General features: G+C 70.9%; 48 protein-coding genes (1 of these 48 running past the window's edge). 29 read left to right on the plus strand and 19 right to left on the minus strand.

All coding sequences use genetic code 11. The features are described from left to right. The first annotated feature begins 205 nt into the window (after positions 1-205). Both CIK81_RS05570 and CIK81_RS05575 read left to right on the plus strand, forming a co-directional pair. Positions 206-703 carry an FBP domain-containing protein gene (locus CIK81_RS05570; RefSeq protein ID WP_096165821.1) on the plus strand — a complete coding sequence of 166 codons (498 nt, stop codon included), beginning with the start codon at positions 206-208 and terminating at the stop codon, positions 701-703. A 75-nt stretch (positions 704-778) separates the two neighbouring features. Further along, positions 779-4366 carry a beta-galactosidase gene (locus CIK81_RS05575; protein WP_114355489.1) on the plus strand — a complete coding sequence of 1196 codons (3588 nt, stop codon included), beginning with the start codon at positions 779-781 and terminating at the stop codon, positions 4364-4366. 62 nt (positions 4367-4428) lie between these two features. Here the strand turns inward: CIK81_RS05575 and CIK81_RS05580 are convergent, their stop codons facing one another. From CIK81_RS05580 to CIK81_RS05615, 8 genes are all read right to left on the minus strand, one after another. Continuing rightward, positions 4429-5085, minus strand: coding sequence for a nucleoside/nucleotide kinase family protein (locus CIK81_RS05580; protein WP_096165819.1), 657 nt, complete (start codon positions 5083-5085; stop codon positions 4429-4431). After that, positions 5069-8347, minus strand: coding sequence for an exodeoxyribonuclease V subunit beta (locus CIK81_RS05585; RefSeq protein ID WP_114355490.1), 3279 nt, complete (start codon positions 8345-8347; stop codon positions 5069-5071). The genes CIK81_RS05580 and CIK81_RS05585 overlap by 17 nt, the downstream gene beginning before the upstream one ends. Beyond that, positions 8344-11043, minus strand: coding sequence for a PD-(D/E)XK nuclease family protein (locus CIK81_RS05590; protein ID WP_114355491.1), 2700 nt, complete (start codon positions 11041-11043; stop codon positions 8344-8346). The genes CIK81_RS05585 and CIK81_RS05590 overlap by 4 nt, the downstream gene beginning before the upstream one ends. Before the next feature lie 172 nt (positions 11044-11215). Continuing rightward, positions 11216-12349 carry a hypothetical protein gene (locus CIK81_RS05595; protein WP_199586294.1) on the minus strand — a complete coding sequence of 378 codons (1134 nt, stop codon included), beginning with the start codon at positions 12347-12349 and terminating at the stop codon, positions 11216-11218. Between the two features lie 134 nt (positions 12350-12483). Further along, a complete protein-coding gene (locus CIK81_RS05600) occupies positions 12484-13956 on the minus strand; it encodes an arylsulfatase (protein WP_096196528.1) in 1473 nt (490 codons plus the stop codon). 10 nt (positions 13957-13966) lie between these two features. Continuing rightward, positions 13967-15097, minus strand: a complete 1131-nt coding sequence (locus tag CIK81_RS05605) for an SPFH domain-containing protein (RefSeq protein WP_096165814.1) — start codon at positions 15095-15097, stop codon at positions 13967-13969. 59 nt (positions 15098-15156) lie between these two features. Further along, positions 15157-15675, minus strand: a complete 519-nt coding sequence (locus tag CIK81_RS05610) for a glutathione peroxidase (protein ID WP_096165813.1) — start codon at positions 15673-15675, stop codon at positions 15157-15159. Between the two features lie 126 nt (positions 15676-15801). Next, a complete protein-coding gene (locus CIK81_RS05615; protein WP_096165812.1) occupies positions 15802-16713 on the minus strand; it encodes a PfkB family carbohydrate kinase in 912 nt (303 codons plus the stop codon). Between the two features lie 45 nt (positions 16714-16758). Here CIK81_RS05615 and CIK81_RS05620 point away from each other — a divergent pair, with 45 nt between their 5' ends. Continuing rightward, positions 16759-18663, plus strand: coding sequence for a penicillin-binding transpeptidase domain-containing protein (locus CIK81_RS05620; protein ID WP_114355492.1), 1905 nt, complete (start codon positions 16759-16761; stop codon positions 18661-18663). A gap of 38 nt (positions 18664-18701) precedes the next feature. Here the strand turns inward: CIK81_RS05620 and CIK81_RS05625 are convergent, their stop codons facing one another. The 5 genes from CIK81_RS05625 to CIK81_RS17995 all read right to left on the minus strand — a co-directional run bounded on the left by CIK81_RS05625 (position 18702) and on the right by CIK81_RS17995 (position 24943). Next, the gene (locus CIK81_RS05625; protein WP_096196531.1) at positions 18702-19178 is read right to left on the minus strand and encodes a nucleoside deaminase; all 477 of its coding nucleotides are present in this window, start codon (positions 19176-19178) and stop codon (positions 18702-18704) included. A 131-nt stretch (positions 19179-19309) separates the two neighbouring features. Continuing rightward, a complete protein-coding gene (locus tag CIK81_RS05630; protein WP_114355493.1) occupies positions 19310-21385 on the minus strand; it encodes an FAD-dependent oxidoreductase in 2076 nt (691 codons plus the stop codon). A 274-nt stretch (positions 21386-21659) separates the two neighbouring features. Further along, positions 21660-23183, minus strand: a complete 1524-nt coding sequence (locus tag CIK81_RS05635) for an HNH endonuclease signature motif containing protein (protein WP_147272342.1) — start codon at positions 23181-23183, stop codon at positions 21660-21662. Positions 23184-23205: 22 nt separating this feature from the next. After that, positions 23206-24555 carry an IS256 family transposase gene (locus tag CIK81_RS05640; protein WP_096166685.1) on the minus strand — a complete coding sequence of 450 codons (1350 nt, stop codon included), beginning with the start codon at positions 24553-24555 and terminating at the stop codon, positions 23206-23208. After that, positions 24524-24943, minus strand: a complete 420-nt coding sequence (locus CIK81_RS17995; protein WP_147272343.1) for a hypothetical protein — start codon at positions 24941-24943, stop codon at positions 24524-24526. Before CIK81_RS17995 ends, CIK81_RS05640 begins: the two co-directional genes overlap by 32 nt. Positions 24944-25651: 708 nt before the next feature. On the opposite strand from CIK81_RS17995, the gene CIK81_RS05645 reads away from it, so the two are divergent. Further along, positions 25652-26950 carry an ATP-binding protein gene (locus CIK81_RS05645; RefSeq protein ID WP_241964000.1) on the plus strand — a complete coding sequence of 433 codons (1299 nt, stop codon included), beginning with the start codon at positions 25652-25654 and terminating at the stop codon, positions 26948-26950. A gap of 48 nt (positions 26951-26998) precedes the next feature. Then, positions 26999-27487, plus strand: a complete 489-nt coding sequence (locus tag CIK81_RS05650) for a DUF1648 domain-containing protein (protein WP_241964001.1) — start codon at positions 26999-27001, stop codon at positions 27485-27487. Positions 27488-27545: 58 nt separating this feature from the next. Here the strand turns inward: CIK81_RS05650 and CIK81_RS05655 are convergent, their stop codons facing one another. After that, a complete protein-coding gene (locus CIK81_RS05655; protein ID WP_114305849.1) occupies positions 27546-28634 on the minus strand; it encodes a MerR family transcriptional regulator in 1089 nt (362 codons plus the stop codon). A 183-nt stretch (positions 28635-28817) separates the two neighbouring features. Between CIK81_RS05655 and CIK81_RS05660 the strand changes: the two genes are divergently transcribed. From CIK81_RS05660 to CIK81_RS05675, 4 genes are all read left to right on the plus strand, one after another. Then, complete coding sequence (locus tag CIK81_RS05660; RefSeq protein ID WP_114355495.1) at positions 28818-29858, plus strand: GNAT family N-acetyltransferase; 1041 nt, start codon at positions 28818-28820, stop codon at positions 29856-29858. Positions 29859-30023: 165 nt separating this feature from the next. After that, complete coding sequence (locus CIK81_RS05665) at positions 30024-31187, plus strand: YncE family protein (protein WP_241964003.1); 1164 nt, start codon at positions 30024-30026, stop codon at positions 31185-31187. Next, positions 31184-31642 carry an SRPBCC family protein gene (locus tag CIK81_RS05670; protein ID WP_199586296.1) on the plus strand — a complete coding sequence of 153 codons (459 nt, stop codon included), beginning with the start codon at positions 31184-31186 and terminating at the stop codon, positions 31640-31642. Before CIK81_RS05665 ends, CIK81_RS05670 begins: the two co-directional genes overlap by 4 nt. 46 nt (positions 31643-31688) lie before the next feature. Continuing rightward, positions 31689-32126: a DUF1992 domain-containing protein gene (locus CIK81_RS05675; RefSeq protein WP_241964005.1), complete on the plus strand. Its 438-nt coding sequence runs from the start codon at positions 31689-31691 to the stop codon at positions 32124-32126. Here the strand turns inward: CIK81_RS05675 and CIK81_RS05680 are convergent. Then, a complete protein-coding gene (locus tag CIK81_RS05680) occupies positions 32119-33021 on the minus strand; it encodes a serine protein kinase RIO (protein ID WP_096196642.1) in 903 nt (300 codons plus the stop codon). The two genes, CIK81_RS05675 and CIK81_RS05680, sit on opposite strands and share 8 nt — an antisense overlap. 236 nt (positions 33022-33257) lie before the next feature. On the opposite strand from CIK81_RS05680, the gene CIK81_RS05685 reads away from it, so the two are divergent. The 6 genes from CIK81_RS05685 to CIK81_RS05710 all read left to right on the plus strand — a co-directional run bounded on the left by CIK81_RS05685 (position 33258) and on the right by CIK81_RS05710 (position 37943). Then, positions 33258-34001: a VOC family protein gene (locus CIK81_RS05685; protein ID WP_114355497.1), complete on the plus strand. Its 744-nt coding sequence runs from the start codon at positions 33258-33260 to the stop codon at positions 33999-34001. After that, a complete protein-coding gene (locus CIK81_RS05690) occupies positions 33998-34387 on the plus strand; it encodes a MauE/DoxX family redox-associated membrane protein (protein ID WP_096166468.1) in 390 nt (129 codons plus the stop codon). Before CIK81_RS05685 ends, CIK81_RS05690 begins: the two co-directional genes overlap by 4 nt. A 129-nt stretch (positions 34388-34516) precedes the next feature. Further along, positions 34517-35806, plus strand: a complete 1290-nt coding sequence (locus CIK81_RS05695) for a sugar ABC transporter substrate-binding protein (protein WP_096196644.1) — start codon at positions 34517-34519, stop codon at positions 35804-35806. After that, complete coding sequence (locus tag CIK81_RS05700) at positions 35796-36707, plus strand: carbohydrate ABC transporter permease (protein ID WP_096196645.1); 912 nt, start codon at positions 35796-35798, stop codon at positions 36705-36707. The genes CIK81_RS05695 and CIK81_RS05700 overlap by 11 nt, the downstream gene beginning before the upstream one ends. After that, positions 36700-37530, plus strand: a complete 831-nt coding sequence (locus CIK81_RS05705; protein ID WP_096166471.1) for a carbohydrate ABC transporter permease — start codon at positions 36700-36702, stop codon at positions 37528-37530. The genes CIK81_RS05700 and CIK81_RS05705 overlap by 8 nt, the downstream gene beginning before the upstream one ends. 230 nt (positions 37531-37760) lie before the next feature. Next, positions 37761-37943, plus strand: coding sequence for a hypothetical protein (locus CIK81_RS05710; RefSeq protein WP_096166472.1), 183 nt, complete (start codon positions 37761-37763; stop codon positions 37941-37943). Positions 37944-37964: 21 nt separating this feature from the next. Here CIK81_RS05710 and CIK81_RS05715 read toward each other — a convergent pair whose 3' ends face one another. Beyond that, positions 37965-39473, minus strand: a complete 1509-nt coding sequence (locus CIK81_RS05715; RefSeq protein WP_096196646.1) for an amidohydrolase — start codon at positions 39471-39473, stop codon at positions 37965-37967. A 103-nt stretch (positions 39474-39576) separates the two neighbouring features. Here CIK81_RS05715 and CIK81_RS05720 point away from each other — a divergent pair, with 103 nt between their 5' ends. The 7 genes from CIK81_RS05720 (at position 39577) to CIK81_RS05750 (ending at position 48050) form a co-directional block, all read left to right on the plus strand. Next, the gene (locus tag CIK81_RS05720) at positions 39577-40623 is read left to right on the plus strand and encodes an ABC transporter ATP-binding protein (RefSeq protein ID WP_114307020.1); all 1047 of its coding nucleotides are present in this window, start codon (positions 39577-39579) and stop codon (positions 40621-40623) included. Beyond that, complete coding sequence (locus CIK81_RS05725; protein ID WP_241964007.1) at positions 40620-41597, plus strand: ABC transporter permease; 978 nt, start codon at positions 40620-40622, stop codon at positions 41595-41597. Before CIK81_RS05720 ends, CIK81_RS05725 begins: the two co-directional genes overlap by 4 nt. Positions 41598-41626: 29 nt before the next feature. Next, the gene (locus CIK81_RS05730) at positions 41627-42778 is read left to right on the plus strand and encodes a sensor histidine kinase (RefSeq protein ID WP_241964013.1); all 1152 of its coding nucleotides are present in this window, start codon (positions 41627-41629) and stop codon (positions 42776-42778) included. Continuing rightward, positions 42775-43536 carry a response regulator transcription factor gene (locus CIK81_RS05735; RefSeq protein WP_241964014.1) on the plus strand — a complete coding sequence of 254 codons (762 nt, stop codon included), beginning with the start codon at positions 42775-42777 and terminating at the stop codon, positions 43534-43536. Before CIK81_RS05730 ends, CIK81_RS05735 begins: the two co-directional genes overlap by 4 nt. Positions 43537-43619: 83 nt before the next feature. Then, on the plus strand, positions 43620-44546 hold the full coding sequence (locus CIK81_RS05740) for a Na+-dependent transporter (RefSeq protein ID WP_096166476.1): 927 nt from the start codon (positions 43620-43622) through the stop codon (positions 44544-44546). A gap of 604 nt (positions 44547-45150) precedes the next feature. Then, positions 45151-47025 carry an ABC transporter ATP-binding protein gene (locus CIK81_RS05745; RefSeq protein ID WP_114355546.1) on the plus strand — a complete coding sequence of 625 codons (1875 nt, stop codon included), beginning with the start codon at positions 45151-45153 and terminating at the stop codon, positions 47023-47025. Between the two features lie 230 nt (positions 47026-47255). Further along, entirely contained in the window at positions 47256-48050 is a 795-nt protein-coding gene (locus CIK81_RS05750) for a class I SAM-dependent methyltransferase (RefSeq protein ID WP_114355498.1), read from the plus strand. On the opposite strand, the gene CIK81_RS05755 is transcribed toward CIK81_RS05750, so the two are convergent. Further along, on the minus strand, positions 48016-49035 hold the full coding sequence (locus CIK81_RS05755) for an arsenic resistance protein (RefSeq protein WP_114355499.1): 1020 nt from the start codon (positions 49033-49035) through the stop codon (positions 48016-48018). The genes CIK81_RS05750 and CIK81_RS05755 overlap by 35 nt on opposite strands. A gap of 95 nt (positions 49036-49130) precedes the next feature. Here CIK81_RS05755 and CIK81_RS05760 point away from each other — a divergent pair, with 95 nt between their 5' ends. Genes CIK81_RS05760 through CIK81_RS05780 form a run of 5 tightly spaced genes read left to right on the plus strand, consistent with a single transcriptional unit; the run spans position 49131 to position 54383 of the window. Further along, the gene (locus CIK81_RS05760) at positions 49131-50342 is read left to right on the plus strand and encodes an SPFH domain-containing protein (protein ID WP_096196650.1); all 1212 of its coding nucleotides are present in this window, start codon (positions 49131-49133) and stop codon (positions 50340-50342) included. Between the two features lie 6 nt (positions 50343-50348). Continuing rightward, complete coding sequence (locus tag CIK81_RS05765; protein WP_241964015.1) at positions 50349-51791, plus strand: TFIIB-type zinc ribbon-containing protein; 1443 nt, start codon at positions 50349-50351, stop codon at positions 51789-51791. Between the two features lie 45 nt (positions 51792-51836). Continuing rightward, complete coding sequence (locus CIK81_RS05770) at positions 51837-52157, plus strand: hypothetical protein (RefSeq protein WP_096166480.1); 321 nt, start codon at positions 51837-51839, stop codon at positions 52155-52157. Between the two features lie 4 nt (positions 52158-52161). Further along, positions 52162-53871 carry an FAD-binding dehydrogenase gene (locus tag CIK81_RS05775; protein ID WP_114355500.1) on the plus strand — a complete coding sequence of 570 codons (1710 nt, stop codon included), beginning with the start codon at positions 52162-52164 and terminating at the stop codon, positions 53869-53871. Beyond that, positions 53868-54383: an AAA family ATPase gene (locus CIK81_RS05780; protein ID WP_114355501.1), complete on the plus strand. Its 516-nt coding sequence runs from the start codon at positions 53868-53870 to the stop codon at positions 54381-54383. Before CIK81_RS05775 ends, CIK81_RS05780 begins: the two co-directional genes overlap by 4 nt. A gap of 34 nt (positions 54384-54417) precedes the next feature. Here the strand turns inward: CIK81_RS05780 and CIK81_RS05785 are convergent, their stop codons facing one another. After that, on the minus strand, positions 54418-55290 hold the full coding sequence (locus CIK81_RS05785; RefSeq protein ID WP_114305842.1) for an NAD(P)-dependent oxidoreductase: 873 nt from the start codon (positions 55288-55290) through the stop codon (positions 54418-54420). A 224-nt stretch (positions 55291-55514) separates the two neighbouring features. Here CIK81_RS05785 and CIK81_RS05790 point away from each other — a divergent pair, with 224 nt between their 5' ends. Together CIK81_RS05790 and CIK81_RS05795 are read left to right on the plus strand one after the other, a co-directional pair. Next, the gene (locus CIK81_RS05790; protein ID WP_114305852.1) at positions 55515-56741 is read left to right on the plus strand and encodes an endonuclease/exonuclease/phosphatase family protein; all 1227 of its coding nucleotides are present in this window, start codon (positions 55515-55517) and stop codon (positions 56739-56741) included. Then, positions 56742-57593 carry a sulfurtransferase gene (locus tag CIK81_RS05795; protein WP_114305841.1) on the plus strand — a complete coding sequence of 284 codons (852 nt, stop codon included), beginning with the start codon at positions 56742-56744 and terminating at the stop codon, positions 57591-57593. Positions 57594-57649: 56 nt separating this feature from the next. On the opposite strand, the gene CIK81_RS05800 is transcribed toward CIK81_RS05795, so the two are convergent. Further along, positions 57650-57671, minus strand: partial view of an alpha/beta-hydrolase family protein gene (locus CIK81_RS05800; protein WP_114355502.1) — the final stretch only. Its footprint extends 1775 nt past the window's final position; 22 of the gene's 1797 nt are visible here — the last part of the coding sequence; its start codon lies off the right edge, out of view; its stop codon occupies positions 57650-57652.

The following is a 57671-nucleotide window of genomic DNA, read 5'->3' on the forward strand; positions in this document are numbered from 1 at the left end:
GTGCGGGCGTAGCGTTGCCGCGTCCACGACGAAAGGGAGACAGCATGCGCACGACGCCTGCGGGAAGCGGGGCGGCCCACGCGGCCTGCTCGGCCTGACCCGGCGTGCTCAGCACGCCGTCACGCACTCTTCCTGAACTCCCTGCGCGCCGCGCGATCCCGCCGGATGCGGGACGCTGCCGCGCGCCCGTCGTGAGGACACCCCCATGATTCCCCTGACCGAAAATCTGATCCGCAGCTCCTTCGTCAACGCCAGCAAGGGCGACGCGAAGCGGGCCGCCATCCCGTCGCTCGATGCCGTCCGCTGGGACGAGCTGGAATGCTTCGGCTGGCAGGACTCCCGTCGGCCCCAGCTGCACTACGTGGTGCTCGAGGTCGACGACCAGCCCGTGAGCATCATGCTGCGCGGTTCCGACAAGACCGCCGCGCGGAAGATGATGTGCGCCTGGTGCGAGGACATCGTCGACGGCCTCCACGCCGCATCGTTCGTCGCGCCGCTCGGCGGCCCCGGCGGCCGACGGGGCAACACCGTCGGGACCTGGCTGTGCGCCGACTTCCGGTGCTCGCGCAACGTGCGCCGGGCGCCGACGGCGTTCGAATCGCAGACGGAGGACGAGCACCTGCTCGCCTTCCATCGGGAGCAGCGGATCCAGAGGCTGCGGGAGCGCTCCGAGAGCTTCGCCCGCACCGTCATGGCCGGCTGACTGCCCGAGACTCCTGTAAAACGTTCAGCGGTCTGCTAACGTCCGAGTCCCGACCGCTCGACGAGGAGTTCCCGCATGTCCCCAGTGCGCCCGACCCTGCCCGCTCTGAGCCGGAAGGGGTTCCTGCGACTGGGGGCCTGCGCCTCGGGCGCCGCGGTGGCCGGCACCGCAGCCGGCCCGGCCCTCGCGGCCGGGCCCGCGCCCCTCGCCCCGGCCACCCCGAGCGGCCTGGCCGCCCCGAGTGCGCCCTCCGCGGTCGACGCGAGGGCCTCCACCGCCGATCTTCTGCGCGGCACCTCGCGCTTCCCCGGCAACGACGGGCGGGCGCACACGGTCACCTGGGACGAGCACTCCTTCCTGGTGGACGACGAGCGCCTGCTCCTCTACTCCGGCGAGATCCATCCCTGGCGAGTGCCGGCCCCGGCGCAGTGGCGTGACCTGCTGCAGATCCTCAAGGCGGCCGGCTTCACGGCGGTCTCCTTCTACTTCTTCTGGGGGCTGCACCAGTCCGCGCCCGACGGGGAGTTCGACTTCAGCGGGATCAAGGACGTGGACCTGCTGCTGACCATGGCGGCGGAGGAGGGGCTCTACGTCATCGCCCGCCCCGGCCCCTATGTGAACGCCGAGATCTCGATGGGCGGCTTGCCCGCCTACATGACCAACCGGGCGGCCGGCCTGCGCTCGACGGATCCGCAGAACCTCGCGGACTCCTGCGCCTGGCTGAGCGCGATCAACGAGATCATCACCGCCCATCAGGTGACCGACGGCGGCGGCAGCGTGCTCATGTACCAGGTGGAGAACGAGCTGATCAGCGAGGATGCGGAACGCTCGGCGTTCCTGCGCGCGCTGTCCGATCACGTGCGCTCCACCGGGATCACCGTGCCGCTGTTCCACAACGACTACGGCATGGGCGGGCGCTTCGCGGACACCGAGAAGCACGGCACCGATTTCTACGCCTACGATCACTACCCGCTGGGTTTCAACGCGGGCGGGGACAGGGCACGCATCGGCGAGTCGGAGGAGGGGTACCGCCAGATCAGCCCGGACACCCCGCAGTTCATCACCGAGTCCCAGGGCGGGGCCTTCACCCCGTGGGGCGCCGCCTTCGACTCCCATCAGGCCTACGAGTTCACCGACCCCGCCTTCACCCGGCAGTGGGGCGTGCGGAACCTCGCGGGCGGTGTCACCGCGTTCAACTACTACATGGCCTTCGGCGGCACGAACCTCGGTTACACCGGATCGCCGTCCTCGGGCTTCACGAGCTACGACTACGGCGCCGCGATCACCGAGGACCGGGAGCTCACCGAGAAGCTCGCGGTGCAGAAGGAGCTGGGCTACCTCCAGCAGGCCGTCGGACAGATCGCCTCGATGACCCCGGTCGCGCCGCAGCCGGTGCCCGAGCTCGACGGCGGTGCGATCCAGGCCTACCAGCGTCTGTCGACGGACGATCTCACCGCGGCGACCGAGGGTGGCGCTCCGCGCCTGCTCGCCTTCCGCCTGGCCGATTCGAACGACGAGACCGACACCCGCTTCGCGACCGCGCTCGTGCTGGGGGACCCCGATGACGCCGGCGAGGACGGCCCGACGGCGGACGACCGCGATCCCGCGATCACCTACGAGGGCGACTGGACCGAGGTCGAGGACGGTACGGCCTCCGGCGGCACGCTCATGCGCACCGAGACCGCGGGGGCCACGGCGAGCTGGACCTTCACCGGCACCGCGGTGGACGTCATCACCGCGACCGGCACCGACCATGGCAGGGCGCGGGTGCTCGTGGACGGGACCGAGCACGGCACCTTCACCAGCCACGTCGACACCGAGCAGAACAAGCCCGCCCAGCAGATCAGCTACCAGGTGCAGGATCTCACCGAGGGGGAGCACACCCTGGTGCTCGAGGCCCTCGGAGAGCCGGCCGACGGCGGGGAGGGCGCCGTGGTGACCCTCGATGCGCTGGACCTGCCGGGCACCTCAGGCGACGAGGATGTGGAGATCCCGGACGGCGTGGTGGGCTGGCCCCGCGTGCCCCAGCAGGAGGACGCCTTCCTGCATCTGCACGGCCGCGACGCCCTCACCCTCGTGGCGGACATGGTGGTCGGGGAGCACGGCCTGCTGTATTCGACGGCCGCGCCCTTCGGTCCGACCCTGCCGCGGCGCGGAGGCCACCTGCAGCACCTCATCGGTCACGCGGGCGACCCGGCCGAGATCGTCCTGCATTACGCCGACGAGCCGCAGGTCGATGCACCCGACGGCGTCGAGACCGTCTGGGACGGCGAGACCGGTCAGCTCCGGCTGAACCTCACGCCCGCCGCCGAGCCGATCCAGGTCGAGATCACTGGCTCCCCGGTCACTTCTGAGGGCACCGGGGCTCCGAGCCTGCTCGCGCTGCGACTGCTCTCCCGCGACGCCGCGGCCACCACCTGGTTCCTCGGCGGACGACCCGCGGACCGGATGACCGCGACCCCCGGTACGGCCGACGCGCACGTGGTGGTCGAGGGCGCGGACCTGGCCCGCACGGTCGCCTTCTCCCGCGCCGACGCGGATCTCGTGATCGGCTCGACCGAGGCCGCCGCGGTGCGCATCGATGCGCCCGACGGCATCCGCCGGGTGCGGATCAACGGCTCCTCCCGCTCCGCGAAGGACGGCATCGTCACGTGGACGCTCCCTGAGCCCTCGGTCCCCTCCGTCCCGGACCTCGCCTTCCAGGTCGCCGACGAGGCCCCGGAGGCCGCCGACGACTTCGACGACGCCGACTGGAGGGTCGCCGATTCCACCGAGGGATCCACGGAATACCAGGGCCCCGGCCGCGGCGGCGTAGTCCTGGACTCGAACCACTACGGCTTCTACGAGGGCAGCATCTGGTACCGGGCGCGCTTCACCGCCGCCGCGGGCCGGAAGATCACGCTGCGCGGGAACGGCGGCACGGGCCAGCCCGCTCAGGGGAAGGCCCCCGCCTTCCTGCAGGTCTGGGCCGACGGCACCTATGTCGGCGCCGCCCCGGCCGACGGCACCGACCAGAACCTCACCCTGCCTGACGGCGTCGCCGTTCCGGGTGAGGACGCGGTGCTCAGCGTGCTCGTCCACAACCTCGGGCAGAACCTCGACTGGAGCGACGACGGTCTCTCCAAGCAGAACCGCGGCCTGTTCGACGCCGTCCTGCCGGCAGACGGCGAGATCACCTGGAGGATCCAGGGTGCCGAGGGCGAGGACGGTCTGCGCACGCTGTACAACGTGGGCGGGCTGCACGGGGAGCGCCACGGCTGGCATCTGCCCGCTCACGACGACTCCGCGTGGGAGCCGACCGACACCCTGACCGCGGAGTCCGCCGGCATCCGCTGGTACCGCGCCTCCTTCACGCTCGACGTGGCGGACGGCGTCGACACCGGCTGGCGCCTCGCGGTGCGCTCACCCCGTTTCGAGGACGGCCGCAGCGATGCCTGCCAGGCGGTGCTCTACGTCAACGGCTGGAACGTCGGCCTCTACATCGGGGACATCGGCCCGCAGTCCGAGTTCACGATCCCCTCCGGTCTGCTCGAGCACCAGGGCATGAACACCCTCGCCGTCTGGGTGGCGGCGAAGGAGGCCGGCGCCGGCCCCGAGACCATCGAGCTGGTCCCGGTCTTCGCCCGCACCGGGTCGATCGGGATCGCGCCGCCGCTGGTGTGACATGGACCGTGCCGGCTCGATGAGCTCAGCCCGGCTCGATGAGCTGCGCCCGGCTCGACGGGTCAGCCCAGCTCCACCACGGCATCGGCGCGGGAGCGGGTCGCGGCGACCAGGCGGGCATTGGCCTCGTCGGGTCCCAGCGCCCAGTCCCGCGCCTGCTGCGGGGTCTTCCCGAAGCGCTCGTGGCGGGCGATCAGCCGCTCGTGGCGCAGCGGATCGGGTGTCTCGACGAACCAACGGGCATCGAGCAGAGCGGGGACCTGCGCGAAGGCGCCGTCCTCGGCGAGGAGGTAGTTGCCCTCGGTGATCACGAGCGGCACCTGGGCGGGCACCTCGATCGCGCCGGCCAGCGGCTGCTCGAGCTCGCGCTCGAACATCGGCGCCCACACCGATGGATCCTGCGGCATCGCGGTGCGGATCCGCTGCAGCAGCGCCGCATAGCCCGCGGCGTCGAAGGTGTCCGGGGCGCCCTTGCGCTGCGCCCGGCCCAGCCGAGCGAGCGCGACGTCGGCCAGGTGGAAGCCGTCCATCGGCACCACGACGCACGACCCCTCCGGCAGCTGCGCGGCGAGCTGCTCCGTGAGGGTCGACTTCCCGGCCCCCGGGGCCCCGGCGATCCCGAGCAGCCGCCGCGTGCCCGAACGTCGTGCCTCATCGACCAGGACCAGTGCGCGCTGGATGGCCTCCTGCGCAGCGATCACCTCAGCGCACGACGTCATGCAGCCTCACCTCGACGACCTGGCCCCGCAGCGGCAGGTGCACCAGGATCCGGTCCGGGGCCGTGCCGGAGGCGGCCAGCGCCCGCGCATAGGTGGCCATCTGCCCCAGGTATTCCCGGCGCACATGCCCCACGGGATCGTCCCCGGGATAGGTCTTGTGGTCCACCAGCACGATCGAGCCGTCGGGCAGGCGCAGCAGGGTGTCGATCCACCCCTCCATGACCTGGGAGTCCTCGTTCCACCAGGTGATCGGCTGCTCGGTGAGCTGCTCGGCGCCGGGGAACTCCGCGGCGAGGAAGCGCGCCCACGCCTCACCGGCGTCCAGCAGCACCTGGGCGCCGACCGTGCGGGTCACCACCCAGCGCTGCAGGAGGCGCTCGGCGGCGGCCGTGCGCTGCTGCGCCGAGAGATGCTCCAGCGGCAGGGCGAGATAGGCGTGCACGGCTTCGCCGACCCGCTCCCAGCGCTGCCCGCCGCCATGGACGAGCACCGGACCGATGCTCTGCGGCTCGAGCACTTCGCCGAGCGCATCGTCGGAGCCGACGGCGGAGGCCTGGAAGCGGCCCGTGACCCGCGCGGACGTCTCCCCGCTCGGGCGCAGCGGCACATCGCTCGCCGCGAGGGGGTCGCCGCTCGGCGGCAGGCGCTGCGGCTCCTCCTCGAGCAGCTCGTCGACGTTCACCGCGGTCACCGTCGCCGGCAGGGGAGCCGCCGTGCCGTGCACCGCGATCTCGTCGTCGGACCAGCTCACCAGGTGGACTCCGTCCTGCATCCCGTCGCCCGTTCCATCGACGTCCTGGATCAGGCTGTCCAGCACCGTCGCCGCACCCGGCACGGCGAGCACGGAGGTGCGGGCCGCGCGCGTGAGCGCCACGTAGTGCACGCGCCCGGACTCCTCGGCCTCCGCATCGCGCCGACGGGTCGCGAACGCCGAGGTCGCGAGATCCGCGACCACCTCGCCCGGAGCTGCGACCTTCGGCCAGAAGCGCAGGCTGCGGCCGGACAGCGGAGCGGTGACGTCGAGTGCGCCGGGGGAGGCGACGAGCACCCCGCTGGAGTGATCGCGCTCCTTCGGCGGGCCCCCGAGATAGGTGATGACGTGGTCCCATTCCAGGCCCTTGGCGCCGTGGACGGTGCCCACCCAGACCGCATCGGGCAGGGCGGAGAGGTCGGGCCCCTCCTCCCAGGCGTCGAGCTCGGACCGCAGCCCGGTGAGGGTGATGGGGGATCCCTCCGCGCGGCGCCTCTCGGTGGTCTCGTGCGCGAGCGCCCGCAGTGCGTCGAGGGTGCGGCGGCGTGCTCCCTGGCCGCTCCAGCGCTTGATCCGCTGCGGCAGGTCCAGGGCGTCGATCAGGGCGCTGATCATCTCGACCGGGGTGAAGCCGATGCAGGCGCGACGCACCTCCCGCAGCCCGCTGAGCACGTCGTCGTCCCACCAGCTGGCGAAGACGGCGCGGCGTGCGTCGCGGTCCGGCGCGGCGGTGAGCTGGGCGAACCAGTCCTGGTGGGCGCCGTGGTCATCGAGCAGCGTCACCAGCTCGGTCAGCGCGAGGGTGTCGGAGCCGTCGAGGGTGACCGCGAGCGCCGCCCGCACCATCTGCGCCTCCCGGGTGGCGAGCAGCGGATGCGCGGCACCGGCGGTCGGCACGCCGCGCTCCTGCAGGGCGGCGACGACGGAGGCCCGCTGGGCGTTGCTGCGCACCAGCACCGCGGTGGATCCGGGGGTGAAGGCGCCCTGGTCGATCCGCTGCCGGATCTGCTCGGCGATCATCGCCGCATGCTTCTGCGCGGAGACCGCGCGTCGGTCGTTCTTCGTCGCCTCCCAGACCTCGAGCATGCCGCTGCCCGCCGCCGACTCCCGCGGGGCGGGGATCGAGAGGGTGATCCTCTCCAGGCCCTCCCCGTCGGGTGCGAACACCGGGGCGAACACGGCGTTGGAGAAGTCCACCAGCAGCTTCTGCGAGCGCCACGAGTGGGAGAGGTTCTGCACCTCGCCGGTGCCGAACACGGTGCCGCCGCCCTCGAGCGCGTCGATGATGTCCCGCATCAGGCGCGGATCGGCGTCGCGGAAGCCGTAGATCGCCTGTTTGGGGTCGCCCACCCAGATCTTGTCCTCGATGAGCTGGGAGAGTTCGAGGAACAGGGCGAGCTGGATGGGGGAGGTGTCCTGGAACTCGTCGACGGCGAGCAGGCGGAAGCGCGAGGCGATCGATGCGCGCACGCGAGGGGACTCCTGGAGCAGACGCAGGGCCCGCACCTCCTGGTCGATGAAGTCGATCAGTCCCAGCTCGCGCTTGTAGGTCTCGTACGCCTCGAGGGACTCCGCGGCGACGTCGAGCACGAGCGCGATGAGGTCCTGCAGGTCCTGCTGCCAGGCGGGGTTCTGCGCGAAGCCCTCCTCGATCTCCGCGGCCAGCGGCTCCAGGGCCTTCTTGGCCGGGGCGCCGAACGTCCCGCCGGCCAGCCGCAGCCAGCTGGACCACGGCGCCCGGTCGCGATCGCGCAGGGTCCGCTCCGAGCGACGCAGCGCCTCGAGGTCCGTGCGCGCCTTGTTCACGCTCCGCGGAGCGATCGGCCCGCCCTTCACGGGGTCGCCGGACTCATCGACCGAGGCCTGGATGTCCTGCGCGAAGTCACCGATCCGCTGTCCCAGCTCGTGCAGCCAGCGCCCGCGCAGGTCCTCTCCGGGCTCGGGGAGGTGCGCTGCGGCGCGGAACTCCTCCCAGGAGGCGGGGGCCGCCGCGCGCAGGTCCTCGGCGCTGAGCAGGTTGGTGCGAGCGGTGTCCGCGACGTCCTTGACCCGACCGCGCCAGGCCTGCTTCCGGTGCGCGAACGCGAAGCCGGTGTCCTTCTCGTCGCCGTCGTGCTCGGTGCGGGCCAGCATCGCCGCCCAGCGCACTCCGGCGGCGGCGGTGGTGCGGTCGATCGCCGCGGCGAAGGTCGCCTTCTGCGTGGTGTCGTCGAGCACCTGGACGTCGGGCGAGATCCCGGCATCCAGTGCGTATTCCGTGACCAGGCGCCCGGCGACCGAGTTCACGGTGCTGATCAGCGCGCTGTCGATGCCGCGGGCGGCCTCGACCTGCTGACGGTCCAGCAGCGTGGAGCGCACCCGCTGGGAGAGCTCGTCGGCCGCTTTGACGGTGAAGGTGGTGGCGATGACCTGCGAGGGGTCCAGTCCCTCCTCGAGGCGCTCGGCCAGCAGCCGCGTCAGCGTGTACGTCTTGCCGGAGCCGGCAGAGGCGTTGATCAGGGTGAAGCTCATGATGCATCGCCTCTCAGGCCGCACAGCAGGGAGAAGTCGCAGAAGTCGCAGCGGGCGTCGACCACGATCCCGCCCTCGGCCCGCGCCGACTCCTGGGCGGCGGCGTAGGTCTTCTTCGCGGTCTGGCGCGGGGTGCCCGGGTCCTGCCCGGCATCCCGCAGGATCTGCCCGGACTGCGCGGAGACGGTGCCCTCGCCGATCGCGTCGAGCGCCTCGGTGATGCCCTCGGTGGTCATCGACCAGGCCTTCGCGATGTCGAGCGTGGGCCGGCCGTGGGGATCCAGCGCCGGGTTCGCGGAGACGAACTCGCCCTGCTTGAGCAGGAAGTAGCCGACGTCGGCGCTGTCGTCGTGCAGCGACCAGGCGTAGGAGGCCAGCTGCAGGGCCTCGCCGGCATCGAACAGCTCGGGGTATTTCTTCGCCGCGGCGGTCCACTTCAGGTCGATGACGGTGGGGCGGCCGGAGGCATCCTCGGCGAGCACGTCGCGGAATCCCAGGAACGGCACCTCCAGGTCGCCGCGGCGCAGGTGCAGGGTGAGCGGCTCCTCGAAGCGGGACTCGACCGAGGTGATCACCAGGCCCGCGTCGGCCAGGCGGGTGAAGAACTCCTCGAGCGAGCGCACGGAGGTCTCGCGCATCGTGGTCAGCTCGACCTCGCGGCCGGGCAGCAGCAGCTCCGAGGCGAGCTGGGGGAGCAGCGCGTCGAGCGTCCGCTCGATGTCTGCGGCCGACGGGGGACCCGTCCGGCCCCGCTCCGTCCCCTCGTTCACCAGCTCCTCGACGACGGCGTGCACGAGGGTGCCGATCATCTGGTTGCCGCTGGGCACGCTCGCGACCGACGCGGGCCGGATCCCGAGCCCGGTGCGATAGGTCCACTTCTGCCGGCAGCCCAGCAGGTTCTCCGCCTGGGAGTAGCTCAGCGCCTGCGGCACCAGGTGGGGTGCAGGATCGACCTGCTTGGTGAGGTCGTCCGGACGCGCCACCGGCGGCGCGGGCGGAGGAACCCGCACCTCCCGGCGCGACCCGGCGAGCGACCATCCCTCCGGGCCCAGCGCCTCGCGCGGGTCCACGAGATGCCGCGCGAGCACCTTCGCGACGTCCTCCCCGGCCTCGGCCCGGTCGGCGGCGAGGTGGGCGAGCAGGGAATGCGGGGCCGTGGCCTGCTCGGTGCGCGTGCGCGTGCGGACCACGATCAGCCGCCCGGCACCGAGCAGCGCGCTCAGCCCGGCGTCGGTCTCCAGCGCGGTGAGAGCGGCGGGGTCCAGCAGCACGGCACCGAGCCCCTCGAGCGCGGTGATCTCGAGCGGATCCCAGGTCACGCCGGTCTGCGCGTCCTGTCGATCCGCTCCCCACCACAGCACGTCCCCGCCGTCCGCGCGCAGCTGGGCGGGGCGCGTGCACGAGGTCCAGGCCGACGTCGCCTCGGGGCGGGCGAACGGCGAGCCGGCGCGGCCTCCGGCGGACTCCACGATCTGGGAGAGTTCGCGGGGACGGAGCACATGATCCTCGCCGAGGGTGTCGAGCACCTCGAGGAAGGTCTGCAGGTGGGCCCCGGCCCGGACCAGTCCGGGGTCACCCTGGCCGAGGGCACGCAGCCGCGTGCCGAGCCAGGCGGTCGCCGCGCGCAGCCGTGCCGGGGTGAGCTGCTCGGGACTGATCGGGTCGGTGACCAGGGCAGAGATCTCCCGGGCGATCTCGAGAGCCGCCGCCTCCTCGGGATCGGCGGCGAGCTCGGTGAGCACCGCCTCCCAGGCCGGACCGCCGGTGCCCGGCTCAGCGGCCAATGCATCCAGGAACCGTCGGCGCACCCGTGAGGGCACCAGGCCGATGGGCTCGCGATCCGTCTCCGGGGCATCGAGCACGCGCAGATCCAGGAAGGCGCCGAGCTGCTGCACGTCCACCGGAGCGATCGCGATCGAGAGGTACAGGGGCAGGATCTGCAGGCTGGTGCGGTTAGCGGAGGCGCCCGCCACCCCGATCGCGGCCTGCCCTCGGCGGCGCAGCTCCTGATCCAGCAGCACGGTGTCCTCGGTGGCGAGGACGTGGGCGGGCTCGCCGTCGCGCCCGGCGAGGAACCGGGCGGCGGTCTCGGCGGCAGCCCATTCGTCGTCCGCCTCGACCAGCACCAGTTCGGGCCTGCCGGATTGCGCGTCGTGCGCGGTCACCACGTCGACGCCCGCCCCGGCGAGCAGCCTGAGCAGCCGCGGCCACATTCCCGGGAGGGTCTCCGGGCTCTCCTGGCAGCGGATCTCGTCGATCCCCAGCGGCCACGGGTCCGCGGAGAGGCTCTCGAGCAGCTCGACCAGTTCACGGAGGTCGTCGGCCGCGCCGGGGGAGAGCTCGGCGACCTCCTCGATCGCGCACAGCGCGTCGATCCGCGCGGGCAGACCGGGCGCTGGGCGCAGGCGGGCCCCGGCTGCGACGGCGGCATCGCGCCAGTGCAGCATCGTCGCGGCGGTCGCCCAGGGATCGACGTCGAAGGAGTCGTGCACCCACTCGTGCCGGGCCGCGGAGATCGCGCTCGCGTACTGCGCGATCCGCACCGCGGGGTCGACCGACGGACGGGTCAGCGCCAGGCGGGTCTGCAGCAGCCCGACCAGCCCTCGCGGGCCCATGCGCACCTGGCCGCTGGCCCCGCCGGAGCCGGCATCCGCCCAGGAGGTGCCGTCCAGCGACCAGCCGAACTCGATCTGCATCGTCCGGGCTCCTTCACGAGATGACAGCGGCACGTTCCGCCGCACGGGACCACAGTAGGGGAGAGGGCCGACGCACGAGGCCCTGATCAGCGCGGGTCGGCCGCGTCGACGATCCCGAAGATCCGACGAGGTCGTGGGTCCCGCGCGCTCCTCTCCGGATCATCGGGGCACGTCAGCGGTTGAAGGGATCATCCGGGCGCACACCCCAGCTGAATCCACGGTCGTAGAGCGTCGTGCCCGAGTCGTCCGGGGTCAGCACCAGGTCCTGGCCCTCACCGGTCACGTGCAGCGTCCCGTCGCTCCGCTCGTCGATGCTCAGCGTCAGCGACGTCGTCGCCTGCTCGAGATAGTCGGTGACGGGCTGGCCCTCCTCGCGCAGCGGCCCCAGCTCGAGCTGGACGGTGCTCTCGTCGGTGCGCTGGTAGGTGCCGGCCAGCAGCTCGCCGTCCGCTCGGCGCAGCTGCACCTGGGAGGTCCCGCCTTCGATCGTCGAGCCGAAGGCGATCGCGCTCCAGCGGGTGTCCTCGGCGAGCTGGCCGGCCGGCTCCGCAGAGTCCTCCTGCACGGCCCAGACCCCGGCAGGCACGGACTCATCGGTGCTGCGCTCGGGGTACATCGAGCTGACGCCCCAGCTCACGAGCGCGACCAGCGCCAGCGCCGCGATCGGTCCGAGGATGTTCGTGACCCGCTCCAGCGGACGCCACGGCACCAACCTGGGCACGGGCCCACGACCGATCGCGCCGTGGCCCAGGAACGCCCTGGCCAGCCGCGACATCCAGGGGATCAGCACGATCAGCGACATGATCAGGTACACGAGCGAAGGGGTCTTGACCATCACGTCGTAGCCCAGGTTCAGCACCAGCACGAGCGACATGGACGCGGCACCGATCACCGCCCCGAGGGGGACCGTGCGCCGCCACAGCAGAGCCAGGCCGGCGCCGAACTCCGCGAGGCCGGAGAGGAACTGGAACAGCGGGGAGAACGCGGCCATCCGCCACAGCAGCCCCATCGGGCTCATCTCGCCGTGCGCGATGAGGGCGTCGCCCGTGTCCGCGAGGCCGAACTGGCCGAACACGAGCTTCGCGACCCCGTAGTAGAGCAGCACGACGGCGAGCAGCAGGCGCACCCCGCCGTGGGCCCACCATCCCAGGGTGACCGCGGCGAGGCGTCCGAGCTTCTTCTCGGCAGCATAAGGATCGGCGGGACCCGCAGCATGGGCGGCATCGGCATCGGCATCGGCATCGGCAGCTGCAGCGGCAGCGGGCGGCACAGGGTCGGACGGCGTTGTCGGCGCGGAGTCGTTCATGTCCCTACTCCACCAGCCGCGCAGGCAGGACACATCGCTCTCCGGCAGGCATGTGCTCCGCCTGCAGTCGATCTTTCCGCCACGGGACCCTCGACCTTCGACGGGCTCCGGCGGGCTCCGGCGGGTTCAGGAGGTCAGAGCCGCGCGTGCTCCCGCACCCAGGAGGCCTCGGACTGCGGCGTCCGTCCCGCGACGAGGTGTCCGTCGTGCACGAACCCCTCCTCGCGTCCTTCCAGCTCCTGGACCAGGATCTCCCGATGCCGGGCCAGCTCGTCGGCAGCTCCGGGGTCGTCGGCGAGGTCGTGCAGCTCGTGCGGATCCGTCTCGAGGTCGAAGAGCTGCTCGTGCCCGTCCCCGGAGAACCAGAGGTATTTGAACCGCTGGGAGCGGATCCACTGCATCGAGTGCCGCCCCAACGAGCCGATCAGATGCTCCCCGTGCAGGTGCTCCCGCCCGGTGCCGCCCGCCGTCGTCGGCCGCAGATCCAGGCCGTCCACGCTGCCGGGCACCTCGACCCCGGCGAGGCCGAGCAGGGTGGGCATGAGATCGCGCAGCTCGGCGATCGCCGAGACCTCGCCGGGCGCGCCCCAGCCCTCGCGCCAGCGGGGCGGCACGTGCATCACGAGGGGGATCCGGGCTGAGCCCTCGTAGCCCACCGACTTCCGGTACATGTCGTGATCGCCCATCATGTCGCCGTGGTCCGAGACGAACACGACGACCGTGTCCTCGAGCAGGCCATGATCCGAGAGCTTCTCGCGCAGACGGTTCAGCTGCAGGTCGACGAACTCGATCGAGCCGTAATAGCCGGCGCGCACCTGCTGATGGGTGCTCTCCTTCTGCGCCCCGAACTCCGCCTCGGAGGAGAAGTCGCGGCGGTGCTCGTCGAACCTCTCCACCCAGTCGCCCATCGGCCGTGGCGGGAACTCCCGGCCGCGGTACTTGTCCCACAGCCAGGCCGGCGGATCGAAGGGTGCATGGGGCCGGTGGAAGGACATGTACAGGAAGAAGGGGCGGGTGGGGTCGCGCCGCTCGAGGAAGCGGAACGACTCGTCGGCCACCCAGCGGGTGGGATGCAGGCGTTCCTCGCGCTCCCATGGCCGGGCGGTCATCGCATTGCAGCCGATCCCGGTCTCCTGGTAGTCGGCCCGGGGGTCCCCGGTCTCGCGGCGCAGGAAGTCGACGTAGTCGTCGATCTGGGCCGACGGCCCCTGCGTCAGTCGCCGGGAGGTGTGCAGGAACCCGTCGTGCAGCAGCACCTCGTCGAAGCCGCAGCGCGCACGGTCGGGGAACACGTGCATCTTGCCGATCCCGAACGCCTGGTACCCGGCGCCCCGCAGAGTGGACTGCAAGGTCACCGGGTGCGCGTCCGGGAAGGAGATGCCCTCCCGGTACCCGTAGCGCCCGTGACGATCGGGCGACTGCCCGGTGAACATCGCGACCCGTGCCGGGACACAGGTGGGCGTCGCCGAGTAGGCGCGTGTGAAGCGGTAGCCGCCGCCGGCGAGATCATCGAGGTTCTGGGTGTCGATGTGCTCGTTGCCGGCGGCGCCCATCGCATCGGCCCGCATCTCGTCGACGCACGCCAGGATGATGTTCGGCCGACTCATCCCGCGAGGATCAGCCCTGGTTCGCGGAGCCGGGATGCGCCCACGGCGGAGTCTGGCCGGAAGCCTGCTCGCCCGCCTTGTGCTGCGCCGTGCGCGCCCGCTGCTCGGCGTCGGAGCGCGCGCGATCGGCGCGCTCCTTCTCCTGATCGCGCAGCTGCTGGGCGGAGATCCGCTGGCGCTGGTCGGCGTCGGCGACGTCCGCGTTCTGGCTCGCCTCGGCCGCGGCCTGCGACTGCAGCATGGCGGTGCGGATCTCGTCGCCCATGCCGCCCACGGCGCCGGGGTTCGAGGGCAGGTAGAGCACGTTGGAGCGGCCGTTGCGGGCCACGTCCTGCATGGTGTCGAAGTACTGCGTCATCAGCAGCAGCTGCTCGGCGGAGTTCTCGATGCCGACCTTGCGGAGCATCTCGTACTGCTCGGCGATGCCCAGGGCGATCGCCTTGCGCTGAGCGGCGACGCCCTCACCCTGCAGACGCTTGGACTCGGCTTCCGCCTCGGCCTGGGTGACGCGCTTGATCTTGTCCGCCTCGGCGAGGGACTGCGCGGCGACGCGGTCGCGCTGGGCGGCGTTGATGGAGTTCATCGAATCGCGCACGCGCTGGTCCGGGGAGATGTCCTGGACCAGGGTGTTGATGATGTTGAAGCCGAACTCGTGCATGCGGGCCGACAGGGTCTGCTCGACGCTGTGGGCGATGTCGTCCTTCGACTCGAAGGCCGCGTCCAGCTCGAGGCTCGACAGGGCCGAGCGCACGGTGTCGAACACGTAGGAGCGGATCTGCGCCTCGGCGTTGGAGAGCTTGTAGTACGCGTCGACGACCTGCTCCTCCTTGATCACGTACTGCACCGCGACCGGCACGTTGACGAACACGTTGTCCTTGGTCTTGGACTCGATGTTCACCTCGAGCTGCTGCACGCGCAACGAGATCGGGCGGGTCGTGTTGTCGACGAACGGTGCCTTGAAGTTCAGGCCGGCGTGCGCGACGCGCTTGAACTTGCCGAAGCGTTCGACGATCACCGCTTCGCGGGAGTGGACGGTGAACATGATGGACGTGCGCAGACCGCCGAACAGCAGTGCTGCCAGGATGATCAGGACGACGATCACGACGACCGCGACGACCAGGAAGATGACGACGCCTTCCATGGGGTACCCCTTTCGAGTGGGCAGAAGTTGTGTCCCACGCTACAGGGTCGGGGGCCCTCTCAGTGCGCGTCGCGCAGGCCCAGCTCGGTCCGGATCCTCGAGGCGATCCGCACGGGCGGCACCGGAGGTGCGTAGCGACGCTGCACGTTGCCGTCACCGTCCACGAGGAATTTCGTGAAGTTCCAGGCGATGCGTCCGCCCATCACCCCGGCCTTCTGCTCGCGCATCCACCGCCACAGCGGATGCGCCCCGGGGCCGTTCACATCGATCTTGGAGAACAGCGGGAAGGTGACGTCGTAGGTCGAGGTGCACGCGTCCTTCGTGTCCTCATCGCTTCCGGGATCCTGATGGAACTGGTCCGAAGGGAAGCCGAGCACCGTGAAGCCGTGCTCGGAGAACTCGTCCTGGAGCGACTGCAGCCCTTTGAGCTGCGGGGTGAAGGCGCACTGGGTGGCGGTGTTGACGACGAGCACCAGTCGGCCCCGGTACTCGCTCATCTCGCGGCGCTCGCCGTCGATGGTCGTGGCCCAGAAGTCGTGGAAGGTGGTGGGTCCGCTCGTCCCGGCTGCCTGCTCCATAGCGCCCAGTCCTCTCGTCGCTCGCGTCTATCGTAGGGCCGCGTCCTGAGGACTCCATGGTCATCTCCTCCCCTCGTCCTCCACGGCGACGAGGAAGCAGGGCGAGGGAGCAAGGGCGAGGGCCGGTCAGGCCAGGAACGCGTCGACCTCGGCGCGGGTCGGGCTGCTCTGCGGGCCCTTGCGGGTCACGGCGATCGAGGCGGCGGCGTTCGCCCGGGTCGCGGCGGATTCCCAGTCCGCACCGAGGGCCCGCTCCGCCAGCAGCACGCCGGTGTGGGTGTCCCCGGCCCCGTTGGTGTCCACCGCGGTGACGGGGAAGGCGGGGATCTCGGTGCCGCGACCGTGGTGGAAGACGGTGCAGCCGCGCTCCCCGTCGCGCACGATGACGACGGCATGGGCCCCGATCCGTCGGCGCAGCGCCTCGGGCGTGTCCTCCAGGGCCTCGAGCCCGGTCAGAGCGCGGGCCTCGTCGGCGTTGGAGGTCCACACCGTGGTGCGAGCGAGCACCCGTTCCTGCACCTCGCGCGGGAAGGTCGCGAACGGGGCGCCCGGATCGAGCACCACCTCGACTCCCTCGGGCACGCTCTCCAGGAACTCCAGCAACGGCTCGCGCGTCGGCTCGAACAGGCTGTAGCCCGAGAGGCACAGCAGATCACCGGGCTGCGGAGCGAGCGTGGCGAAGGAGGCGGCGGTGACATCGCGCTCGGCCCCGTAGACGGTGAGGAAGGTGCGTTCAGCCGACGGCTCGAGCAGGACCGTGCAGTAGCCGGTGTCGGCCTCCTGGCGGGGCCGGTCCGACAGCCGCACCCCGTCGGCCGCGAGCGCCTCACGGATCCGATCGCCATGGATGCCCGTCCCGTGCGCTCCGCCGTGCACGGACTCGGCACCCGTGCGCGCGGCCGCGACCAGCGTGGTCACGGCGCCGCCGGCGTACCACTGCTCGCTCTGCGCATTCGCATTGCCGCCGCGCGGGGGCAGCTCGTCGATCTCGAGGACGATGTCGACGAGAGCCTGGGCAGTGTGCAGCACGCGGGGCATGGACCGAGTCTAGGGTCGGGAGCATCGGGGTGGGATCATGTGCGCATGGACTCCTCCGCATCCCGGTCGCGTCGCCGCGGCCCCGTGATCCTCGTCGTCGCACTGGTGGTGATCGCCGCCCTGGTGGTGGGCGGTCTGCTCTGGCGACAGCGCGCCGACAACGGCGAGGAGGAGGCGCAGGCGCTCGCCGACGCGCTGCCCGAGGGCGACTTCTCCTCTGAGACCGACACCGCCGAGCACGACCGGATCCTGGGCCCGCTGATCGAGGCGACCGGCGCCGCGCCCGAGGTCGAGCTCGCCGATGCCGGCACGGCCGACGACGGCCTGCGCACTGCGACCCTGGACTGGACCTGGACCCTTCCCGATGACGCCGGTACCTGGGAATACACCACCGAGGCCACCCTGCATCGAGGCGAGGACGGCTGGTCCGCGGACCTCACTCCCGAGGTGTTCGCGCCGGATCTCGGCGACCGCGAGAACCTCGATCTGAAGACCGTCGACCCGACGCTCGGCACCGTCACCGATCGCGACGGCAAGGAGCTCTACGGGCCCGGCGAGGTGAAGGTGCTGGGCCTGGACAAGACCCAGCTCGAGGACGCGGACCCGGAGGCCTCCGCCCGTGAGCTCGCCGGACTGCTCGACATCGACGAGGACCGCTTCGCGCAGTCCGTCGCCGACTACGGGCCCGACGCCTTCGTCCCCGCGCTCACCATCCGGGTCTCCGACGAGGGCGACTACCCGCTCGATGATGCCGCGGACGTCGCCGGCTTCCGGGCGGTGGAGAAGACTCAGCCGCTCGCGACCGAGCGCGACTACGCCCCCGGCGTGCTCGGCGCCCTGCGGGAGGCCAGCGCCGAGGATGTCGAGGAGTCCGACGGGGAGATCGAGTCCGGGGACCTCGTGGCCAGCGGCGGGATCGTCGCCGCCGAGCGCGAAGCCCTCGTCGGCACCGCCGGTGCGAAGGTGATCGCCGTGGACCCCGACGCCGGCACCGAGCGCTCGCTGCACGAGGTCGCCGCGGTCGACGGCACCGAGGTGCGCACCACCCTGGACGATCACCTGCAGCGTCTGGCCACGTCGGCGATCGCCGACGAGGACTCGGCGTCCGCGGTGGTCGCCCTGCGACCCTCGACCGGAGAGGTGCTCGCCTCCGCCCTCGGGCCGACGGGCCAGTCCTATCCGGTGGGCCTGGTCGGCCAGTACGCCCCGGGCTCGACCTTCAAGGCCGTCACCGCACTGGCCCTGCTGCGCGCGGGGGTCACCCCGGACACCACTCTCCAGTGCCCGGAGACGGCGACCGTCGAGGGCCGCAGCTTCAAGAACGCTGATTCGATGTCCCCGGATCTGTTCGGGTCGATGCCGTTGCGCGACGCGATCGCGCACTCCTGCAACACCGCGATGCTGCTGGAGTACGACACCGTCGACCAGCAGCAGCTCGCCGATGCCGCGACCACTCTGGGGATCGGTCAGGACGCGCCCACCGGCCTCGAGGCGTTCATGGGCTCCGTGGACCCGGAGGATGAGGGCGTCGAGCATGCCGCAGCGATGATGGGGCAGGGGCGCGTGCTCGCCTCCCCGCTCGCCATGGCGGTGGTGCTGGCGAGTGTGCAGAACGGTGCGACCGTGCAGCCGAAGATCCTGGCGGATTCGGACTCAGCTGCCCCCGAGGTCGACTCCCCGCTCACCGAGGACGAGACCGCCCAGATGCAGGAGCTGCTGCGAGGCGTGGTGACCGACGGCAGCCTCCGTGACTTCGCCGACCTGCCCGGGGACCCGGTGATCGGCAAGACCGGTACGGCCGAATGGACGAACGAGGACGGCGAGCTGAAGCTCCATTCGTGGGTGATCGTCGCTCAGGGGGACCTCGTGATCGCCGCCTTCGTGGAGGACGGCAGCTACGGCTCCACGACCGCCGGACCCATCGCTCGCGAGGTGCTCGAGGGGGCGTGAGCCGCGGTGCTGACCAGCGTTCGGGTCAGTGCTCGTGCTCAGTATGCGGTGCGCCCCTCGTGGGCGCGCCAGGCCTCGAAGGGGGCGACGGCCTCGGCATGGCGGAACTGCTCCGTGGGGAGCAGCGCGTGGCGGCCGGGACGCTCGAAGTATTCGTAGAACGCGGCGTCGTCGAACCCCGCCCGGGCCGCATCGCCCCGCCCGGCGGCGAACACCACCCGGTCGATGCGCGCCCACAGCGCCGTGGCCAGGCACATCGGGCACGGCTCGCAGCTCGCGAAGAGCACCGCGCCAGGCAGTTCGACGGCCTCCAACTCCGCGCACGCGGCACGGATCGCCTGCACCTCGGCATGCGCGGTGGGATCGTGCATCGCGCTGACCAGGTTGACCCCTTCGACGAGACGCCCGTCGGCCGTGGCCACGATCGCGCCGAACGGTCCGCCCCCGGCGGCAACGTTCGCCGTGGCCAGATCGACAGTGCGGGCGAGCAGGTCGGACTCTGCTGGTGAGCTCATGCCGAAGGATCCTCCCGGACCGCAGGCATCGTGTCCAGGGGTCCGCCGAATCGACGGCGCTGGTCATGGATGCGGGTGCGGTTGCGGGCTGTGCGGTCGCGGTTGCGGTTGCGGGCTCGAGCTCTGCGGGCTCACAGCCCTGCGGCGACCTCCACGGCCTGACGCATGGCTCGCTCGGCATCCAGTTCCGCGGCGACGTCGGCCCCACCGATCACGTGCACGCGGGGGAGCCGCCCGCGACGCACCTCCTGGATCTCGTCGGCCAGGTCCCGCACGCTGACCTGCCCGGCACAGACCACGATCGTGTCCACGTCGAGCACCGTCTCCTGCTCGTCCTCCGTGAGGTGCAGGCCATCGGCGTCGACGTGGTGATAGGTGACGCCGCGATGCTGCTGGACTCCGGCGTGGCGTAGCTCGGCACGATGCACCCAGCCGGTGGTACGGCCCAGCCCGGCGCCGATCCGGGTCTCCTTGCGCTGCAGCAGGTGGACCTCGCGGGCGAGACGGCCGTCGTCGGCCACCTGCGCGGGACGCGTGGCGACGCCACCGCGCTGCTGATCAGCATCGACCACGCCCCAGTGGGTCTTCCAGGCAGCGGTGTCGAGGGTCGGGGAGGGACGGGGAGCGGTCAGGTACTCGGCGACGTCGACGCCGATGCCGCCGGCCCCGATGATCGCGACCCGCTCGCCGGCCTCGGCGCGCCCCTCGAGCAGGTCCGCGTAGCTGATGACCTCGGGTCCGCCGTCGGCCGGGAGCTCGATGACCCGCGGCGTGACGCCGGTGGCGAGGATGACGTCGTGGAATCCGAGCAGGTCCCTCGCCTCGGGGCGAGTGTTCAACCGGATGCCCACGCCGGCCGCGGCCAGTCGCATCCGCCAGGACTGCAGGGCCTGGGCGTAGTCCTCCTTGCCGGGGATGCGGGCGGCCAGGCGCAGCTGCCCGCCGATCTCACCGGTGGCCTCGTAGAGGGTGACGACGTGCCCGCGCTCGGCGGAGGCCAGGGCGGCCTCGAGCCCGGCGGGCCCGGCACCGACGACGGCGACCTTCCGGGCACGGCGCTGCGTCACCGGGGTCAGCACCAGTTCGGTCTCGTGCCCGGCGCGGGGGTTGACCAGGCAGCTGGCCCGCTTGCCGTCGAACACCTTGTCCAGGCAGGCCTGGTTGCAGGAGATGCACGCGACGACCTGCGCAGCGCGGCCGTCGGCGAGCTTCGCGGGCAGGTGCGGGTCGGCCAGCAGGGGACGTGCCATGGAGATCAGGTCGGCCTGCCCGTCCGCGAGGATCTGCTCCGCGACGGACGGGTCATGGATGCGGTTCGAGGCGACGACGGGAACGTCGACGAGTTCGCGCAGGCGGGAGGTCTGCTCGGTCCAGGCCGCGCGAGGCACGGAGGTGACGATCGTGGGCACTCGGGACTCGTGCCAGCCGATCCCGGTGGACAGCACGTCCACGCCCTTCTCGGTGAGGCCGCGAGCGAGCGTAGCGGTTTCCGCCCAGGTCTGTCCGTCAGGCACGAGGTCCAACAGCGAGATCCGGTAGCTGAGCAGGGCATCCTCGCCGATCGCTTCGCGTACGGCACCGGCGATCGCGAGCGGCAGCGCCCGACGGCCCTCGGCGCCGCGGCCCCAGCGATCCCGGCGACGGTTGGTGGCCGGGGCGAGGAACTGGTTCAGGAGGTAGCCCTCGGAGCCCATGATCTCGACGCCGTCGTAGCCCGCCTCGATCGCGAGACGGGAGGCCTCGGCGAAGTGCTCGATGGTGCGGGTGACTCCCCGGCGGGTGAGCCGGCGGGAACGGAAGGGGGACAGCGGTGACTTCCCGCGGCGGGACGAGGCAGCCAGCGGGTGGAAGGCATAGCGGCCGGCGTGGAGCAGCTGGAGCAGGATCCGCCCGTCGGCCTCGTGGACCTCGCGGGTGATGACCTCGTGCCCCCGCAGGGTGTGTTCGTCGGCCTGTGCGCCGCGCGGGGTGAGGCGTCCGGTGCGATCGGGGGAGAAGCCACCGGTGACGATCAGGCCGACGCCGCCGCGTGCGCGCTCGCCGAGGTAGGCGGCGAGCTTCGTCGCGTCCGACGCTTTGTCCTCGAGCCCCACGTGCATCGAGCCCATGACGATCCGGTTTCGCACCTCGAAGCGGCCCAGGTCCAACGGGGAGAGGAGCGTCGGGAACGAACGAGGCCCGGTGGGGTGAGGAAGCGGCGTCGACATGTGGCGATTCTGCCAGGGTACGGACGGGTTCGGCCCCTCCGCACCGATTCCGGCATGGCGTGGTGCCGACGGAAGTTCCCGAGTAGTAATCAACTGTGCGGTGAAGCCGGAGGCCAGGCGGTAGTTCGTGCTCCCGTGCGGCACTCGAGGCCAGTGCCTAGATCGATTCTCGATGTGGAGTGCGGCACGGCGACGCGCAGCACAGTGCGCGGCACGGCGCGGCACGACGGCGCGGCACGACGGCACGGCCCAGGCACGGCACGCAGAGCTGTGCTCAGAATGGGGGTGGGTTGTTGTAGTGGTCGGGGGTGGGGTCGGGGTATTTCGGGTGTCGGCGGGTGCGGGGTCGGCGGGTGTGGATCTGTTGGCGTTGTTCGATGATCCGGTCGTGGCGGGGACGTGCGGCTTCGGTGGTGGCGGTGCGGAGGGCGTCGTCGTGGGCGCGGAGGTGGGTGGTCCAGGCGTGGTCCAGTGCGCGGGCGAGGAAGGGGGTGAGCAGGTCGGTGTCCTCGCGGGTGCGGGCACGGATCTCCGCGTCGATCACCCATTGGGTCTCCAGCGGTGGGAACACGGTGGGATGGTGTTCGGGGATCAGGCCGAGTGGCGGGGGAGTGATCTCGGGGTCATCGCTGGTCGTGGGGCGTTCGGGGTCGATGTGGCCGTCGGTTTTGATCTGGTGGTGCAGCCAGCACAGGCGGTGGAGGTTGTCCAGCGTGGTGGGGCCGCCGAGCGCGGGTTGAGCGTGGTGGTATTCCTCGATGTGGTCGTCTTCCGCGGCGAGCACGGTGGGGCGGGTGCAGCCGGGCGCGGCGCAGACCGGGTGGCGCAGACGCAGTTGGAGCCGCATCTGCTTGGTCGGCGTATATGTCTCTGCAGCTACCGGGAGGTAGGCACCGGTGGTGGGGTCGGTGAGGATCCGCTGCCATACCGCCTGTCCCGCGGCGAGGGCTCGCGCCTGGTCGGCGGGGACCGGGATCATGCCTTCGAGCATCCCGGGAGCATTGGACACTCCCAGCAGGGTCAGCGCGGGGACGGTGACCAGGAGGGTGTAGGACGTTTTCGGGGCGGGCACCGGGTCCATGTCCAGCAGCGAGTGGGTGAGGACCGCGTAGCGCAGAGCGGCCAGTGACAGGGGCCTGCCCAGGGTGTGCAGGGTCCCGTCGAGGTCGAACGGGATCTCCTCGTCACCGTGGTCGAGGGCGTGGCGCTGGGCTGCTTGGAGGGTGTGGGCGCAGGTGTCCAGGCGGTGGGCGAGGTCCTTGATCTCCAGGATCGGTCCGGTCACCGACAGGGTGGCCAGTCCCGCGGCGGGGCCGTGGACATCGAGGTCGATCCGGCGCTGCATGCGCGGGGGCGTGGGGACCGTGCCGGCGGTGACCATCGCGACCAGGGTGTTGAGGTGGCGACCGAACTGGTCCCTGGAGATCGAGGCCAGGTCCCAGGAGGCGACATGCTCATCGACCACCCGGGTCTGTTCCTCGGTCAGGGCACGGACCTTGCGCAGCAGATGCTGATGGAACTCCTCGGGCAGATCCCCGGCCAGGAGCACAGTGAACGTGGCGGGCATGAGTCTCACGGCGCGGTGCGCGTCCCGGACCAAGCATTCCGCGCGATGCGTGGAGACACGCAGCCCGACCGCGACCTTCACGGCGGTGATGTCCGCGGAATCGATACAGCCCTCGGTATCGGGGTCGCGGGTGAGGAACGAGGCCAGCAGTTCGTGCTGGTGGGCGTAGAGGATCGCGCGTTCGCGCAGGGTGTCATGCAGCGCGAGCACCCGCAGTGCCGGGCCTGTCAACTTGTCTGTGTAAGCGGGGTGTTCACAGGTAGGGGGTGATCCGTTCGGGATAGGCCGCTGCGAGCTGCGCGAGGGCTTGTTTCCAGTTGGTGACGACCTGGCCCTCGACGAGTCGGCCCTGGGCCTTCCTTTGGCCGGCGGGCTTGCCACGGTCCTTCTCGCGCTCGGCGGCGCGCTTGTCTTCGATGTTGCAGATCGCCAGCCAGAGCAACTTCACGGCCGCTTCCGTGGTCGGGAAGTGCCCGCGGTTCTTGGTGACCTTCCGCAGCTGGAAGTTCAGCGACTCGATGCTGTTCGTCGTGTAGATGACCTTGCGGAGCATCGGCGGGAACTGCAGGAACGGAATGAACCTCTCCCACGAGGCCGCCCAGGTCGCAGCCGCAGATGGGTACTTCTGCCCCAACTCAGAGGCCTCGAAATCAGCCAGCGCCTTGCGGGCGACGTCCTCGCTCGGGGCCGTGTAGACCGGCTTCAACGCCTTGGCGACCTTCTTGCGGTCCTGGTAGGCCACGAACCGCATCGCGGCCCTGATCAGGTGGACCACGCAGGTTTGGACCATCGATTCCGGCCACGTCGCCTCGATCGCCTCTGGAAGACCCTTGAGGCCGTCGCAGCAGACGATCAGCACGTCCCGAATGCCCCGGTTGGCGAGGTCCGCGCAGACGTGGGCCCAGAACGCCGATCCCTCGGTGTCCTGGACCCAGATTCCCAGCACGTGCTTGATCCCGTCCAGGTCCACACCGACGGCGATATAGGCAGCTCGGTTGATGACCTGGCTGTTCTCTCGGATCTTGATCCGGATCGCGTCGAGATACATCACCGGGTAGAACTCCTCCAGCGGCCGGGACTGCCAGGCCAGGACCTCCTCGGAGACGGCGTCAGTGATGTTGCTGATCGTCTCGTGGGACAGGTCCGTGCCGATTGTGGAGGCCAGATGGTGCTGGATATCGCGGATCGTCATCCCGCCGGCATAGAGGCTGATGATCATGTCATCGAGCCCGCCCAGACGGCGCTGCCCCTTGGGGACCAGGCGCGGGGTGAACGAGCCTCCCCGGTCGCGGGGCACGTCCAGCTCGATCGGCCCGACCTCGGACTCGACCTTCTTTGGCGTCGTGCCGTTACGGGAGTTGGCGTGCTTCGCCGCGTCCTCGGAGCCCTTCTCATAGCCCAGATGGCTGGTCAGCTCGGCCTGCAGACCTCGCTCGAGCGCGGCCTTGACCAGCGCGGGCACGAACCCGCTGTCGCCGGTCAGCTCGACCTTGCCCGCGTCGATCTGCGCGAACAGTGCATCGAGCTGTCCGGAGGCCTTCAACTGCTCGACCAAATCCTGGCCCGACGGCTCACCGCCCGGCTGCTGCTTCTCGTTGGTCATGGTCATGATTCTTACCGTTCCTCTCGGTACGGCTTACACAGACCATCTGACACGCCCGCAGTGCCTGCTCGCTGCCGGGCTCTGCGGCACTGGATTCGATGATCCAGTCCGGTGTGAGCTCCCGACGGGCCAGCACCGGCCACGCCTCGATCTGCGGAACCATCCCCTCCACCGGAGCCTCATCCGGCCCCGAAACAACAGCAGTATCCGGTTCGGTGGCGTCATCCGGGCCGGGACTGCCAGCAGACCGGGGAGCGGACGCGTCGATGGCAGCCGGACGCGGAGGCGTGACCGGAGTGCCGAGCGGACCGAACACACTCCTGCCTGCTATGTCGGGACGCTGCTCTTCATCGGGACGCTGCTCTTCACGCTCGAACTCTTCCCCCACCGTGACCCCTCCTCCCACACACCCAACCCCGTGACCCACACGCGCATCCTCAGCGCCAGGAGTATCGACCTCAACGCCGATAACTCCCCCCATTTTATGTCGAGAACACCGCCACCGAAAGAGCACCGACGCAATGGGGATGAATATGTGGACAACCCACCCATGGGGAGGAAAGGTTGCTCGAGAGTCCCTCCGAGGGGCTGGGTTATCCCCGGACGGGGATAGATGTGTGGATAACCGGAACCTGTGGAGGAGAGGTCGACCAGTGGGTGGTGTGAGGTGAGCGCTGCGCCCGGTCCGACGCGGTTCTGTGGGGCAGTTCTGCGCGTGGTGGATCCGCCGGAATGCCGCAATGGCATGCACTTTCTCAGGGCGCTGGCAGTGTGCCCGTTGGTGGCACTGACGACTCAGTGCCCCGATCTCACAATCAAGACCTCGTCGGAAATGTTGATAACCGATCGCTGTGGAGGATAGGTCGTCCCCTATGTGCCGAAGAGGGTTGACGGGGGTGCCCGGATCGCTCAGGCTTTTTCTGACGTGGAATGTCGACCCCCGACCTGCTCGGTGAGATGTGAGGACAAATGTGCGCTGGAGTTGCGGCAGCGGCAGCCGCAGCGGAAATGGCAGTGGCAGCGGTGGACTGGCGGCAAGGGTGTGCCCTCCACACTCGCTTCTGTACACACAGACGCATACGCGGCACAATCTTCGGTGCACGATGAAGGCGTCGGCCCGACCGACCGATCTACTGACCGACTGCGCGTCGCCGTCGCCGGCGCCGTGGTCGACGCCGACCTCACCGCACCCGACCCGACGGGACACACGATGACTGCCCACGGCGCGAACCCCTTCACCCCGGGCTTCGGCCTGACCCCGATGATCCTGGCGGGCCGGGCCGTGGCGATCGAGGACTTCACCGCAGCCCTCGCCGGCAACGTGCCCGAGGCGCGCGCGATCCTGATCTCCGGGGCACGTGGCTCCGGGAAGACGGTGCTGCTGACCGAGTTCACGGAGCTCGCACTGGAGGCGGGGTGGACGGATCTGCGGGTCCACACCTCGTCGTCCTCCCTGGTGGACGAATTGCGGAGCATGGCGATCGCACGTCTGCGGGAGCTGGATCCTGACGCGGAGACGTCGCGGCTCACCTCCGCGCGGGTCTCCGGCGTCGGTGCGTCCCGGGATGTCGTGGACCGCTACGAGGGGGAGGGGGAGACGATCACGACAGTGCTGGACCGGTTGGCCGAGCTCACGGATCAGGACGGCGGCGGCCTGCTGATCACCCTCGATGAGCTGCAGTCCGTGGACCGCGACGAGCTCCACGCCCTCACCCAGCATGTGCAGGACCTCATCGGATCGGGCCACGCCGTCGCGTTCATCGCTGCCGGCGTGCGGCCCGGGATCGACGCCCTGCTGGACCACGAGAGGACCACCTTCCTGCGCCGGGCGCACCGGATCGAGGTGGGCAGCGTGGACGTGGGCACTGCGGCCGAGGCGATCCGTATGACCATCGCCGATACCTCGAAGACGATCGCCCCCGAGGCGGCCGTGCTCGCCGGGGAGATCTCGAAGGGATACCCGTACCTGATCCAGCTCATCGGCTCCAAGGCCTGGCAGAACAGCGGCGACGCGGACACCATCGAGCTCGAGGACGTGCGCGGGGGCAGCTCCGGAGTGATCGCCGCGATGATCAAGAACGTGCACGGGCCGTCGCTGCGCGGGCTCAGCAGCCGCAAGCGCGAGTACCTCCACGCGATGCTCCAGGACGAGGGGCCCTCGAATGTCGGGGACATCGCCGAACGGATGGGCATCGATCCGCGCAATCAGTCCACCTATCGCGAGCGGCTGATCGACGACGAGCTGATCCGGCCGGCCGGCAGGGGTCTGGTCGAATTCGCCCTGCCCTATCTCGGGGACGCCCTGCGGCACGAGAAGGAGGAGGGCGCAGCGACCGAGCCCGGCAGTGGGCTCACCCGATCACACAGGTCACGACGGGATCCTCGACCAAGGTAGGCCCTGGCGAGACGCCGTCGCCGATAACGTGGGGCCACGATGAGCACGATGCTTCCGACCTCCGAACGCCCGGCCCGCACGCCCGCGACCGGGCCGATCACGGCGACCCTGCGGGTCACGGCGCTCCTCGCCGCCCTCGCGATCACCATCTGGATCCTCATCGCCTACGCCGGACTCCCGGAGACGATCCCCACCCACTTCGATCTGAGCGGCACGGCGGACGGCTGGGGCCCCAAGTGGTCGATCCTGGTGCTCGCCGCCGTGATGCTGCTGGTCTCGGTCGGTCTCGCCGTGCTCTCCGCCAAGCCGCAGATCCTCAACTATCCAGTCATCATCACTGAGCACAACGCCCAGGCCATCTACCGCGAGGGGGAGCGGCTGATGGTCTGGGCGCTGTGGGCGATGCAGGGGATCTACCTCGGCATCGCCTGGACGGTGCTGCTCGGCGGCGGAGGGGTCGTGATCGGGATCAGCGCCGCCATCCTGGTGAGCGTGGTGGGCGTCGGAGTCATCCGGATGCTCCGCGTCGCTCGCTGAGCGCCGGCTTCACTCCGCGAGCCTCACTCCGCTGACCGCTGACCGCTGACCGCGTGAGTCAGACCCGCGCGAGGGCGACGCCGATGTTGTCCGGACCGCCAGCATCGAGCGCCAGCGCCACCAGGCGGTCTGCCAGGGCCTCGAGACCATCAGACTGCTCCGTCAGCGCCTCGGCGAGGGCCGACGGATCGACCGCGGCGTGCAGACCGTCGGTCATCAGGACCACCAGGTCCCCGGGGTCGAGCCGACGGATGAGCAGGTCCGGGGCGGTCGGGGCGCCGGCGGCGAGTGCGCGGTTGAGCACGGCGCGATCGGGATGCGCGGCGACCTCGTCGGCCGAGAGCCGCCCCGCCTCGACCAACGAACGCAGACGGGTGTGGTCCTGCGTGAGGTGATCGATCCGCCCGCCCCGCACGAGCGTGACCCGGGTGTCCCCGATGTGCGCGATGTGCAGGCGGTGGGCATGGATCAGCGTCGCGGTGAGCGTGGTGCCGTCCGAACCCTCCGTCGGCACCGACGCCTCCGCAGCGGCCCAGGCGGCTTCCAGAGCCGCCGGGGCATCGGCCGACGGGTCGTCTCCGAGCGCCCCGGCGAAGGCGTCGAGCACTCGGGAGGAGAGGTCGTCGTCGGCCCCGAAGCCGTCCGCCAGGGCGAGCAGCTGGGTGCCGTCCGGCAGCGTACGACGGAGCACGGCGTCCTGCTGGGTGGGGCGGGTGAGCCCGCGATGGATGGCCGTGGCGACCTGCAGCGGCGGCCCGGTGTGAGGGGAGTCGGTCATGGAGCTGTCCTCCTGGGGGAGTTCCCCGAGGTCCTGGGCGAGGGCCCGGACGTCGGCGCGGCGGGAGAGGACGTCGGCCTCCTCCTGACGCCACCAGGAGCGCAGCTCCGCAGCAGCGGCGTCGGCGTCGAGATCGCAGAGCACGGCGATGCGGGCGAGCCCCATCCCCAGGCCCCGCAGGGCAGCGATCAGCCGCGCCCGCTCGATCTGGTCGGCCCCGTAGGAGCGGTAGCCGGTGAAGGGGTCCACGCGCCGTGGCGCGAGCAGCCCCGACTCGGCGTACATCCTCAGTGCCTTGGGGCTCAGGCCGCTCGCGGCGGCGAGTTCGCCGATGCTCAGCAGGCCCGGACCCGTCTGCTCGTGGGACATGCGTTCCTCCGTCGTGCCTCGCCCGGTTCCCCGGGCACCGGGACGATCCCGGCCATGGCCACCGTCCGGATTGTCCCAGGGGAAGGGTCAAGCGGCCGATGGGACAGGTGAAGGAACTCGTGACGGAACAGGCGACGGAATAATCTGTCGACCTGCCGGAACCCGGTGTGGTGCACTGCGTCCATGCACTTCTCGATCCGGCCCTTGGACGCGGCCTCCGACGCCGATATCGCCCAGTACGCCGCGCTCGACGTCGCGATGGACGAGGCCCTCTACGGCGGCCACGAGGTCTGCACGCTCGAGCAGTGGCGCGCTGCGCTCACGGACTCGCCGTACTATCGCAGCCGACGCTGGGTGGCCGTCGCCGAACCGTTCGAGGGCGGCGAGGTGATCGTCGGCAGTGCAGCGGTGTTCCTCGCGCAGGAGGAGAACCTCGAGACGATCGGTGCGCATGCCGCCGTCCATCCCGACTTCCGCGGCCACGGCATCGGGACGGCGCTCGTCGAGGAGGCGCTGATCCCGGCGATCCGTGCCTCGGGCCGCGCTCTGGTCGAGTCCTACGGGGAGATCCCGGCCAGCGGCGACCCCGACGATCCGACGCTGCCGGTGCATCGGCTCGCCCGTCGCCTGGGCATCGAGCGCAGGAACCTCGCAGTGTGCCGCGTCCTGCCCCTTCCCCTCGAGGAGTCCCTGCTGACGTCCCTGCAGGACGAGGCCGAGGAGAGGGTCGGCGACCATCGCGTCGAGGTCTGGTTCGACGAGGTCCCCGAGGAGCACCTGGCGGACTACGGCACGCTGCTGCGCCAGATCGAGCTCGATGAGCCCGACGAGGACGTCGAGCACGAGCCGGCGGAGTACACCCCCGAGCGGATCCGCGCGAACGAGCGACGGAGGCGGGACGCGGGCAAGCAGGCGATCATCGCCGTCGCGATCGCGCCCGACGGCAGCTTCGTCGGCAACTCCGAGGTGCACCTCCAGAAGGAGCCCGGCACGACGCTCGCCTTCCAGGAGAACACCCTGGTCATGCCCGAGCATCGAGGGCGCCGGCTCGGTCTCGCGCTGAAGGTCGCCACCCATCGGCTGCTCCGCGAACGAGCGCCCGGGCTGCGGGCGGTGGTCACCTGGAACTCGCACGTGAACCCGTGGATGATCGGGATCAACGAGAAGCTCGGCTACGAGATCGCGTACCGCGAGCTGGCTCTGCAGGGCCGTCCCGCTCTCTGACCGTGCGTGCGACACGCGGCGCGCGTGCGACACGCCGCAGTCCGTCGGCTCCCTGCCCCCGTGCCGCGCCCGGCCTAGGTTCATGGCAACCGGCTGAGGGGGATCGGCGTGCAGGCAAGGCACCTCAGGAAGTCGCTGCGTCCAGGGCGGCCGCATGAGCAGTTCATGGTCGCGATGGCGATCATGGCGCTCATCATGTCCACCGGGATGGTCGCGGGCCTGCTGACCCACGTCTTCGCCCCGACCTCGGGCATCGCGGCACCGGAGGGCGCCGCGCAGCCGGTCGCGCCGCCGGGGGAGCCGTCCAACACCACGCGGTTGGACGACCGCGCCCGCATCACCGGGGACATCACCCCGAAGTCCGTCGTCGCCGGTCCCGGCGGGACGGTGATCGCGAACAACATGATGTACAGCCACAGCTCGACGCTGTACGACGCCTCCTCCCTCGAGCGGACCGCGACGGTCTCCGACGAGATCGACCTCGCCGACTACGGGATCGAGGAACGGGCCGGCGCCACGCACGGCGCCCCGGTCGAGGCGGTGTTCTCGCCCGACGGCGCCCATGCGTACGTCTCGCAGTACTCGCTCACGGGCCCCGGGTCCGGCGCGCCGGCCACCGATGACTGCGCCGCGGGCGACGAGATCGGCACCTCGGCCGTGTTCCGCCTGGATCTGGCTAGCGCGCAGTGGGACCAGGTCATCGAGGTGGGGCGGGTCCCCAAGTTCATCTCGCTCTCGCCCGACGGCAGCACCGCCCTGGTCTCCAACTGGTGCGATTCGAGCGTCTCCGTCGTGGACCTCGCGGCAGGGGAGGAGGTTCGGCAGATCCCGGTCGACGCAGCGCCCCGCGGCTCGGTGGTGCTGCCGGACAACCGCACCGCCTATGTGACCGCGATGTTCGCTGACGAGCTGTACAAGGTGGACCTGCACACCGGCGAGAGCGAGCTGGTGCTCGAGACCGGTCGCAAACCGCGCCACCTCGTGCTCTCCCCGGATGCCAGCCGCATGTACCTCACCGAGTCCGGTTCCGACCGGCTGCTGGAGCTGGACACCGCCACCGGCCGGGTGCTGCGGGAGGCGGAGACCGGTCGGGAGCCGCGCTCGATGACGATCTCGCCGGACGGTCTCGCCCTGTATGTGGTGAACTACTACGCGAACACGGTCTCGAAGTTCGACACCACGACCATGGAGGAGATCCAGACGGTCGAGGTGGGCCAGAACCCGATCGGGATCACCTACGAGCCCACGCAGCGCCGCGTCTGGGTAGCCAACTATGCGGGATCCATCGATGTCTTCGACGACACCGCCGTCCCCGAGGAGATGACATGAGCATGAGCGAATCCGACGTGCGGATCGTGCGGGCCTCGCGAGAGATCGCCGCACCGGCCGCGACCCTCTTCGAGCTCATCGCCGACCCTGCTGAGCAGCCCCGCTGGGACGGCAACGAGAACCTCGGCAGTGCGGCTCCCGGTCAGCGGGTGACCGCCGTGGGGGACGTGTTCGTGATGACCCTGACCAAGGGCGCCGAGCGCGCCAACCACGTCGTCGAGCTCGAGGAGGGCCGACGGATCGCCTGGAAGCCCGGCGAGATCGACGGGCCGACGTTCGGCCAGCTCTGGCGCTGGGAGCTGGAACCCCTCGACAACGGCTCGACGCTGGTCACGCACACCTACGACTGGACCGATCTGCACGGCCCGGAGGCGCGCATCCAGCGGGCGCGGTCCACGACCGCCGGGACCCTGCGCGCCTCGATCGATCGGCTCGCGGCGCTCGTCGAGGGCTGAGGGCGCGATGTCATCGGGCCCGTCGGGGGATCGTGACCGGGCAAGGGTGGAGTCCGCCCTCGAGCAGGCCATCGCACGCGGAGACTTCGACGACCTGCCCGGCGCCGGCAGGCCGCTGGATCTGCCGCCCTCGCACGATCCCGACTGGTGGATCAGGCAGCGCCTCGCGGAGGACGACGTGGACCGCGACGCCCTGCTGCCCGTCGTGGTGCTGCTGCGCCGTGAGTACGAGCAGCGCGATGCCACCCTCGCCGAGCTGCCCGACGAGCAGATGGTGCGCGACTACGCGAACGACTTCACCGAGCGCGTGCGCGAGGACCGCCGCGGCACACCGCTGGCCCGCATGCTGGCGCCCGAGATGGATCCCGACGACGCCGTGGAGCGATGGCGCGAGCTGCGCGCCGCGACGGCCGACACCGAACCCGTGCGTCCGGAGCCCGTCGAACCGCCGCGACGGCGCCGCTGGTGGTGGCCGTTCAGCTGAGCGCCTCCCAGATGCCGAGCGCGGCGGCGACCCACTCCTCCGGATCGGCGGCCGCATCCCTCGCGCCGTGGCCGCGCAGCCAGGCGCAGACGTTCTCGCAGTCCCGCTGCAGGAAGCTGCGACCGTGGGGGTTCGCGATCAGGTCGATGACCTGCGGGACATCGATGATCACGGGGTCCGGCTCCGCCTGGCGGGTGTCGACCAGGATGTTGTACGGCGAGAGATCGCCGTGCACGAGACCCAGCTCGGCGAAGCCCAGCACCACCTCCCGCAGGGCACGGGCCCAGCGCTCGATCGTCGCCGCGTCCGGCGTCGTCTCCTGCAGACGGGGAGCGGCGACCGCGCCGTGCTCGTCGTCGGTCCCGACGAACTCCATGCACACCTCGGTGCCGACGATCTGCACGGGATAGGGGACGGGCAGGCCTGCGGACCACAGCTTCCCGAGCACGTCGAACTCGGTGCGGGCCCACTGCGAAGCGGCGACCTGCCGGCCGAAGGCGGTGCCCTTGGCCATCGCCCGCGCTTCGCGGGTGTCCTTGCCCCGGCGCCCCTCCGTGTAGGCGTGGGAACGGTGGAAGCTCGAGTGCTCGGGGGAGCGGTAGCGCTTGGCGACCAGCAGCGTCGCCTCGCCGTCGGCGCCGGTGAGCAGCTCCTCGGGCAGGGCCCGTTCGAGCAGGAAGGCGTCGGCCTCCTTGCCGGTCTTGAGCACACCGAGCTCGGTGTCGATCGCCCCGTCGTGCTGGACGACCCAGCCGGGGAAGGGCTGCGGTCCACGGTCGAGGGTGTGGGCGGTCTCCGGCCAGGTGGACCAGCGCTGGTCCTCGTCGAGCTCGGCGACGGTCGCGGTGAACATGGCGCGGGCGAAGAAGGCGTCCCTGTCGAAGGACGAGGTCATGGGGGCTCCTGAGGGGGTGACCTGCGAGATGCTCAGCAGGTCGGGGCGGAAGGGAGGACAGCAGGGGTCAGCACGGCGACAACCATCGGCTCCTCCTTCCCTCAGGGCCGGCCCGCTCGGGTCGGCGACGTGATCACGGTAGGACCGAGGCCGGGCGCGGTCCACCGAATATTCGGCGATGCTCTCGGCGAGCCCGGGCCCTGGACACCCGCAGCGGTCGCCGCAAGACTGGCCCGATGTTCCTCGAGAACCTCGGCATCGATGCCGTCGACCCGATCCGCCTCGGCCGCTTCTGGGAGGCGGCCCTGGGCACCACCGCGCTCACCGTGGAGCCCGACATCTATGAGACGCGCCTGGAGATCACGGGTGACGCCTACCTCGATCTGTGCTTCGCGCAGGTGCCGGAGCCTCCCGCGTCGCCGCTGCGCCTTCACCTCGATCTGCGAGGGGGCGACCGACAGCTCGACGTGGCCGATCAACTGCGGGAGCTCGGCGCGAGGGACCTCGACATCGGCCAGGGGGAGGTGCCCTGGATCGTGCTCGGCGATGTCGAGGGGACGGCGTTCTGCGTGAGGGAGGAGCGCGCGGAGTTCACCGGGACAGGGCCGCTCGCCGCTCTTCCCCTGGACTCCGCGGATCCGCAGCGGGACGCCGATTTCTGGGCCTGGTTGACCGGCTGGGCCGACGCCGACGCCGACGTCCCCGGCATCGCCCCGCGCACGCTCCGCCATCCCTCTCTGCGGGGGCCCCTGCTGGAGTTCTGCGCGGAACCCGAGCCGAAGCAGGCCGGCGCCAAGAACCCGATCCATCTGGACATCCGGCTCGAGGACGAGGACGACGCTGACGAGATCGCCGCGCAGGTCGCCGAGCGCGGAGGCCGTGAGCTGCACCCTGACTGGGGCGAACTGCCCTGGCGGGTGTTCCAGGATCCCTCCCGCAACGAGTTCTGCCTCCTGCCGGCGCCCGGAGCGTCCGCATGACCGGCGCCCGGAAGACCACCGCCTTCCTGGCCGTGCTGCTCGGAGGGGCCGGGATCCTGCACCTCGCGAAGCCCGCCCCGTTCGACGCCATGGTGCCTCATGCCCTGCCCGGAGAGCCTCGGACCTATACTTATGCCTCCGCCGTCGCGGAACTGGGCGTGGCCGGTCTGCTCGCCGTCCCGTGCACGCGCCGAGCAGGCGGTCTCGCCGCGACAGCGCTGTTCGTGGCCGTGTATCCCGCCAACCTGCAGATGGCCTACGACTGGCGCCATGCCGAGCCGCGGAAGCGGGCGATCGCCCTTGCGCGCCTGCCCCTGCAGGGGGTGCTCATCGCACAGGGCCTGCAGGTGGCCCGCGCATCCAGGAGCCGTGCGGAGAACTCCTGAGCGCATCGGTGAGCGCCGATCGGCGCGGCTGATGACTGCGTCGGCGCTCCACGACGTGGACGCCTGCTAGGTGAAAGCTTCTACATGCTCTACTGTGGGCCGTCGTTCATCCGGTCCGAAGGAGCACCAGTGATCACCAGACGTTCCCTGCTCGGCGCCGCCGGGGCGACGGGGGTGGCTCTCGTCGGCGGCTGCGCCCGCGAGCCCGAGATCGATCGGTCCTTGGAGCCGCCGGCCGCGCCGGGCGACTCGGGCGCGATCACCTTCCAGATCTGGGACAAGGCCCAGGAGCCCGCGATGCAGCAGATCATCGACGCGTTCCACGAGCAGTACCCGGACATCGACGTGACCATGTCCTCCGCAGCCTTCGCCAGCTACTTCGAGCGGCTGCGCATCCAGGCGACCGGTGATGACCTGCCGGACGTCTTCTGGATCAACGGACCGAACTTCGAGCTCTACGCCTCCTACGGGATGCTCCAGGACCTCAGCGGGCTCGAGGGCTTCGACCCCGCGAACTATCCGGAGAACCTCACCGAGCTGTACACCTACCAGGGGTCGCCGTACGCGATCCCGAAGGACTTCGACACGATCGCGCTCTGGTACAACCGCGACCTCCTCCACCGCGCCGGAGTGGACGAGCCCACCGGCAGCTGGAGCTGGGAGGAGTACCGCGACGCCTCCGAGACGGTGACCCGTGCCCTCGGCGGGGAGCAGATCTGGGGCAATCCCGGCGGTGTCGCGAACCAGGCCTACATCTATCCGCTGATCATGCAGGCCGGAGGTTTCGTGCTGGACGAGGGGAAGGAGGGGAAGGCCGTCTCCGGGTACGACAGCCCGGGCGCGATCGAGGCGTTCTCCTTCCTCGACGGCATGATCCGTGACGGCATCGCCCCGGACGTCCGCTACACCGCGGAGAACGTGCCCTCGGACCTCTTCAACAGCGGACGCGCCGCGCTGCTCCAGTCGGGCAACTGGGAGGCCGCCCAGCTGCAGGACTCGCCGGTGCGGGAGCATCTCGGGGTCGCGCCGCTGATCCACGGGAGCGAGGAGGCCAACGTCATCCACGGGATCGGGTACGCGATGTCCGCGCGCAGCCGCAACAAACCGGCGGCCTCGGCGTTCCTCGCGTTCCTGGGGTCCGAGGAGGCCCACCGCATCCAGGCGGAGGCCGGCGCCGCCAATCCGGCATTCGTGGGCACCAACGACGCCTACATCGAGGCGATCCCGGAATTCTCCCTCGACGTGTTCGTCGAGGCCGCGGAGACCGCGAGGCCGTACCCGGCATCGCAGAACACCTCCGCCTGGCTGCAGCTGGAGGAGCTGCTCTTCCCCAAGATCCTCAGCGGGGACGGAGAGCTGGAGAAGAACGCCGTGGATCTCGCCATGAGGATGAACGGAGTGCTCGCCGATGAATCATGATCCCGCACCCCTGACGAGACGCCGACGGCGCGGCCGCGACGGTCTCTGGCCGCTGGTCTTCCTCGCCCCGCTCATGATCGGCGTGGTGGCCTTCTACTTCTGGCCGATCCTGGCCACCGTGCTGAACTCCTTCGCGAGCTTCGACCCGTTCGGAGGTCGCAGCTTCGCGGGGCTGGAGAACTATCGGACGCTGCTGGGCGACTCGTTCATCCCCCGAGCGGTCCTGAACACCGCCGTGTACACCGCGATCGTGCTGCTGGGCATCCCGATCGCCCTCGTCGTCGCCTCCCTCCTGACCCAGAAGGGCCTGCGCTTCTCCCGGTTCTACCAGGTGCTGTTCTTCCTCCCCGCCGTCTCGATGCCGGTAGCCGTCGCGCTCGTGTGGCGGATGATCTTCAACCAGGAGTTCGGCGTCGTCAACTGGGCGCTGTCCCTGATCGGCATCCAGGGGCCGTACTGGGTGACCGCCCCCTGGTGGTCCCTGCTGGCAGTCTCCGTCGTCGGTCTGTGGTCGAGCCTGCCGCTCGCCGTGATCATCCTGTCGGCCGGTCTGCAGGGCGTGCCGCCGGAGCTCTACGAGGCCGCCCAGCTCGACGGAGCAGGAGCGCTGAAGCAGTTCCGGTCGGTCACCGTCCCGCTGCTGACGCCCAGCATCTTCTTCCTCATGATCATCACGGCGATCAACGGCTTCCAGCTGTTCGACCTGCTGTTCGCGATGATGGGCCAGGCCAACCCGGCGATGGCCGACACCCAGTCGCTCGTCTACCTGTTCTACTCCGAGGCGTTCCGCCAGAACGACCAGGGATATGCCTCGGTGATCGCGCTGCTGATCCTCCTGATCATCGGAGCGTTCACCCTGCTGCAGTTCCAGGCCCAGAAGAGGTGGGTGCACTATGACTGACAAGCGCACGACACGACCCCGGTACGGGACCCACGCGGCCCTGCTGATCGGCGGAGCGGTGATGGTCTTCCCCTTCGCCTGGCAGCTGATCATGTCGCTGTCCACCCACGCGGAGGTCACCTCCGTGCCGCCGACGTGGTGGCCCGAGAGCCTGCAGTGGCAGAACTACCCGGCGGTCTTCGAGCAGATCCCGTTCTTCAACCAGTTCCTCACCACGGCGGCGGTCACCGTCGCCCGCGTCGTCGGCCAGCTGCTGCTGTGCGCGATGGCCGGATACGCCTTCGCGCGGATGGAGTTCCGGGGCAAGGGCATCCTGTTCGCCCTGGTGCTGTCGATCCTGATGGTGCCCTACCAGATCTATCTCATCCCGCAGTACGAGATCATCCAGGAGCTGGGATGGCTGAACACGGTCGCCGGTATCGCCGCCCCCGGGATCTTCAGCGCCTTCGGCACCTTCCTCATGCGTCAGCACTTCCTGGGCATGCCGCGCTCGCTCGAGGAGGCCGCCCGCCTGGACGGCGCGAACCCGTGGCAGACCTTCTGGCGGATCATGTTCCCGCTCAGCGGGCCGTCGCTGAGCGCCGTCGCGATCCTCACCGCACTCGCCTCGTGGAACGACCTGATGTGGCCGCTCATCGTGGCGACCTACGACGACCGCACCACGCTCGCGGTGGGACTGTCGACCATGCAGGGCCAGTTCACCACCGACTACCCGGTGATGATGGCGGCCAGCTTCATGGCCATGCTGCCGCTGATGATCCTGTTCATCGTCCTGCAGCGGCGCGTCGTCGAAGGTCTCGCGCACAGCGGCATGAAGGGGTGAGGACCCCCGAGTGGTATGGTGTGGGTCACAGCGAGTGGTCTCGTGGCCGGTGTCGTGTGCTGGTCAGGGTCGCGCTCGCCGGACAGGACGCAAGGGGCCGACGGTCCAGACGTGCAGGGCCGCGCAGCCCGACCGTGTGCCGAGCCCGGCCGTGCTCTTCGTGGCGTCCGTGAGCATTCCGGGAAATGGCCGAGGATTCCTCCCCGACCTTCTGCAGAAGGTGCATTCCGATGAATCTGTTCCCGCTCGTCCTCTTCGCCGGGGCCTCGATCCTGCTCGTCGTGAGCCTCTCCTCCATGTACGCGACCAACGTGACGTTCTGGAAGGGGAAGGGGCACATCTCCCCGTGGGCCGCCTACGTCTGCATCGCCGCCATCGTGGTCGCGGCCGCAGGCTTCCTGCTCACTCTGTGACCTCCCGGAGCAGCGGGATCGTCACGAGGACGCCCGCGCCGCCACGATCGTCGTGAGCACGCGGGTCTCCCGCAGGCGCAGCGCGGCCTCCCGCGCTGCGGCATCGACCATCAGCCCGTCGGCCCCGAGCGGGACGTCCCCGAACGGCGACTCCTCGAGCAGCACCAGATCCGCAGGGCCGCCCGCCTCGAGCCGGCGCACCCCGTCGGTCGAGGCGGCGAGGGCCTCGCGCGGCTGCAGCTGCTGCCCGGGGTGCCATCCTGGCCGGTCGTCGGCGCTGCGGTGCACGGCGGCGGCCATCGCCAGCCACGGATCCAGCGGCGCGACCGGGGCGTCGGAGCCGAGCGCGAGCGGCACGCCCGCGCTGAGCAGATCCCGCAGACGGAACGCCTGTGTGCCCCGGTCGGGCCACAGGCTCTCGGTGGCGTCGCGGTCATCCAGCAGATGCGCCGGCTGCACCGAGGCGGTCACCCCGAGCGCCGCCATCGCCGCGACGTCGTCATCGGCGAGCATCTGCGCGTGCTCGAGCCGGGCAGGGATGTCGACCTGCGCGATCGCCCCGAGGGCGATCTGGGCGGCGGCATCGCCGATCGCATGCACGGCGGCGGTGAGGCCCTGGGCGGACGCCCTGGTGAGGGCGTCCAAGAGCTCGTCCGCACCGTAGCTGAGCACGCCGCGACCCGCGTAGCCGTGACCGTCGGAGTACGCCTCGCGGGTGTACGCGGAGTGGGAGCCGAGCGCGCCGTCGACGATCACCTTCAACGGGCCCATCGTCACCAGGCCCGTCGGATCCAGCACGGTGCCCGTCGGCCCGGGGGCGTGCGCGAGCTCGGCGGGATAGACGGCGGTGCGGATGCGCATCCGGGGCGACTGCGCGGGCCAGGACTTCCAGGGGCGGCCCCACTCCATGTCGACCAGGCCCACCACCCCGAGATCGAGCGCCTGCCGCTGCATCATCGCCGCTCCGGTCGCGACGGAGTCCTCGACACCGGGCAGCTCGGGCAGTCGCGGGGCGAGCGCGAACCAGTCCTCCTCGGCGAGGATGCCGTCGCGCGGGGGCACCCCCAGCGCCGCGAGCGCCGCGGAGTTCATCCAGGCGTGATGGGCGTCGCCGCCGATCAGGACGGTGGGCACCGCGCCGGTGACCTCGTCGAGGGCGGGCACCGTGGGCTGCACGGCGAAGTCCACCAGGCGGTGCCCGAAGCCGATCAGGGCCCGTCGCGGATCGGTGCGGTCATCGCGCCGCGCGTCCAGCTCGGCGCGCACCAGCTCGAGGATCACGCCCACGCTCTCGGCACCGGAGGTGTTCAGCCGGGCATGGGCCTGCGAGAGCTGCCCGGTGTGCACGTGCTGGTCCCACAGCCCGGGGATCGCGATCGCACCGCCGCCGTCGAGCTGCTCCTCCCCGGCGGTGGGGGAGAGGGACGGGGCGATCTCGGCGATCACGCCGTCGTGGAGCCGGAGGTCGACCGGGCGGGCCGGGGCGTGGCCGGTCGCGGTGTCCACGGGCCGTATCTGTCTGATCAGCACCGATCCAGGGTAGCCCGGCCGGAGCGGATCATGACGACTGTCATGGGCAGATCGTGATCCCTGCGCCTGGGACGGCGGCGCGAGCGGAGGAAGGCTTGCTGGCATGAACACGTCGACTGCTCCTGCCACTCCTGCCACTCCTGCCACTCCTGCCGCTGCGTCCGCCCCCGGCCCCGTCCCAGCCCCGACCTCTGCTCCTGCTGCTCCCGCGATCAGCCTGCGCGGACTCACCAGGACCTACGGGTCGGTGCGTGCGCTGGACGGCCTCGACCTCGAGATCGGTCGTGGCGAGATCGTCGCGCTGCTGGGCCCCAACGGCGCCGGGAAGTCGACCGCCATGGAGATGATGGTCGGCCTGGCCGCGCCCGATGCCGGCGAGGCCCGGATCCTCGGTGCCGACCCCGTCGAGGCCACCCGCACCGGTCTGATCGGCACGATGCTGCAGAGCGGGCCGCTGCTGCCGGACCAGAGCGTGCGCTCCATGCTGCGCCTGCTCCACTCCCTCCAGGCCCACCCGATGCCGCTCGCGGACGCCGCCCGCCAGGCCGACGTCACCGAGCTGCTCCCGCGCCGCATCGGCACCCTCTCCGGTGGGCAGGCGCAGCGGGTGCGCTTCGCGATCGCCCTGCTCGGCGATCCCCAGGTGCTGCTCCTGGACGAGCCCACCGTCGGCATGGACATCGGCGCCCGTCGCGCTTTCTGGGACCAGATGCGCGCGGTCGCTGCGACCGGACGCACCATCGTCTTCGCCACCCACCACCTCGACGAGGCCGAACGGGAGGCGCGCCGCGTGATCGTGATGGACCGCGGCCGCGTGGTCGCCGATGGCACCGGCCCGGAGATCAGCGCGATCGTCGGAGGCCGTGTGATCACTCTGCGCGGCGTCGACGCCGACGAGATCGTGGCGCTGCCCGGGGTGCAGAGCGCCGGGGCCGACGAGACGGATCCCGGCCGGGTGCGAGCCCTCTGCTCCGACTCCGACGCCGCCCTCGCCGCGCTGTTCACCGGGGACCTCGCCGGGCGCGTCCGCGAGGTGCTGGTCTCCGCCCCCGGTCTCGAGGAGGCCTTCCTGCGCATCACCGACCACAGCGTTCCCCGCGACCCCGCGGACGCCGCCGCACCCGACGCCGAGGAAGGAACCCGGCCATGAGCACCCGTACCAGCCCGGCATCCCGCCCCATCACCACCCGTACCACCCGTACCACCGCCATCCGTACCACCGCCACCCGTCCCCTCTCGCTCCGGAGCCACGTCATGACTACACCAGCGGACAGCACCGTCCTCAGCTCGCACACCAGCACCAGCACCAGTCCCGGAACCCTGGCACCGACGGACGCCCCCGTGGCGCCGGAGGCACCCGTCGCCCGGACGACGGCCACCCCGTCGGCCGCGCGTCGGACCGTGCACTACGCGCTGCACACCACCCGGATGACGGTCACCGACGTCCCGTTCATGGTGTTCACGATCGCGCTGCCGGTGGGCATGTACCTGCTGTTCTCGATGATGTTCGGGGATGAGGCCGACGGGCAGGCGCGCGGCATGATCATGATCAACATGGCCGCCTACGGCGGTCTCGGCGCCGCCGTCACCGCGGGCACCAAGATCCAGGAGGACCAGCGCAACGGCTTCCTGCGCCAGCTGATCGTGGCCGGCCTGTCGCCGCGCTCGTTCCTGGCCGGATCCATCCTGGCCGCGAGCGCCGTGATCATCCCGGCGCTGGCCGCCGTGGGCCTGGTCGGTCTGGTCAGCGGGGTGGAGGCGGCTCCCACCGCGTTCCTGGCGACGCTGGCCGTGCTGTGGCTGGGCCTGCTGCCCACCATCCTCGTGGGCCTCGTGCTCGGGATGGTGCTCAAGGGCGGCGCGGCGATGGCCGGCGGTGTCGTCACCATGATGGCGATGGCGATCTTCGGCGGGCTCTGGATGCCCCTGGAGATGTTCCCGACCTGGATGCAGTCCTTCGGCCATGCGATCCCCACCTACTGGATCTCGAGCCTCGGCGAATGGGCCCTCTACGGGACGTCGTTCCCGCTGACCGGAGTGGCCGTGATCGGCGCCTGGACCGCCGCGCTCGCCCTGCTGTGCACGGTGAGCATGTCCCGCGCGGTGGGCCTGAGCCGACGTTGACACGAGCGGACGCTGACACAATGAGCGCCATGGGGATCGAGACGGACGCGATGTTCGGGGCCCGCGGCCGGGGCACCGCGGAGGAGGCCGCCGCCCGGCCCTTCACGCCGCGCGCGATCCACCGTGCCGCGGTCGAGTCCGGCGGCCTGCCGTACTCGATCGCCCCCGTCCTGTTCGTCGTGATCCCGATCGTCTACGGCTGGATCGAGGCCCCGGGCCCGGCGGCCGTGGTGGTGACGCTCCTGCTGCTGGTGTACGGGGCGGCGTTCGTCTACTGCTGCGGCATCGGGATGTACCCCTTGCGGGTACGGCTGGCCTGGTTCGCGCTGTGCACCCTGATCCTGCTCTCGCTGATCCCGTTGATCGGCCCGAACGTGCTGTTCATGGTGATGTTCCAGGCGATGACCCATGTGCTGCTGCTGCCGTGGAGATGGGCCGTGCCCTCCATGATGGTGATGAGCTTCGCGGTGATCGTGACCGCGGTGGCCACCGAGGTCTACCTCGCCGCCGGGATCGCGGTGATGGGCATGATGATGGCCTGGGGCATCGGCTACGGCATCCGCCAGCAGATCCTCCAGGAGCAGCTCGAGGCCGCCCACGAGCGCAACGCCGTGCTCGCCGTCGCCGCCGAGCGCGAGCGCATCGGCCGGGACCTCCACGATCTGCTGGGCCATTCGCTGACCTCGCTGACGATCTCCGCGCAGCTCGCCCGGCGCCTCCTGGACTCCGACCCCGACGCCGCCCGCGAGCAGCTTGCGCACATCGAGACGACGGTGCGCCAGGCCCTCGCGGACGTCCGCGCCACCGCGAGCGGCATGCAGAAGGTCCGCGCAGCCACGGAGATCGCGTCGGCCCGCAGCGTGCTCGGGACCGTCGGCATCCAGGCCGAGGTGCCCACCGCCCTGCCCCCGCTGCCCGACGACCGCGCCGAGCTGTTCGGTTTCGTCATCCGTGAGGGCGTCACCAACATCGTGCGCCACTCCCACGCCACCCGCGCCGCCATCACCGTCGACGAGCGCTCCGTGAGCATCGCCGACGACGGCGTGGGGATCCCCGAGGGCTCCTCCCGCACCGGGCTGCGCGGTCTCGAAGCCCGCGTCACCGTGGCGGGCGGTGCTTTCGAGGTGACCACCGGCGAGGCCGGCACCCGCCTCACCGCGACGATGGAGGAACCGCGATGATCCGCCTCGTGGTCGCCGACGACCAGTCGATCCTGCGCTCGGGCCTGGTGGCGCTGCTGCGCCTGGAACCGGACCTCGAGGTGGTCGGGGAAGCGGCCGACGGAGCGAGCACCCTCGCCACCGTCGCCGAGCACTCCCCGGACGTGCTCCTGCTGGACGTGCAGATGCCTGCCGGGACCCGGGCCGACGGGACGCCCGGTCCGTCCGACGGGATCGCGCTCGCGCAGGAGCTGCACGAGCTGCAGGCAGCGCAGGAGGCGCAGGCGCAGGGAGCGGGCCAGGAAGGCACTACCGGCCCCGAGGGACGCGCGTCTGGCTCCGAGTCCCGCGCGTCCGGCCCCGAGTCCCGCGCGTCCGGCCCCGAGTCCCGCGCGCAACCTCGCATCATCGTGCTCACGACCTTCGGCCGCGCCGGCTATCTGCGCCGCACCATGGAGGCCGGTGCGCAGGGATTCATGGTCAAGGACACCCCTGTCGAGCGCCTGGTGGATGCGATCCGACGCGTCGACCAGGGCCTGCTCGTGGTGGATCCCGAGCTCGCGGCGCAGTCGCTGTCCGTCGGAGCCAGTCCGCTGACCACGAAGGAGACCGAGGCGCTGCAGGGCGCCGCCGCCGGAGGCAGCACCGCGAAGATCGCGGCGACGCTCTTCCTCAGCGAGGGGACCGTGCGCAACCACATCTCCTCCGCCATCGGGAAGCTCGGGGTGGCCAACCGTGCCGAGGCCGTGCGTGCCGCCTCGGACAACGGCTGGATCTGACCGCCGGCTCGACAGTCCACCATTCCTGACCGCCGGCTCGACGGTCCACCAGTCCTGACCGCCCGGGCGAGTAGCCTTTCGGGGTGTCGACGATCGAAGCCCTGTTGGCGGACCTGATCCACGTCAGCGTCCCCGCCTTCGCGATCGCGTCGATGCTCTCGATGGGGCTGCGCACCCCGCTGCGAGCCTTCCGTCAGCAGCTGCGCGACCGCCGCACCGTGCTCGCGGTGCTCGGCGCGAACTTCGTGGTGGTCCCTGCGGTGGGCACGCTGCTCATCTGGCTCCTCGAGGGCATCCTCCCGCACCAGACCGGGTCAGGATTCATCATCGCCCTGTGCGCGGCGGGCGCGCCCTTCGTGCTGCAGCTGGGCGCGATGGCCCGCGTCCCCTACAGCGAGATCGCCGGTCCGATGGCGGTGCTCCTGCTCGGCTCGATCGTGTTCATGCCGCTGGTCGTCCCGTCGCTGCTGCAGCACGTCGCGGTCGACGGGTGGGCGGTGGCCCGACTGCTGCTGGGCACGATGCTCTCGCCGATGATCGCGGGGATCGTCATCGCCGCGGTGTGGCCGCGCCGCGCCGACCTGATCGCCCGCATCGCCGGCGGCGTCGCGGCGGTCTCCGCCGTCCTGCTGTTCCTCTCGGGCCTGGGCGCGAACACCGGGCTCGTGCTGCAGCTGCTGCTGTCCCCGGTGCTCCTGGTGGCCGTCGGATTGGTGGTCCTCGCCTTCGTGGCCGGCCGACTCTCCGGCGACCTCGCCGGGGACACCCTCACCCTCTCCGACGGGCCCGCGATCCTCACCAGTCAGCGCAACATCGCCGCCGCCCTGCTGGTGGCACGCACAGGAAACGGCGACAGCTCGATCGTGGTGGCGATCCTGCTGCTGAGCGCCGTCGGCTTCGTGATGCTCGTGCCCTACACCTTGGCCTCCGGGCTGATCCGGCGCCGCCGGGCGGGGGAGAAGACCTCGGTCGGCGTGCTGCTCGGCGTGGTCGGTCCGAAGACGGACTGAGCGACAGCGAGCGGACGCGAGCGACCGCCGTCCGTCTACCCGTGGGCCCGCCCGCCCGTTCGCCTCCCCGTCCGGCCGTCTGCCCGTCCACCCGTTCGCCTCCCCGTCCGCTTGCCCACCCGTCCCCACCTCGGTTACTGGTTGGTACCCCGTCGGAACAGGCGTTGAGGCCGAGTCATTCCGCCTAGTACGACGGGGCAGACTGCTTCTGGTGCGTCGTGAGCGAGCCGGCACCTGGGTCTCCTGAACCGTTCGGGCGGGGGACCGTAGGAGATGGACGGTGGACGGTGGACGGTGGACGGTGGACGGTGGACGGTGGACGGTGGACGGTGGACGGTGGACGGTGGACGGTGGGCCGTGGGCTGTGGGCCGTGGGCCGTGGCCGTGGCCGTGGCCGTGGACGACGCACGACGGGCAACGGGCGACGCACGACGGGCGCCGCACGACGGGCGACGGGCGGTGGCGGGCCCCCACGGGCGCCGCTCAGCGGACGGGCTTCGCCCGCGGAGCTCGGCGCGCGAGGCCCTGCGGGCGGGGTTCAGCAGTGGGCGGACAGGTGTCCTGCGTCATCCCGTGCGTCGGCGATCCCGCCTACGCTTGCCCGGTGTCGTCCCTGCTGCGCATCGTCCGCTTCACCCGTTCCCTGGCCCCGCTGTACACCGCGGTCATCGTCTGCTCGGTGCTCACCGCCGCGGCCGGCCTGGCCGTTCCCTTCCTGATCGGCAACGCCACCGACACCGTCGCCGGCGCCGTCGAAGGCCGCACCGCCGCCGGGACCGCGGTGCGCGCCGTGGTGCTGATCGCCGCCGGAGTGCTGATCGCGGAGCTGTTCAGCACGGTGGTCTCCAACGTCGGCGGCTGGTTCGGCGACGTGATGAGCAACCGGATGCGCACGATCCTCTCGGTGCGCTACTACGACAAGCTGCTCCACCTGCCGCAGCGCTGGTTCGACGGCGAGGTCACCGGCACCATCGTGGCGAGACTGAACAGGTCGATCACCGAGATCACGAACTTCGTGAAGATGATGTCGAACTCGTTCGCCTCGATGCTGATCACCACCGCCGCGGTGCTCGCGATCAGCGCCTGGTACGCCTGGCCGCTCACACTGCTGCTGCTCATCGTGTTCCCCGTCTACGTGTGGCTGACCTCGCTGACGTCGGTGAAGTGGCAGCGGCTCGAGGGAGAGAAGAACGAGCAGGTCGATATCGCGTCGGGACGGTTCGCGGAGGTCGTCGGGCAGATCCGGGTCGTGAAGTCGTTCGTGCGCGAGCGCGGCGAGCTCGAGGACTTCTCCCGTCGCTTCCGCTCCACCGACGCCACCACGAGGGAGCAGTCCTCGCACTGGCACCGCATGGACGTGATCCGTCGGGCGTTCCTCAACGTCATCTTCTTTGCGATCTACGCGATCATCTTCGTCCGCACCGTCCAGGGCGCCTTCTCCCTCGGTGAGATGGTGCTGCTGGTCCAGCTGATGACCATGGCCAAGGCCCCGGTGGAGTCGATGAGCTTCGTGATCGACTCCGCGCAGCGCGCGATCGCCGGGTCCAAGGACTACTTCCGGGTGATGGAGACTCCGGTCGATCCGCGCACCGCCGCGGTCATGGCCGCGCGTCCGGCCGACGCCGCCGATGCCGGGCATGCGGCCGGGACGGAGGCGGCCGACGAGGTCCCCGCGTCGGCCGTGCCCACGGCCCACGTCGACCCGATCCCGGGCGCTCCGGTGGTCGCCTTCCGCAGTGTGGATTTCGCCTATGAGGACGGCGAGGACGTGCTGCACGCGATCGACTTCCAGGTCGACCGCGGGGAGAAGATCGCCCTGGTGGGGGAGTCCGGCGGCGGGAAGTCGACCATCGTGAACCTGCTGCTGGGGCTGTACGAGCCACGCACCGGGAGCGTCGAGGTGGTGGGTCATCCGAGCTCCGACCTGCCACTGGACCAGCTGCGCTCGCGCATCGGCGTGGTCTTCCAGGACGCGTCGCTGTTCTCCGGCACCATCCGCGAGAACATCGCCTACGGTCGGCCCGAGGCGAGCGACGCGGAGGTCATCGAGGCAGCTCGGCGCGCGAACGCCGATGCCTTCATCCTCCGCTTCCCCGACGGCTACGAGCAGGTGATCGGGGAGCGCGGTCTGAAGCTCTCCGGCGGGCAGCGCCAGCGCATCGCCGTGGCCCGGGCGATCCTCAAGGACGCCCCGGTGCTGGTGCTCGACGAGGCCACCTCCGCCCTGGACACGAAGGCCGAGATCCAGGTGCAGAAGGGATTGGACGAGCTGATGGACGGGCGCACCTCCCTGATCATCGCCCACCGGCTCTCGACCATCGCCGAGGTGGACCGCATCGTCACCCTCCGCGACGGGCACATCGACGAGATCGGCAGCCCCGCCGAGCTCGCCGACAGCGGCGGCATCTACGCCCAGCTGCTGGACCTCCAGAGCTCGGGCGACAGCCGCCGCCTCGCGAAGTTCGACATCACCGGTTGAGGGTCGGTCCCGGACCAGGTCAGTTCGCGCCGGAGCGGCGACGGAACGTGCCGACATCGCGGTGTCCGGAGATCACGAAGCCCGGGCGGAGGCCGAGCACCTCCGAGCGCCAGCCGGGCTCTCGACCAGCACGGCGCTGGTCGCCCGCGGCGGGATCTCGAGCGTTCCTCGTCGTCGGCGTCGCCGGCGAGGTGCGGGACCGCTGAGCCGTCACGGGGGAGGATGGTTCTATGAGCACTTGGAATGGAGTGGCCGAGGCATATCGCAGATCCTTCGCGACGCTCTGTGCAGGCATGATCCCTGAGCTGCTCGGAGCCACCGCACCCGGGCGCCGGCATCTCGACGTCGGCTGCGGGACGGGCGCGCTGGCGCTCGCGGCCGCTCGGGAGGGCAGACGTGTGCTCGCCGTGGACCCGGACGCCGACATGGTGGCGATGACCCGCGAGGCGATCCGTGCAGCGGGTCAGGACATCGCCGTGCAGGTGGCCGGCGCCCCGCTGCTCCCGGTACCGGATGCCTCCGTCGGGGCGATCACGGCGAACTTCGTCGTGAACCATGTGGAGGATCCCCGTGCAACGGTCCGCGATCTCGCCCGCGTGGCGGCGCCTGGGGCACGGGTGGCGATGACGATCTGGCCGGGGACGCCCGCCCCGCACCTTTCGGCGTACGGCGAGGCGGCCCGAGCGGCGGGCGCCGTCGATGTTCCGGGCACGCGACTGCACGAGGACCTCGACTTCCCTCGTTCCGTCCAGGGGTTGGCGGGGATCGCCGCGGAGGCGGGGCTGGTGGTCGATCGCGCCGACGTGCTGCGCTGGACCTGGCGCATTGCGGCCGACGACCTGATGGCCGGGATCGCGGGCGGCGTCGCCACCCCGGGCCGGATCCACCGGGCGCAGACCGAGACGGTGCGCGCGGAGATCGAGGGGCGGGCACGCGAGCTGTGGAGCACGTATGCGGACGACGCCGAGGGCAGCAGGCTCGCGTTCCCGGTCAGCGCGGTGCTGGTGGTCGCGTCCCGTCCCTGACCAGGCGCGGGAGGATACGCACCAGCAGCACCATCGCGAGCAGCTCGACGAGGGTCTGGGTGACGACGGCGGCCGAGACCATCGGCGAGGGCATCGCCAGAGCGAGGGGCAGCACGACGAGCGAATTGCGGGTCGCGCCCGAGAACGTCACGGCGCGAGTCTGCGCGGCCCCGAGCCGTGCAAGGCGGCCCGCGAGGACCCCGGCGGCGGTGGCGAGCGCGGCGAAGCCGACATAGACCGGCACCAGGGCGAGCAATGACGTGCCCGCGCCGAGCACCCGTGGGGTCTGGGAGCCGACGACGCTGATCAGCACGAGCGCCATGAGCGGCACCATCGCGACCGAGAGGTCCCAGCGCGGCGCGAGGTGCTGGATCAGCGTCGCCGCCAGCAGAGGCAGCAGCACCAGCAGCACGAGGGCGCGCAGGAACGGGAACGGCTCGATCAGTCCTGTCGCCGCGCCGCCGCTCAATAGCGGCACCAGCACCGGCAGCGCCAGCATCTGCGCGAGCATGAGCAGGGGAGTGGCGGCGAGCAGGCGATCCTTCGCTCCGCCCGCGAGGGCCGTGAACACGATGACGTAGTCGATGCACGGGGCGAGCAGCACCAGCAGTGCGCCGATCAGCAGCTCGGGGGAGCTCACGAGCGGCCGCGTGATCACCAGGACGATCACCGGCACCACCAGGAAGTTCAGGGCGAACAGCGTCAGCAGGAATCGGCGGTCCTGGAGGGCCGTGCCGATCCCGCGCAGGGGCATGCCATGGAAGGTGACCAGCAGCAGCGCGGCGATCGTCGGCTCCACCGCGACCTCGAGCCGCGGCGCACCGTGCGGCAGCAGGATCCCGACGCCGAGACCGAACGCGATCGCGGCGAGGTAGATCTGCACCTGATGCCGCTCGAGACCGGCCGGGAGGCCGGGGCGCGCAGGTCGCCCGGCCGCGCGGTCCCCGTGGTCCCCGCGCTGCGTCCCCCTGCGATCCGCCTCCATGCGAGCTGACGGTAGTTCGCGGATCCAGGGAGTGTTCGGGCGCTGCGCGATACCATGGCCCGGATCACACGCTCGGGGGCGACGAAGGAGCTCACATGGGATTCATCCAGGCATTCAAGGGCGCTGTCGGCGGAATGCTCGCCGATCAGTGGAAGGACTTCCTGACCGTTCCGAACGGTCTTCCGCAGACGGCCGCGCTGTTCCCGGCGGTGCCGCAGGGCACCAACGCCGGCCGCGGCTCGAACACTCGCGGATCCGAGAACATCATCTCCAACGGCTCCAAGATCCTCGTGCCCCAGGGGTATGGGCTGATCACGGTGGTCGACGGCCGCGCCACGGGTCTGATCACCGAGGCCGGCGGCTACGAGTTCACCGACTCCTCGCCGGATGCCCGCTCCGTCTTCGCCGGGGACGACGCCCTGGCCTCGACGGTCGGCACCTCCTGGGAGCGCTTCAAGTTCGGCGGGCGTCCCTCCTCGCAGCAGCTCGCCTTCTACGTGAGCCTCAAGGAGATCCCGGACAACCGCTTCGGCACCCAGTCCGAGATCTACTGGGACGACGCCTACCTCAACGCCCAGGTCGGCGCGGTGTGCCGCGGCTCCTACACGATGCGGATCATCGATCCGCTGCTGTTCGTGCACAACTTCGTGCCGGCGGCCTTCATCTCCGCGAACGCTCCGGTGTTCGACTTCTCCGATCCTGACAACGAGGCGGGCAGCCAGCTGTTCCGCGAGGTCGTCGGCTCGCTCGCCCAGGCCTTCTCGCGCTACACGAACGATCCGGACAAGGGCAACCGGATCTCTCGGATCCAGGGTGACTCGGTGGGCTTCGCGCAGTCGCTGTCGGCTGCGGTCGAGGAGAGCTACCGCTGGTCCAGCGACCGCGGTCTGGCGATCGTGAAGACCGCGATCGTCTCGATCGAGTACGACAAGAACACCCGCGAGCTGCTGAACGACGTGCAGAAGGCCGACGCCCTCTCCGGCGCCCGCTCGCAGTCCTTCATGAACCAGGCCGCGGCGCGCGGCGTGGAGTCCGCGGGGGAGACCGGTGGCGGTGCGGGCCTGGCGATGTTCGGTGCGGGCATGGGAGCGGCCGGCGGCATGGTGAACACCGCCCAGCCGTCGAACCCTGCCGGCCAGCAGCCCCAGCAGGCTCAGCCGCAGCAGCAGGGCCAGCCGCAGCAGCAGGCGGCCCCGGCGCAGGACGATCCGGTCGCGAAGCTCGCGCAGTACAAGCAGATGCTGGAGCAGGGCCTGATCACGGAAGAGGACTACGAGGCGGCGAAGAAGTCCGCGCTCGGCCTCTGATCTGAGATGACCGTTCCTCCCCAGGACCCGCGAGGGGTGCGCCCTGACCAGCCCCACCGGTCCGCTCGGCCCTCGGCCGACGGCGGGCCGGTCCAGGGCGCGCCCGCGGGGCCACCGCGGGGCGGGCAGCAGGGCCCGCCCCCGCAGCAGCCCCAGCCGCAGCAGCCGCGGCAGCCGCCGCAGCAGGGCTCGCCCCCGCAGCCGACCCCACCTCAGCAGCCCGCACCACCCCAGCAGCCGGCCCCGCCCCGGCCCCAGGGTCCGCAGAACCGCATCATCGACACCAGCTCGGGGCGCGACGACGGCCTGGACAAGTGCCCGACGTGCGGCGGCACGGACATCACGTACTCGCTGACGGCCAAGGCCCTGGTGTGCGCCTACTGCCGTCACGAGTGGAACGAGGTCAACGCCGAGGAGGCCTTCGGGCTGAACACCTCGATCGCCGACCTGCACGGCCACACCCTCGCCTCCGGCACCGCGGACGTCCGCGAGGACCTCACGATGATGACCCTGAAGTGCCAGGGCTGCGGCGCCGAGGTCGTCATCAACGTGAACCAGGAGCTGCAGGCCCGATGCCACTGGTGCCGCCAGACCCTCTCGGTGAACTCGCAGATCCCCAACGGGGCGGTGCCCGATGCGGTGCTGCCCTTCCAGCTCACCCGCGAGGAGGCGATCGCGCAGATCTCCGCGTTCGCGGACAAGCGCAAGGCCTTCGCACAGGGTCGGTTCAAGTCGGAGTTCGTCCCGGAGAACGTCATGGGGGTGTACATCCCCTACCTGGTCGTGGACGGCAGCATGCATGCCCAGCTGGGCGGGCGCGGCGAGGTCACCACCCGTCAGTACACGGTGCGCACCGGCTCGGGGAAGAACACGCGCAGCGAGACCTACTACGACGCGGACGTCTACTCCGTGCAGCGGGCCTTCGACCTGCTGGTGGACGACCTCACGGTGGAGTCCGCGCAGCGCTTCGACGCCCGGGACAATTCGCACGCGACCAACAACATCCTCAATGCCGTTCAGCCGTACGACACCGAGAACGCCGTCGCCTACAACTCCAACTACCTCAAGAACTTCACGTCCGAACGGCGCGATCTCAACGTGCGTGACGTCGACGACGAGGTCGAGGAGAAGTTCCTGTCGATCGCCCGGGCGAAGGCCACTCCGACCATCGGCCGGTACGACCGCGGGGTGCGCTGGGAGCAGGAGGGCGTCGCCGTGCGCGGCACCCGGTGGGTGTCGGTGAACGTGCCGGTGTGGCTGTACAGCTATGCAGACTCCGCCGTCGGCGACGGGCTGGTGCACTACATCGCGGTCAACGGCCGCAACGGCAACACGATGGGCTCCGTGCCGGTCTCGCACCCGAAGATCTTCGCGGTCTCCTGCTTCGCGGGCTCCATCGCTGCGGTGATCGGCGCAGTGGTGGGCTTCGGCTGGTTCTTCGCAGGATGACGACCATGACCATGCCACCGATCGATGAGGGAAGGGACGCCGACGATGCTTCCATTGCTCGCTGAGCTGGCCGCGGATCCGGTCACGCCGATGCTGCTGGCCGATTCCGGGGACGGCGCCGTCGGCCTCGCCTTCCCCTTCATCGCCGGACCGGCGGTGTTCGCCGCGGTCTACGGCGGCATCTACCGCTACTACCGCAACACCGACAAGCGCCACCATTTCGAGAAGGAGACGGAGGTCGCCGTCGGCAACCTCCAGCGGCGCGATCAGAAGGTCGGTTCCAACAACCGACAGCGCAGCCGCACCATGGGCGGCGACAACTCCACCGATCCGCTCGAGCGGGTCCACCGGATTTCCGTGAAGTAGCCCGATGACCAGCGCAGATGGTCCCTCGAGCGCAGACGCCCCGGCGGCCACGGACGGGCGCTTCGACGCGATCGTCGTCGGTGCCGGGCTGTCCGGACTGGTGGCCGCGACCCGGATCGCCGACGGCGGCCGACGGGTCCTGCTGCTCGAGCGCGAGGGCGAGCAGGACCTCGGCGGGCAGGCCTGGTGGAGCTTCGGCGGGCTGTTCCTCATCGACTCCCCCGAGCAGCGCCGGATGGGGGTCCGCGACAGTCTGGACCTGGCGCGTCAGGACTGGCTGGGCTCGGCCGCCTTCGACTCCGCCGAGGACCACTGGCCGCGGCGCTGGGCCGAGGCCTATCTGCAGTTCGCGGCAGGGGAGAAGCGCGACTGGCTGCACCGGATGGGCCACCGGTTCTTCCCCGTCGTCGGCTGGGCCGAACGGGGCGACGGCCGCGCCGAGGGCCACGGGAACTCCGTGCCGAGGTTCCACATCACCTGGGGCACCGGGCCCGGCGTCGTCGAGCCCTTCGCCCGCGCGCTCGCGGCGCACCGCGAGACGGGCAGGATCAGCCTGGCGACCCGGCACGCCGTCGAGGAGCTCCTCGTCGAGAGCGGTCGCGTCGTGGGCGTGCGGGGCAGCGTGCTGGAGGCCGACACCACCGCCCGAGGGGTCGGTTCCTCCCGCGAGGTGACCGGGGAGTTCGAGCACCGCGCCGCCGCGGTGGTCGTCGCGACCGGCGGCATCGGCGGCAACGAGGAGCTGGTGCGGCAGCTGTGGCCCGCGGACCTGGGCGCCATGCCCGAGGATTTCGTGCACGGCGTGCCCGCGAGCGTCGACGGGGCCGGGATGCTGGCCGCCGAGACGGCGGGCGGCCGCTGGATCCATCGGGACCGCATGTGGCACTACACCGAGGGCATCCGCAACTGGGACCCGGTCTGGCGCGGTCACGGGATCCGCATCCTGCCGGGCCCGTCGTCCCTGTGGGTCGACGCCCGCGGCCGACGCTTGCCGGCGCCCGCGTATCCCGGATTCGACACCACCTCGACGCTGCGCCATCTGCGCACCACGGGGCACGACCACTCCTGGTTCGTGCTCACCCCGAAGATCATCGAGAAGGAGTTCGCGCTCTCCGGCAGCGAGCAGAACCCGGACCTGACCGGAAAGGACATCCGGCAGGTGCTCTCCCGCGTGAAGCCCGGAGCTCCCGCCCCGGTGCAGGCATTCCTCGACCATGGCGAGGACTTCCTGCAGGCCGACAGCGTGCCGGAGCTCGCCGCCGCGATGAACCGCCTCACCGGGGCCGACCTGATCGATGCCCGTGACCTGGAGCGCGTGGTCCGTGCCCGCGACGCCGAGATCCTCAACCGCTTCACGAAGGATGCGCAGATCACCGCCCTGCGCGGCGCCCGGCGCTACCTCGGGGACCGTCTCATCCGCACGGCGGCCCCGCACCGTCTACTGGATCCCGGTGCGGGAGGACTGATCGCGGTGCGTCTGCACGTGCTGCTGCGCAAGACTCTCGGCGGCCTGGAGACGGACCTCGGCGGGCGGGTGCAGCGCTCGACGGGGCCGGAGCCCGGCGCGCTGCCCGGCCTCTACGCGGCGGGCGAGGCCAGCGGCTTCGGCGGCGGCGGAGGGCACGGGCACAACGCGCTCGAGGGCACCTTCCTCGGCGGATGCCTGTTCTCCGGCCGACAGGCCGCCGCCGGCGTGCTCGAGGACCTGCGATGAGCACGAGGGCGCTGCTGATCACGGGCGCGGTCGGGGTCGGCAAGACGACGGCGGCCGACGCGATCGGGGACGAGCTCGCGATCCGCGGGGTCCCCGGTGCCGTGACGGACCTCGATCGGCTGCGTCAGGCCTGGCCGGCCCCGATCGACGACCGCTTCCAGACGAAGCTCACCCTCGCGAACCTCCGGTCGATGACGCGCAACTATCGCGACGTGGGAGCGCAGGTGCTCGTCGCAGCAGGAGTCCTGGAGACCCGCGAGGAACGATTGGCCCATGAGAGCGCCTTCGGCTGCCCGCTCACGGTCGTGCGCCTGACCGCCCCGCACGAGGTGGTCCGCGCCCGGCTGCATCGCCGTCATGAACTCGACCCGAACGGTCTCGCCTGGCACCTGGACCGGTACGACGAGCTCACCGCCATCCTCGATGCCGCGATGGTGGCCGACACCGAGGTGCCGAACTCCGGCACTCCCTCGCATACCGCGCGTGCGGTGCTCGACGCAGCGGGCATCTGAGCGCCCAGGACCTCGTGGTGCTGTCCGACGGGACTCACTCGCCGGTCGGCTCGGCTCCCGGAAGCAGGATCGTCGAGAAGTCGTCCTCGCCATGGCCTGCGCCGATCTCCGCGTCGAGCGAGGCGAGGGCGCTGCGCAGGGCGGGGAGGTCCGCGCCGGGCCGTGTGCCGTCGGCGGCGTCGACGGTGTCGATCATCAGCCGTGCGTCCTTGGCGATCGCGCTCGCCGTGAAGTCGCCGCCCTCGGTGGTGCGTTCACCGCGCACGAAGGCGCCCTTCATTCCGGCGATGAACGCCAGGCCCGTCGAGCCCAGCAGATCGAGCGTCTCCTCGGCGGAGGCGCCTGCCGCATCGCCGAGCGCGAGCGCCTCACGCAGACCCTGCGCGCTGACCGCGAGCGCAAGGTTGGCCAGGAGCTTGCCTGTCGCGGCCTTGCGGGCCGATTCCACCCCGCGCAGCCGCTCCGGATCCGCCCAGGGCGCGACCACGTCGAGGACTCGTTCGCGCAACGCAGCATCCGGGCTCCCGACGAACACACCGAGGCTGCCGGTGCGGGCCGGGCCGAGAGTGCCGACCACCGGGACGCCCACGTAGGTGGGGACCGCGGCGGCGAACTCGTCGGCGTCAGCGGGGGAGACGGTGGTGGTGTCTGCCCACGGCGTGCCGACCGAGATCAAACCCGGCTCGAGCACGGTCTCCCGCACGGCGTCGGGGCCGAACAGCGAGGTGATCACGAGGTCCGCGCCCTCGACGGCCTCGGCCGCAGTGGCGGCAACGCTCGCCCCGGCGCCGGCGAGCCGCTCGGTGCGTGAGGCGGTCCGGTTCCAGACCGTCAGCTGATGGTCGGTGAGCAGGTGAAGGGCCAGTTCGGTCCCCATGCGACCGGTTCCCAGGAAAGCGATTCTCATGCGCCCAGTCTCGCACCGATGCCGTCGAGTGAGGAGGGAGGGGTGAGCGCGGGTGGGCGTGGCAGGCCGCGCCGGGGAGGCGTCGGCGAGGTCCGCGCCATGGGCTGCAGGGCATGGGCGACTGCGGTGCCGCAGAGCTCCGGCCGAGCTGCGGCCTCCTGTGGAGGAACGGTCGTCCACCGCCTCGTTATGATCCGCGCCGCGAATCCTGCACAATGGAAGGCATGTCACCGCGCATCAGCCGTCGCCGAGCGTTCGCCGCCGCAGCAGCCGCTGGTCTGGGCCTGCCCGCAGCAGCCCATGCCGCTCCTGCTCCCGCCCCCGCCCTGCGCGGTGGACGGTTCGAGAACCTGCGCGTGGCCACTTACAACGCGTCGCTGAACCGGGCGACCGAGGGGAAGCTGCTGGAGGATCTGAAGTCCGGCGAGGATGAGCAGATCCGCGCGGTCGCCGAGGTCATCCAGATCAACAACCCCGACATCCTCCTGCTCAACGAGTTCGATCACGACGAGGACGGCGCCGGCATCGAGCTGCTGCGCCGCAACTACCTCGAGGTGGGGCAGCACGGCCGCACCCCGGTGTTCTATCCCTACGCCTACAGCGGCCCGGTGAACACCGGCGTGGACAGCGGCCTGGACCTCGACGGCGACGGCACGGTCGGCGGTGCGGGGGACGCCTGGGGCTTCGGCGAGTTCCCCGGCCAGTACGGGATGGTCGTCCTCTCCCGCCACCCGATCCTCACCGATCAGGTGCGCACCTTCCAGAAGCTGCTGTGGACGGACATGCCCTCCAACCTGCTCCCCGCCGAGTTCTACGGCGAGGAGGCCGCCGCGGAGATCCGCCTGAGCTCGAAGTCCCACTGGGACGTCCCGGTGCAGGTCGGCTCCACCACCGTGCACGTGCTCGCCGCGCACCCCACCCCTCCCAGCTTCGACGGCCCGGAGAAGCGCAACCAGCGTCGCAACAACGACGAGATCCGGCTCTGGGCGGACTATCTCACCCCCGGAGCGCAGTCCCGATGGATCACGGACGACGCCGGCACGCGCGGCGGCCTCGCCGCCAGGGAGCAGTTCGTCATCCTCGGTGACTACAACTCTGATCCGGCCGACGGCGATTCCTGGCCGGGCGCGATCGACCAGCTCCTCACGCACCCACGGGTGCGGGACACCAAGCCTCGCAGCGAGGGAGCTGTCGAGGCCGCGAAGGACCAGGCCGGCGCCAATGCCGACCACGAGACGGACGCCCAGTACGACACCGCGGACTTCGCGGACACCCCCGGCCCCGGCAATCTGCGCGTCGACTACGTGCTGCCCTCGAAGACCCTCCAGGTGGTCTCCTCGGCCGTCTACTGGCCTGCGAAGGGCGCCCCCGGCAGCGAGCTGACCGGCGAGGAGCCGTTCCCCGCCTCCGATCACCGTCTGGTGCGGGTGGACCTGCAGGTGCGTGCCTGAATGACCTCCGGCGCGCTCCCTCCCGTCCTCGATGCGGCCTTCCTGCGAGAGCTGCTCGCTGCGGCCGACGGGGCCGGCCGACCGGTGCATCTGCTCGACGTGCGATGGGCCTTGGACGGCTCCACCGGCCGCGACGCCTATCTCGCGGCGCACCTGCCCGGAGCCGTCTACGTGGACCTCGACACTGAGCTCGCCGCTCCCGCGCGGGCCGGTGCGGGACGCCACCCTTTGCCCGCTCCCGAGGACTTCGCCGCGTCCCTGCGACGTGTCGGTGTCACCGAGGGATCGCACGTCATCGTCTACGACGACACGAACTCCTCCCCGGCCGGGCGCCTGGTGTGGATGCTGCGTGCGCTGGGCCATGACGCCGCGGTGCTGGACGGGGGAGTGGCCTCCTGGGACGGCGAGCTGGACAGCGGCGACGTGCAGCCCGCTCCGGGGGACGTCCAGTCGCGTCCGTGGCCGGACAGCCAGATCGCCACGGCCGACGAGGTCGCCTCCGGTGAGGCCCTGGTGATCGACGCCCGCGCCCCGGAGCGCTATCGCGGTGACACCGAGCCGATCGACCCCCGCGCCGGGCATATCCCCGGTGCCGTGAACCTGCCGTTCAGCGGCAACCTCGCGGCCGACGGGCGTTTCCTGCCCGCCGCTGAGCTGCGACGGCGCTTCGTGGACGCCGGGATCCGTCCGGAGCAGGACGTCATCGTCTACTGCGGCTCCGGCGTCACCGCGACCCATGACGTGCTCGCCCTGCAGCAGGCCGGATATTCCTCGGTGCGGCTGTTCCCGGGCTCCTGGTCGCAGTGGAGCAGCGACCCCTCGCGCCCGGTCGCCACCGGCCCGACGCCCTGAAGCCCTGAGACCTGACGCCAGACGTCTTGACTCGGTGCGTCTGAGGCCCTGACGTGTCAGGTGGTCGGGGTGATCTCC

The sequence above is a fragment of the Brachybacterium sp. JB7 genome (assembly GCF_003335205.1).
GTDB classification, from domain to species: Bacteria; Actinomycetota; Actinomycetes; order Actinomycetales; family Dermabacteraceae; genus Brachybacterium; species Brachybacterium alimentarium.

What these genes read in the sequence shown, in the direction of transcription:
- CIK81_RS05605 (WP_096165814.1), bottom strand. Translation starts at nt 15,097, where the DNA reads ATGGAAGGCGTCGTCATCTTCCTGGTCGTCGCGGTCGTCGTGATCGTC.
- CIK81_RS05620 (WP_114355492.1), top strand. Translation starts at nt 16,759, where the DNA reads ATGGACTCCTCCGCATCCCGGTCGCGTCGCCGCGGCCCCGTGATCCTC.
- CIK81_RS05585 (WP_114355490.1), bottom strand. Translation starts at nt 8,347, where the DNA reads ATGAGCTTCACCCTGATCAACGCCTCTGCCGGCTCCGGCAAGACGTAC.
- CIK81_RS05770 (WP_096166480.1), top strand. Translation starts at nt 51,837, where the DNA reads ATGCTTCCATTGCTCGCTGAGCTGGCCGCGGATCCGGTCACGCCGATG.
- CIK81_RS05760 (WP_096196650.1), top strand. Translation starts at nt 49,131, where the DNA reads ATGGGATTCATCCAGGCATTCAAGGGCGCTGTCGGCGGAATGCTCGCC.
- CIK81_RS05795 (WP_114305841.1), top strand. Translation starts at nt 56,742, where the DNA reads ATGACCTCCGGCGCGCTCCCTCCCGTCCTCGATGCGGCCTTCCTGCGA.
- CIK81_RS05680 (WP_096196642.1), bottom strand. Translation starts at nt 33,021, where the DNA reads ATGACCTCGTCCTTCGACAGGGACGCCTTCTTCGCCCGCGCCATGTTC.
- CIK81_RS05590 (WP_114355491.1), bottom strand. Translation starts at nt 11,043, where the DNA reads ATGCAGATCGAGTTCGGCTGGTCGCTGGACGGCACCTCCTGGGCGGAT.
- CIK81_RS05705 (WP_096166471.1), top strand. Translation starts at nt 36,700, where the DNA reads ATGACTGACAAGCGCACGACACGACCCCGGTACGGGACCCACGCGGCC.
- CIK81_RS05685 (WP_114355497.1), top strand. Translation starts at nt 33,258, where the DNA reads ATGTTCCTCGAGAACCTCGGCATCGATGCCGTCGACCCGATCCGCCTC.
- CIK81_RS05655 (WP_114305849.1), bottom strand. Translation starts at nt 28,634, where the DNA reads ATGTCCCACGAGCAGACGGGTCCGGGCCTGCTGAGCATCGGCGAACTC.
- CIK81_RS05765 (WP_241964015.1), top strand. Translation starts at nt 50,349, where the DNA reads ATGACCGTTCCTCCCCAGGACCCGCGAGGGGTGCGCCCTGACCAGCCC.
- CIK81_RS05570 (WP_096165821.1), top strand. Translation starts at nt 206, where the DNA reads ATGATTCCCCTGACCGAAAATCTGATCCGCAGCTCCTTCGTCAACGCC.
- CIK81_RS05750 (WP_114355498.1), top strand. Translation starts at nt 47,256, where the DNA reads ATGAGCACTTGGAATGGAGTGGCCGAGGCATATCGCAGATCCTTCGCG.
- CIK81_RS05780 (WP_114355501.1), top strand. Translation starts at nt 53,868, where the DNA reads ATGAGCACGAGGGCGCTGCTGATCACGGGCGCGGTCGGGGTCGGCAAG.
- CIK81_RS05650 (WP_241964001.1), top strand. Translation starts at nt 26,999, where the DNA reads ATGCTTCCGACCTCCGAACGCCCGGCCCGCACGCCCGCGACCGGGCCG.
- CIK81_RS05610 (WP_096165813.1), bottom strand. Translation starts at nt 15,675, where the DNA reads ATGGAGCAGGCAGCCGGGACGAGCGGACCCACCACCTTCCACGACTTC.
- CIK81_RS05670 (WP_199586296.1), top strand. Translation starts at nt 31,184, where the DNA reads ATGAGCATGAGCGAATCCGACGTGCGGATCGTGCGGGCCTCGCGAGAG.
- CIK81_RS05575 (WP_114355489.1), top strand. Translation starts at nt 779, where the DNA reads ATGTCCCCAGTGCGCCCGACCCTGCCCGCTCTGAGCCGGAAGGGGTTC.
- CIK81_RS05665 (WP_241964003.1), top strand. Translation starts at nt 30,024, where the DNA reads ATGGTCGCGATGGCGATCATGGCGCTCATCATGTCCACCGGGATGGTC.
- CIK81_RS05730 (WP_241964013.1), top strand. Translation starts at nt 41,627, where the DNA reads ATGGGGATCGAGACGGACGCGATGTTCGGGGCCCGCGGCCGGGGCACC.
- CIK81_RS05790 (WP_114305852.1), top strand. Translation starts at nt 55,515, where the DNA reads ATGTCACCGCGCATCAGCCGTCGCCGAGCGTTCGCCGCCGCAGCAGCC.
- CIK81_RS05640 (WP_096166685.1), bottom strand. Translation starts at nt 24,555, where the DNA reads ATGACCAACGAGAAGCAGCAGCCGGGCGGTGAGCCGTCGGGCCAGGAT.
- CIK81_RS05615 (WP_096165812.1), bottom strand. Translation starts at nt 16,713, where the DNA reads ATGCCCCGCGTGCTGCACACTGCCCAGGCTCTCGTCGACATCGTCCTC.
- CIK81_RS05690 (WP_096166468.1), top strand. Translation starts at nt 33,998, where the DNA reads ATGACCGGCGCCCGGAAGACCACCGCCTTCCTGGCCGTGCTGCTCGGA.
- CIK81_RS05600 (WP_096196528.1), bottom strand. Translation starts at nt 13,956, where the DNA reads ATGAGTCGGCCGAACATCATCCTGGCGTGCGTCGACGAGATGCGGGCC.
- CIK81_RS05580 (WP_096165819.1), bottom strand. Translation starts at nt 5,085, where the DNA reads ATGACGTCGTGCGCTGAGGTGATCGCTGCGCAGGAGGCCATCCAGCGC.
- CIK81_RS05720 (WP_114307020.1), top strand. Translation starts at nt 39,577, where the DNA reads ATGAACACGTCGACTGCTCCTGCCACTCCTGCCACTCCTGCCACTCCT.
- CIK81_RS05725 (WP_241964007.1), top strand. Translation starts at nt 40,620, where the DNA reads ATGAGCACCCGTACCAGCCCGGCATCCCGCCCCATCACCACCCGTACC.
- CIK81_RS05660 (WP_114355495.1), top strand. Translation starts at nt 28,818, where the DNA reads ATGCACTTCTCGATCCGGCCCTTGGACGCGGCCTCCGACGCCGATATC.
- CIK81_RS05775 (WP_114355500.1), top strand. Translation starts at nt 52,162, where the DNA reads ATGACCAGCGCAGATGGTCCCTCGAGCGCAGACGCCCCGGCGGCCACG.
- CIK81_RS05595 (WP_199586294.1), bottom strand. Translation starts at nt 12,349, where the DNA reads ATGAACGACTCCGCGCCGACAACGCCGTCCGACCCTGTGCCGCCCGCT.
- CIK81_RS05785 (WP_114305842.1), bottom strand. Translation starts at nt 55,290, where the DNA reads ATGAGAATCGCTTTCCTGGGAACCGGTCGCATGGGGACCGAACTGGCC.
- CIK81_RS05700 (WP_096196645.1), top strand. Translation starts at nt 35,796, where the DNA reads ATGAATCATGATCCCGCACCCCTGACGAGACGCCGACGGCGCGGCCGC.
- CIK81_RS05630 (WP_114355493.1), bottom strand. Translation starts at nt 21,385, where the DNA reads ATGTCGACGCCGCTTCCTCACCCCACCGGGCCTCGTTCGTTCCCGACG.
- CIK81_RS05735 (WP_241964014.1), top strand. Translation starts at nt 42,775, where the DNA reads ATGATCCGCCTCGTGGTCGCCGACGACCAGTCGATCCTGCGCTCGGGC.
- CIK81_RS05625 (WP_096196531.1), bottom strand. Translation starts at nt 19,178, where the DNA reads ATGAGCTCACCAGCAGAGTCCGACCTGCTCGCCCGCACTGTCGATCTG.
- CIK81_RS05755 (WP_114355499.1), bottom strand. Translation starts at nt 49,035, where the DNA reads ATGGAGGCGGATCGCAGGGGGACGCAGCGCGGGGACCACGGGGACCGC.
- CIK81_RS05710 (WP_096166472.1), top strand. Translation starts at nt 37,761, where the DNA reads ATGAATCTGTTCCCGCTCGTCCTCTTCGCCGGGGCCTCGATCCTGCTC.